This window comes from Ferrimonas sediminicola (assembly GCF_005116715.1).
GTDB lineage: Bacteria > Pseudomonadota > Gammaproteobacteria > Enterobacterales > Shewanellaceae > Ferrimonas > Ferrimonas sediminicola.
Genome location: NZ_SWCI01000006.1, coordinates 172,580 through 228,740, shown reverse-complemented (window position 1 = coordinate 228,740; position 56,161 = coordinate 172,580). Strand labels below are relative to the sequence as shown.

At 61.2% G+C, this 56,161-nt stretch carries 57 protein-coding genes (2 of these 57 cut by a window edge); 20 read left to right on the top strand and 37 right to left on the bottom strand.

Annotated elements, in window-relative coordinates; genetic code table 11:
• Positions 1-285: the end of an outer membrane protein assembly factor BamD gene (locus tag FCL40_RS11615; protein ID WP_136853464.1), read on the top strand. 483 nt of this gene lie to the left of the window's left edge; 285 of the gene's 768 nt are visible here — the last part of the coding sequence; its start codon lies beyond the left edge, outside the window; its stop codon occupies positions 283-285.
• Positions 286-348: 63 nt separating this feature from the next.
• Here FCL40_RS11615 and FCL40_RS11610 read toward each other — a convergent pair whose 3' ends face one another.
• A complete protein-coding gene (locus FCL40_RS11610; protein ID WP_136853463.1) occupies positions 349-687 on the bottom strand; it encodes a P-II family nitrogen regulator in 339 nt (112 codons plus the stop codon).
• A gap of 108 nt (positions 688-795) precedes the next feature.
• Here FCL40_RS11610 and FCL40_RS11605 point away from each other — a divergent pair, with 108 nt between their 5' ends.
• Complete coding sequence (locus FCL40_RS11605) at positions 796-1,323, top strand: GspH/FimT family pseudopilin (RefSeq protein ID WP_169307091.1); 528 nt, start codon at positions 796-798, stop codon at positions 1,321-1,323.
• Here the strand turns inward: FCL40_RS11605 and FCL40_RS11600 are convergent, their stop codons facing one another.
• From FCL40_RS11600 to murJ, 12 genes are all read right to left on the bottom strand, one after another.
• The gene (locus FCL40_RS11600; RefSeq protein WP_136853461.1) at positions 1,324-1,593 is read right to left on the bottom strand and encodes a TapY2 family type IVa secretion system protein; all 270 of its coding nucleotides are present in this window, start codon (positions 1,591-1,593) and stop codon (positions 1,324-1,326) included. It lies immediately after the preceding gene.
• Positions 1,590-1,985: a type IV pilin protein gene (locus FCL40_RS11595; protein WP_136853460.1), complete on the bottom strand. Its 396-nt coding sequence runs from the start codon at positions 1,983-1,985 to the stop codon at positions 1,590-1,592. Before FCL40_RS11595 ends, FCL40_RS11600 begins: the two co-directional genes overlap by 4 nt.
• A complete protein-coding gene (locus tag FCL40_RS11590) occupies positions 1,985-5,638 on the bottom strand; it encodes a pilus assembly protein (RefSeq protein WP_229360320.1) in 3,654 nt (1,217 codons plus the stop codon). Before FCL40_RS11590 ends, FCL40_RS11595 begins: the two co-directional genes overlap by 1 nt.
• Positions 5,639-5,640: 2 nt before the next feature.
• Positions 5,641-6,081 (bottom strand): pilus assembly protein PilX, encoded by a 441-nt coding sequence (locus FCL40_RS11585; protein ID WP_136853458.1) that lies wholly within the window; start codon positions 6,079-6,081, stop codon positions 5,641-5,643.
• Complete coding sequence (locus FCL40_RS11580; RefSeq protein WP_136853457.1) at positions 6,078-7,031, bottom strand: PilW family protein; 954 nt, start codon at positions 7,029-7,031, stop codon at positions 6,078-6,080. Before FCL40_RS11580 ends, FCL40_RS11585 begins: the two co-directional genes overlap by 4 nt.
• Positions 7,028-7,585 (bottom strand): type IV pilus modification protein PilV, encoded by a 558-nt coding sequence (gene pilV, locus FCL40_RS11575; RefSeq protein WP_136853456.1) that lies wholly within the window; start codon positions 7,583-7,585, stop codon positions 7,028-7,030. Before pilV ends, FCL40_RS11580 begins: the two co-directional genes overlap by 4 nt.
• Before the next feature lie 107 nt (positions 7,586-7,692).
• Positions 7,693-8,622, bottom strand: coding sequence for a 4-hydroxy-3-methylbut-2-enyl diphosphate reductase (ispH, locus tag FCL40_RS11570; protein ID WP_136853455.1), 930 nt, complete (start codon positions 8,620-8,622; stop codon positions 7,693-7,695).
• 2 nt (positions 8,623-8,624) lie between these two features.
• The gene (fkpB, locus tag FCL40_RS11565) at positions 8,625-9,071 is read right to left on the bottom strand and encodes an FKBP-type peptidyl-prolyl cis-trans isomerase (RefSeq protein ID WP_136853454.1); all 447 of its coding nucleotides are present in this window, start codon (positions 9,069-9,071) and stop codon (positions 8,625-8,627) included.
• Complete coding sequence (gene lspA, locus FCL40_RS11560; RefSeq protein ID WP_136853453.1) at positions 9,071-9,568, bottom strand: signal peptidase II; 498 nt, start codon at positions 9,566-9,568, stop codon at positions 9,071-9,073. The genes fkpB and lspA overlap by 1 nt, the downstream gene beginning before the upstream one ends.
• Before the next feature lie 10 nt (positions 9,569-9,578).
• Positions 9,579-12,395 (bottom strand): isoleucine--tRNA ligase, encoded by a 2,817-nt coding sequence (ileS, locus tag FCL40_RS11555; RefSeq protein ID WP_136853452.1) that lies wholly within the window; start codon positions 12,393-12,395, stop codon positions 9,579-9,581.
• Positions 12,396-12,454: 59 nt separating this feature from the next.
• Entirely contained in the window at positions 12,455-13,384 is a 930-nt protein-coding gene (gene ribF / locus FCL40_RS11550) for a bifunctional riboflavin kinase/FAD synthetase (RefSeq protein WP_136853451.1), read from the bottom strand.
• A 69-nt stretch (positions 13,385-13,453) separates the two neighbouring features.
• Positions 13,454-15,010: a murein biosynthesis integral membrane protein MurJ gene (gene murJ, locus FCL40_RS11545; protein ID WP_136853450.1), complete on the bottom strand. Its 1,557-nt coding sequence runs from the start codon at positions 15,008-15,010 to the stop codon at positions 13,454-13,456.
• Between the two features lie 263 nt (positions 15,011-15,273).
• Here murJ and rpsT point away from each other — a divergent pair, with 263 nt between their 5' ends.
• Entirely contained in the window at positions 15,274-15,534 is a 261-nt protein-coding gene (gene rpsT, locus FCL40_RS11540) for a 30S ribosomal protein S20 (protein ID WP_136853449.1), read from the top strand.
• A 149-nt stretch (positions 15,535-15,683) separates the two neighbouring features.
• The gene (locus FCL40_RS11535; protein WP_136853448.1) at positions 15,684-17,081 is read left to right on the top strand and encodes a M20/M25/M40 family metallo-hydrolase; all 1,398 of its coding nucleotides are present in this window, start codon (positions 15,684-15,686) and stop codon (positions 17,079-17,081) included.
• Between the two features lie 54 nt (positions 17,082-17,135).
• Here the strand turns inward: FCL40_RS11535 and yaaA are convergent, their stop codons facing one another.
• Positions 17,136-17,912 (bottom strand): peroxide stress protein YaaA, encoded by a 777-nt coding sequence (gene yaaA, locus FCL40_RS11530; protein WP_136853447.1) that lies wholly within the window; start codon positions 17,910-17,912, stop codon positions 17,136-17,138.
• 102 nt (positions 17,913-18,014) lie between these two features.
• Complete coding sequence (locus tag FCL40_RS11525; RefSeq protein ID WP_229360319.1) at positions 18,015-19,469, bottom strand: alanine/glycine:cation symporter family protein; 1,455 nt, start codon at positions 19,467-19,469, stop codon at positions 18,015-18,017.
• A gap of 748 nt (positions 19,470-20,217) precedes the next feature.
• Between FCL40_RS11525 and tal the strand changes: the two genes are divergently transcribed.
• The 3 genes from tal to FCL40_RS11510 all read left to right on the top strand — a co-directional run bounded on the left by tal (position 20,218) and on the right by FCL40_RS11510 (position 23,164).
• Positions 20,218-21,174 carry a transaldolase gene (tal, locus tag FCL40_RS11520; RefSeq protein WP_136853446.1) on the top strand — a complete coding sequence of 319 codons (957 nt, stop codon included), beginning with the start codon at positions 20,218-20,220 and terminating at the stop codon, positions 21,172-21,174.
• 55 nt (positions 21,175-21,229) lie between these two features.
• Positions 21,230-22,873, top strand: coding sequence for a glucose-6-phosphate isomerase (pgi, locus tag FCL40_RS11515; protein ID WP_136853445.1), 1,644 nt, complete (start codon positions 21,230-21,232; stop codon positions 22,871-22,873).
• A gap of 108 nt (positions 22,874-22,981) precedes the next feature.
• Complete coding sequence (locus FCL40_RS11510; protein WP_136853444.1) at positions 22,982-23,164, top strand: DUF3545 family protein; 183 nt, start codon at positions 22,982-22,984, stop codon at positions 23,162-23,164.
• Positions 23,165-23,209: 45 nt separating this feature from the next.
• On the opposite strand, the gene FCL40_RS11505 is transcribed toward FCL40_RS11510, so the two are convergent.
• Both FCL40_RS11505 and ung read right to left on the bottom strand, forming a co-directional pair.
• Complete coding sequence (locus tag FCL40_RS11505; protein WP_136853443.1) at positions 23,210-23,752, bottom strand: hemerythrin domain-containing protein; 543 nt, start codon at positions 23,750-23,752, stop codon at positions 23,210-23,212.
• Between the two features lie 97 nt (positions 23,753-23,849).
• Positions 23,850-24,506, bottom strand: coding sequence for a uracil-DNA glycosylase (gene ung / locus FCL40_RS11500; protein WP_205729130.1), 657 nt, complete (start codon positions 24,504-24,506; stop codon positions 23,850-23,852).
• A gap of 127 nt (positions 24,507-24,633) precedes the next feature.
• Between ung and nfo the strand changes: the two genes are divergently transcribed.
• The 3 genes from nfo (at position 24,634) to yciA (ending at position 27,372) form a co-directional block, all read left to right on the top strand.
• Positions 24,634-25,491, top strand: coding sequence for a deoxyribonuclease IV (gene nfo / locus FCL40_RS11495; RefSeq protein ID WP_136853441.1), 858 nt, complete (start codon positions 24,634-24,636; stop codon positions 25,489-25,491).
• Between the two features lie 469 nt (positions 25,492-25,960).
• A complete protein-coding gene (gene ltaE, locus FCL40_RS11490) occupies positions 25,961-26,977 on the top strand; it encodes a low-specificity L-threonine aldolase (protein ID WP_136853440.1) in 1,017 nt (338 codons plus the stop codon).
• Positions 26,977-27,372 carry an acyl-CoA thioester hydrolase YciA gene (gene yciA, locus FCL40_RS11485; RefSeq protein WP_136853439.1) on the top strand — a complete coding sequence of 132 codons (396 nt, stop codon included), beginning with the start codon at positions 26,977-26,979 and terminating at the stop codon, positions 27,370-27,372. The genes ltaE and yciA overlap by 1 nt, the downstream gene beginning before the upstream one ends.
• 40 nt (positions 27,373-27,412) lie before the next feature.
• Here the strand turns inward: yciA and FCL40_RS11480 are convergent, their stop codons facing one another.
• The 5 genes from FCL40_RS11480 to FCL40_RS11460 form a co-directional block, all read right to left on the bottom strand.
• On the bottom strand, positions 27,413-28,708 hold the full coding sequence (locus tag FCL40_RS11480; protein WP_136853438.1) for an NAD(P)/FAD-dependent oxidoreductase: 1,296 nt from the start codon (positions 28,706-28,708) through the stop codon (positions 27,413-27,415).
• Positions 28,709-29,130: 422 nt separating this feature from the next.
• Positions 29,131-30,816, bottom strand: coding sequence for an EAL domain-containing protein (locus tag FCL40_RS11475; protein ID WP_136853437.1), 1,686 nt, complete (start codon positions 30,814-30,816; stop codon positions 29,131-29,133).
• Between the two features lie 187 nt (positions 30,817-31,003).
• On the bottom strand, positions 31,004-31,660 hold the full coding sequence (locus FCL40_RS11470; RefSeq protein ID WP_136853436.1) for a TetR/AcrR family transcriptional regulator: 657 nt from the start codon (positions 31,658-31,660) through the stop codon (positions 31,004-31,006).
• A 20-nt stretch (positions 31,661-31,680) separates the two neighbouring features.
• Entirely contained in the window at positions 31,681-32,796 is a 1,116-nt protein-coding gene (locus FCL40_RS11465) for a PilT/PilU family type 4a pilus ATPase (RefSeq protein ID WP_136853435.1), read from the bottom strand.
• A gap of 8 nt (positions 32,797-32,804) precedes the next feature.
• On the bottom strand, positions 32,805-33,836 hold the full coding sequence (locus FCL40_RS11460) for a type IV pilus twitching motility protein PilT (RefSeq protein ID WP_136853434.1): 1,032 nt from the start codon (positions 33,834-33,836) through the stop codon (positions 32,805-32,807).
• Between the two features lie 28 nt (positions 33,837-33,864).
• On the opposite strand from FCL40_RS11460, the gene FCL40_RS11455 reads away from it, so the two are divergent.
• From FCL40_RS11455 to hemW, 7 genes are all read left to right on the top strand, one after another.
• Positions 33,865-34,548 carry a YggS family pyridoxal phosphate-dependent enzyme gene (locus FCL40_RS11455; protein ID WP_136853433.1) on the top strand — a complete coding sequence of 228 codons (684 nt, stop codon included), beginning with the start codon at positions 33,865-33,867 and terminating at the stop codon, positions 34,546-34,548.
• Between the two features lie 2 nt (positions 34,549-34,550).
• Positions 34,551-35,378 (top strand): pyrroline-5-carboxylate reductase, encoded by an 828-nt coding sequence (gene proC / locus FCL40_RS11450; protein ID WP_267873508.1) that lies wholly within the window; start codon positions 34,551-34,553, stop codon positions 35,376-35,378.
• Positions 35,379-35,402: 24 nt separating this feature from the next.
• On the top strand, positions 35,403-35,951 hold the full coding sequence (locus FCL40_RS11445) for a YggT family protein (RefSeq protein WP_136853432.1): 549 nt from the start codon (positions 35,403-35,405) through the stop codon (positions 35,949-35,951).
• Positions 35,948-36,235, top strand: a complete 288-nt coding sequence (gene yggU, locus FCL40_RS11440; protein ID WP_136853431.1) for a DUF167 family protein YggU — start codon at positions 35,948-35,950, stop codon at positions 36,233-36,235. The genes FCL40_RS11445 and yggU overlap by 4 nt, the downstream gene beginning before the upstream one ends.
• Positions 36,236-36,299: 64 nt before the next feature.
• Positions 36,300-36,737, top strand: a complete 438-nt coding sequence (locus tag FCL40_RS11435; protein WP_136853430.1) for a DUF4426 domain-containing protein — start codon at positions 36,300-36,302, stop codon at positions 36,735-36,737.
• Positions 36,738-36,803: 66 nt separating this feature from the next.
• Positions 36,804-37,400 carry an RdgB/HAM1 family non-canonical purine NTP pyrophosphatase gene (gene rdgB / locus FCL40_RS11430; protein ID WP_136853429.1) on the top strand — a complete coding sequence of 199 codons (597 nt, stop codon included), beginning with the start codon at positions 36,804-36,806 and terminating at the stop codon, positions 37,398-37,400.
• Between the two features lie 2 nt (positions 37,401-37,402).
• Positions 37,403-38,545, top strand: a complete 1,143-nt coding sequence (gene hemW / locus FCL40_RS11425; protein WP_136853476.1) for a radical SAM family heme chaperone HemW — start codon at positions 37,403-37,405, stop codon at positions 38,543-38,545.
• 566 nt (positions 38,546-39,111) lie between these two features.
• On the opposite strand, the gene FCL40_RS11420 is transcribed toward hemW, so the two are convergent.
• From FCL40_RS11420 to trmB, 5 genes are all read right to left on the bottom strand, one after another.
• The gene (locus FCL40_RS11420) at positions 39,112-40,041 is read right to left on the bottom strand and encodes a LysR family transcriptional regulator (protein ID WP_136853428.1); all 930 of its coding nucleotides are present in this window, start codon (positions 40,039-40,041) and stop codon (positions 39,112-39,114) included.
• A gap of 173 nt (positions 40,042-40,214) precedes the next feature.
• Positions 40,215-41,024: a DUF2884 family protein gene (locus tag FCL40_RS11415; RefSeq protein ID WP_136853427.1), complete on the bottom strand. Its 810-nt coding sequence runs from the start codon at positions 41,022-41,024 to the stop codon at positions 40,215-40,217.
• Positions 41,025-41,165: 141 nt separating this feature from the next.
• Positions 41,166-42,080: a glutaminase B gene (glsB, locus tag FCL40_RS11410; RefSeq protein ID WP_136853426.1), complete on the bottom strand. Its 915-nt coding sequence runs from the start codon at positions 42,078-42,080 to the stop codon at positions 41,166-41,168.
• Positions 42,080-42,421, bottom strand: a complete 342-nt coding sequence (locus FCL40_RS11405; RefSeq protein ID WP_136853425.1) for a 50S ribosome-binding protein YggL — start codon at positions 42,419-42,421, stop codon at positions 42,080-42,082. Before FCL40_RS11405 ends, glsB begins: the two co-directional genes overlap by 1 nt.
• A 9-nt stretch (positions 42,422-42,430) precedes the next feature.
• Positions 42,431-43,141 (bottom strand): tRNA (guanosine(46)-N7)-methyltransferase TrmB, encoded by a 711-nt coding sequence (trmB, locus tag FCL40_RS11400; RefSeq protein ID WP_136853424.1) that lies wholly within the window; start codon positions 43,139-43,141, stop codon positions 42,431-42,433.
• Positions 43,142-43,220: 79 nt separating this feature from the next.
• Between trmB and mutY the strand changes: the two genes are divergently transcribed.
• Together mutY and FCL40_RS11390 are read left to right on the top strand one after the other, a co-directional pair.
• Positions 43,221-44,276 carry an A/G-specific adenine glycosylase gene (mutY, locus tag FCL40_RS11395; RefSeq protein WP_136853423.1) on the top strand — a complete coding sequence of 352 codons (1,056 nt, stop codon included), beginning with the start codon at positions 43,221-43,223 and terminating at the stop codon, positions 44,274-44,276.
• Positions 44,277-44,344: 68 nt separating this feature from the next.
• The gene (locus tag FCL40_RS11390; protein ID WP_136853422.1) at positions 44,345-44,620 is read left to right on the top strand and encodes an oxidative damage protection protein; all 276 of its coding nucleotides are present in this window, start codon (positions 44,345-44,347) and stop codon (positions 44,618-44,620) included.
• 48 nt (positions 44,621-44,668) lie between these two features.
• Here the strand turns inward: FCL40_RS11390 and FCL40_RS11385 are convergent, their stop codons facing one another.
• From FCL40_RS11385 to FCL40_RS11340, 10 genes are read right to left on the bottom strand one after another with little or no spacing between them, the layout of a single operon-like run.
• Entirely contained in the window at positions 44,669-45,490 is an 822-nt protein-coding gene (locus FCL40_RS11385; RefSeq protein ID WP_136853421.1) for an ABC transporter permease, read from the bottom strand.
• On the bottom strand, positions 45,484-46,395 hold the full coding sequence (locus FCL40_RS11380; protein ID WP_136853420.1) for an ABC transporter ATP-binding protein: 912 nt from the start codon (positions 46,393-46,395) through the stop codon (positions 45,484-45,486). The genes FCL40_RS11385 and FCL40_RS11380 overlap by 7 nt, the downstream gene beginning before the upstream one ends.
• Complete coding sequence (gene nosD, locus FCL40_RS11375; RefSeq protein ID WP_136853419.1) at positions 46,392-47,660, bottom strand: nitrous oxide reductase family maturation protein NosD; 1,269 nt, start codon at positions 47,658-47,660, stop codon at positions 46,392-46,394. Before nosD ends, FCL40_RS11380 begins: the two co-directional genes overlap by 4 nt.
• Before the next feature lie 13 nt (positions 47,661-47,673).
• Positions 47,674-48,198 carry a nitrous oxide reductase accessory protein NosL gene (locus tag FCL40_RS11370; RefSeq protein ID WP_136853418.1) on the bottom strand — a complete coding sequence of 175 codons (525 nt, stop codon included), beginning with the start codon at positions 48,196-48,198 and terminating at the stop codon, positions 47,674-47,676.
• A 47-nt stretch (positions 48,199-48,245) separates the two neighbouring features.
• Entirely contained in the window at positions 48,246-49,190 is a 945-nt protein-coding gene (gene nrfD / locus FCL40_RS11365; protein ID WP_136853417.1) for an NrfD/PsrC family molybdoenzyme membrane anchor subunit, read from the bottom strand.
• A gap of 4 nt (positions 49,191-49,194) precedes the next feature.
• Entirely contained in the window at positions 49,195-49,905 is a 711-nt protein-coding gene (locus FCL40_RS11360; RefSeq protein WP_407644148.1) for a 4Fe-4S dicluster domain-containing protein, read from the bottom strand.
• 23 nt (positions 49,906-49,928) lie between these two features.
• Complete coding sequence (locus FCL40_RS11355; protein WP_136853416.1) at positions 49,929-50,627, bottom strand: tetratricopeptide repeat protein; 699 nt, start codon at positions 50,625-50,627, stop codon at positions 49,929-49,931.
• A 39-nt stretch (positions 50,628-50,666) separates the two neighbouring features.
• Positions 50,667-51,446, bottom strand: coding sequence for an FKBP-type peptidyl-prolyl cis-trans isomerase (locus tag FCL40_RS11350; RefSeq protein ID WP_169307090.1), 780 nt, complete (start codon positions 51,444-51,446; stop codon positions 50,667-50,669).
• A gap of 37 nt (positions 51,447-51,483) precedes the next feature.
• Positions 51,484-51,906: a rhodanese-like domain-containing protein gene (locus tag FCL40_RS11345; protein WP_136853414.1), complete on the bottom strand. Its 423-nt coding sequence runs from the start codon at positions 51,904-51,906 to the stop codon at positions 51,484-51,486.
• A 56-nt stretch (positions 51,907-51,962) separates the two neighbouring features.
• On the bottom strand, positions 51,963-53,984 hold the full coding sequence (locus FCL40_RS11340; RefSeq protein ID WP_136853413.1) for a cytochrome c3 family protein: 2,022 nt from the start codon (positions 53,982-53,984) through the stop codon (positions 51,963-51,965).
• A gap of 510 nt (positions 53,985-54,494) precedes the next feature.
• Here FCL40_RS11340 and FCL40_RS11335 point away from each other — a divergent pair.
• A protein-coding gene (locus tag FCL40_RS11335) for a heme lyase CcmF/NrfE family subunit (RefSeq protein WP_169307089.1) crosses the window boundary here: on the top strand, positions 54,495-56,161 show its 5' portion. It continues 235 nt past the right edge of the window; 1,667 of the gene's 1,902 nt are visible here — the first part of the coding sequence; its start codon is at positions 54,495-54,497; the stop codon falls past the right edge of the window.

The following is a 56,161-nucleotide window of genomic DNA, read 5'->3' as shown; positions in this document are numbered from 1 at the left end:
GACAGCCGCTATGCCGCCGATGGCCGCCAGCGGATGATCGCCATCAAGAACCGGCTGGCAGAGTACTCCCTGGGGGTCGCGGAATACTATGTCAAGATCGAGGCCTGGATCGCCGCGGCCAACCGCTCACAGCAGATCCTGGAAACCTATGCCGGCACCCCGGCGGTGGAAGGCGCCCTGGAGATCATGGTCAGAAGCTACGAGGAGCTGGGCCAGGAGACACTGAAGCAGAACGCCCTGACGGTACTCAAAGCCACCTACCCCAACAACGATCTGGCGCGGTAGCCGCCGTCGACAATTGCAAAAGGCGCCCAGGGGCGCCTTTTCTGTCTCTCAAGCCCCGAGGGCTCAGATGGCGTCTTCGTTCTCTTCACCTGTGCGGATACGGATCACCCGCTCCACATCGGTCACGAAGATCTTGCCGTCGCCTATCTTTCCGGTTCGGGCAGTCTCGACGATCGCCTCGATCGCCTGGTCCACCAACTCATCGGCAATCACCAGATCGATCTTCACCTTGGGCAGGAAGTCCACCATGTACTCGGCGCCGCGGTACAGCTCGGTGTGTCCCTTCTGACGCCCGAAACCTTTGACTTCGTGTACCGTCATGCCATTTACACCGATCTCACCCAGGGCCTCCCGGACATCATCCAGCTTAAACGGCTTGATGATCGCTTCAATCTTCTTCATCTGCCCTCTTCCTTCTGCGCTGTGCGCCTCTGCAAAACCACGCCGGCCTCTTGCCGACTAAACTGTGTATGAGTGTAAATGATTCAAATCGGGATAGGGAAGCCTGAAATGATGCATGGACGCCTGCGCCCGGGCCTGACCCTGGTAGAGATGATGATCACCCTGGCCATTGCCGCCATTCTCCTGCTCTGGGGGGCACCCTCGATGCGAGCCCTGTTCGCCGACGCCCGGGCCGAGGCAAAAATTCACTCCCTGTACCATGACCTCGTCCAGGCGCGATACCTGGCCCTCAGCTATCAGGCCACGGTGACCCTGTGTCCTTTGTCCACGTCCAACCAGTGCGATGGTCAGTGGCACCAGGGTTACGTGGTGTTTGTGGACGATGAGCCGCTGCAAAGCCTCGGCGGTGGGGACCTGGCCATGTTCCGCGGTGACGCCATCAGCTCAGGGGACTACCTCAAATACAGCGCCAGGGTCAACGCCATCCGATTCGCCCCCGATGGGTTTACCGGTCAAAATGGCAGCTTCTACTATTGCAGCGATCAGGACCAGAGCAGCTATCCGTTGAAGGTCGTCATCAGCCGCACCGGTCGGGCCAAGATGGAACCCCATGAGGGCTCCACCGGCTGTCAGTAGTCATCTCGGGGTTAACCGCTCCAGCGCCCTGGCTTTGGGAGAGTGAAAGTCGGAGCGGCTGGGCTGGCACTCCATCACCCGGGATACTCGAAGCTGCTCGCCCACCAAAGGCCGCCCCGGCAACCTGGCCTGCTCGGTCAGGGCACGTTGCGGTTGCCAGAGGTAGAACAGAATTCGCTGCTGCGCGGCGCTGTCCTCAATCCAGCATTTGTACTCCGTTCTCACCGGCTGAGTCACCACCAGGGGAAGGATCATCCACAGCAGCTTCATTGCCAGCACTCCGCCGGGGCCCGTGCCCCCTGGTCACTCAGGGTAATGGAAGCACAGCCGGGATCCGACGCTGCCTGGCTCCCCAGGGCGGTAGCCTTCAGCAGGAAACTGTCGGCACCGGCCGACTCGGCGTCCAAGGCATAGCGACCACCGTCGATCACCCAGGGATCCGCCGCCAACCCCAGCCTGGTCATATCGTCGGTATAACTCTGGTAGCTGAGATAGTAGCGCTCCTGAAGGTTAGCCAGCTTCATCAGGTTGGCAATCGCGTCGCTGCGATAACCGCTTGCCAGGTGGCCCTGGTAGGAGGGCAGGGCCAGGGTCAGCAGCAACCCCAGGATCGCCACCACTAGCATCAATTCGATCAGGCTAACGCCACCTTGCACTCTCATCACTCCCCTCCCTGGTAGTAGTAGAGGTATCTGGGGACCAACACCTTTGCCGTATCACCGCTGCCGCTATTACTGAGCTCCAGTCCCCCCTCCTCCAGGGTGAACCCCTGACCAACCCCCACCAGAAACACCCTCGGGTTCCAGCTGGGGTCATCCGGGTCGGAGGGGGGAGGGACCACCACCTGAGGGGTATCCGGCAGTCTCGCTCCCAGGTCCAGATAGCGGTGGCGATACAGGTTGATTCCCAGGTGCAGATTCAGCACATAGAGCCTGCCCTGACCGGCCGACAGGCAGGCATTGGCCAGGTTCTGGTTGCCCGGGACAAAGGTGGTGAAGTAGGCATTGCCGCCGAGCACGGTGGCCGCCGCCAGGGCCTTCTCCCCCTCAGCCAGGCCCAAGCTCCACCCCAGCTTGCTGCCGGCAAGCAACTCCTGAGCCAGTCTGGTTTCGGCATCGGCAGACTGGCCAAGGGGATCGGCAGTGACATCGAAGAGCTGATCCAAGGTTATGGGCTCGGGAACCTGGGCGTGCCCGGGGGCGTCGTCACCATCGAAGCTGCGGGGATAGAGATTGAGATCCCTGAGGACAAACAGCCGGTCCTGAGTGCCGATGGCGTTGGGGTGGGCCCGGTTGCCGCTGCCGATCACCACCGCATCATAGGGCAGCTCGGTGGCCACCACCCGGGTGACGCTTTCCCCGTTGACTGTCTCGGTGACCGACTCCTTGCGCTGCACCTTGGTCTGCGCCACCGCCACCTCGTGATGGAAGCGCCGGTCCGAGGCCAGGGTACTCCCCCCCAGGTCAGCAAACCGGAACCCTGTCCAGGGCTGCACGCTTCGTACCCCGGGCAGATCCAAGCGCCAGACGTTTCCGCCGGTGTCTGCTGCGTAGAGCCTGTCGGTCAGGCCGTCACCGTCGCTGTCCAGCGCCGCCACCCGCCCGGGAATGCTGTCCTCGAAAGCCACGCGGGTATGCTCGCTGTCGCCGCCATCCGGAGAGAAGCGGTGGACCAGCTCTCCGGTCTGTGCGTCGAGGATGAACACCGCCCGACCCAGGGTGTCCGGGCTGCCCACGGACTCCAGGTCCTTGTGGGGATCGTAGCCACCACCGATGATCAGTACCGGCCTGGCCGCGGTGGCAGCGAGGTTAGCCTTGGGATAATCGGGAATGCGGGTAACCACCGGCTCTGACCAGCTCTGCCCCAACATCGACAGACCATCGCTGACGGCGCTGCGGATCCACATCAGCGATGGCGCATCCGGGTCGGTCAGATCCAGGGCAAAGTAGGCCCTACCGCCGCGGCGCAGGCCGAAGAACAGCCACGCCCGATCTCCGGCCGATGCGTCGATCTCACCATCCTCATTGCCATCTTCGATATACGCCACCGGCGATCCATCCACGCCGTAGACGCTGTGGCCGCCGATCCTGGGGTTGGTCCGCAGCGTTAGCTGCTCTCCCAGGAAACGGTGGGGCCTGAAGCTCCAGCTCTCCGAGAGACGATCTCCGCCATCCTGAAACATGTGCAACACCCCGGCATTGGTCCCAACCAGGATCCGGACTCCCTTGCCCTCTCCGTAATGGATGGCCAGGGGCTTGGAGTGCAAGGGATCCCCCATCAGGTCGTGCCTGGTCTCAGTCAGGTCCCCATCCTGATCCTCATCGTCCACATCCTGGCCGGCCATCCAGGCCAGGAAACCGGCCAGCTCCTGCGACACGATCCCCAGCTCAACCAGCAACTCAGCGCTTCCTCCTGCCCGGGCTTCCAGTGCCGCCTGGCTGAGGGGCACCAGGGGCCCGCTGCCGGAGGCTGGCTCCACCAGCACCCGGCGCTGCGCCTGGACCACTAGGCTCTCGGCGGCCCCGCCCTCGCCCACCGAATGGCCATCGCCGCCACTGGCCGCCAGGGTGCAGGTGGTGGGCAGGGTCCAGAAGGTGCAGGCGGTCTCGGCAATGTTGCCGGCTTGGTCGATCCCGGGTCCACCGCGGGCATCCACCACCCTGCCGGATGCCAGTATCTTCAGTTTCTTCAGGTTTCCTGACCACCTTGGTCGATCCGAGGGCAGGAACATCGAGTAGTACACCGAATCCAGGGTCTGGGTGCGGTCGAAACTGTTGGCGGCGATGGAGGGTGAGGTAAAACTGGCGTCCACCGCCAGGATCTCCGAGAACACCCGCTGCAGGGCATTCTGCAACGCCTGGGCGCTGGCGGCCGGGAAATACTGCCCACCGCCGCGCTTGGCGGTCTCCGCCAGCAGGGCTCCGGCGCTGTCGATGCCATCTTGAGAGAAGCCGATGGTGTAGGTCACCACGCTTTGGCGACCGTTGATCCAAGGGTTGATATCCTGAGTGTGCAGGTGTTCCGCCAGTGCCGGCAGGTAGCTGTCGGCCCAGTCATCACTGCCCAGGCTACGATAGGGGTCGTACACCGGATAGGCCTGGGAGGCGGTGAGGTTCAGCTCACCGCGAACCTGGCTGTTGAGCGCTTCATCCTTGGTGGGAGAGCCATCGGTAATCAGCACCACATAGGCCAGCGGCTGACAGTGGATAAAGGGGCTCAGATAGCGCCCACCGGCGGCGAACGGCGCCCCGTAAACCGCCGTGTCACTGCCAAACATCAGGGCTCCGCCGCTGAAATAGCGATAGGCTTCAAACAGGGTTTCACACAGCGGGGTCCAGGTTGTAGCGGTCAGCCCCTCCACCGTACTGATGAGGTGCTCCTTGTTGACGGCAGACATCTGCTGGATGCCACTGAGCAGCCGGCCCCCATGGCTGCCAGAACCATCACGGTCATCGCCGCTGTTTAGATTGAACACCGCCAAGCCAAAATCCACCCCAGGCGTACTCTCCACCATTGAGGACACCACCTCCTTGGCGATGGCCAGGCGGCTGCGTCTGGTGGCGCCGCTGGTGTGCAGGTAGTAGAGGTAGTTCTCAGTATACAGGGTCACGCTTTCGGCGCTGGCAAAGCTGGTCTGGCTCAAGGCCGTCTCCGCCGCCGCGTCCAGCTCCGCCACACTCTGACCACCGTGGCTACCGTCATAGGGCTGAGCCTGGTCCATGTCCCGGGGAAAACCATTCATCCTCAGGCCGGTGGCGCTGTGGGCCGCCGCGTTGCTCAGGGTGTGGTCATGGATATCCTGGAGACAGTCAAACCCGTAGCTGCCGACGATGCCCGCCTCGTGAGCCTGCTTAAGGCTGGAGGGGAAACGGCGCCAACGCCACTCGGGGTCCCGCCGCCCCCCCCTGCGGAAGTTGAGCATGGCGTCGGTGAAAAAGCCGGTATGGTCAATCACTCCCCTGGAGGCGGGATCGTCCGGATCCCTGGGGGCGATCGCCGCCATACAGCCATTGAGCTCCCTGTCGAAGTATCGATATTCGAGCCCATTGCGGGGATCGGGCAGGTTGTCGTTGACCTGGCCTCGCACATAGTAGAAACGACCGCGATCATGACCACCGCTGTAATCGTGGGAGGGGTCGAAGGGAGGGGGAGCCTCCTCCTCCTCGGTTTTCATGGAGCCCGAGTTATCGAAGATGATCAGCACCTGGGGGCGGCTATCGGCGGTCAGGGTGCCGCCATAGACGTAGAGTTCGGTGTCATCGGCCCAACCGACGCCCACGGCGAAGATCATCATGGCCAGGATCAAGGCTCGCATCATCAGTTCCCCACCAGCAGCACCTGCTGCTCTATCCCTGTGGTCACGCTCAGGCTCCCCCGCCCCCCCTTGCCAAAGCTCACCCGGGAGCTGATCTCATTGGTACGGCACAGGAAACTGCTGCCGGAGTCCGCCTCGGCGCTGCGCTTGCAGGGTCCCTCGGCAATGAAGTCGATGCGGTGCTGGGCGCTGAACACCGTATCGGCCAGGATCTGCGCGCCGCTGTTGGTCAGCAGCAGGCTGCCGGCCCTGGCCAGTCGCTGTCGCTCCACGAACCCCTCCTGGGCCCCCCGGGCCTGCTGTAATGCCTGCTGCCGGGCAGTGGATGCGGCCGTACCCATCATGGTCACCCGGCTGTTTGACGATAGAGACAACCCTAGGATCATCAGCACCATCAAGATAAAGATGCTCACCATCAACACCACCCCGCCCTGCCGTTTCATAGCGCCCCCCTCAGGATCAACACCGGGTTGCGCAGCATCACCGTGGTGCTGAACAGGCGCCGGGGTAGGCCATCGCTGTAACCGAGGACGCCGTCAGGCAAGGTCAGGGCCAGGGTATCTTGCGACAGGGGCTCGGCCACTGGCGCCCGCACCACCAGGAACAGCGACACGGAAACCAGGGTGACTTCCCCCTCCCACTGCTCCGGGCTCAACGCCGACGGGGGCAGGTAGCTGTCCACGCTGCCGTCACCGTCGCTGTCCACCCCCAAGCGGATCTGCAGGGTCTCGACCCCCTCGACGAGCTCCTCCTCTACCATGCCCCCATTGACATAGAGCTGGCGCCACTTGAGCACAGGCACGCCATCCTCGCGGCGCTCCACATAGAACACCCGGTGCTGAAACTCCCAGTAGCGCCCTTGGGTGAGCGTTGGGACAGGAGCCCGATCCCCGGCAAACAGGATGCCGCGGGAAGCGTTGGCCAGCAGGTAGTAACGATTGCTCTCCAGCTCGGCGGCCTCCCGTGGTGGCCCCGAAGCCCTCTTGATCTGCACCACATGGCTGCCCTCCACCGCCCCCTGGCTGCAAGACATGTTCGGGGTGGTGTCCTGGCGGTAGGCCCACAGGTAGCGAAAATGCCCCCGCAGGGCTGGCATGGAGGCGTTGTTGTCGCCCTCCCCCACGCAGTCATTCGCCACCGAGGCCAGCACCTGGACACTGTCCAGATTCAGCGAATCACCGGTAAGATCGGCCCAGAAGCCGGCCTGAGCCAGCTCCTCCCCCAAGAGGCTCAGCGCCAGCCGGGCCGACTCCTGCAGCTGGTTGTACTGACCGGTGCGACTGACCGATGACGAGGAAGCGACGAAGACCCCCAGCACCGAACCCAGGAGAAACAGCCCCAGGATCATGGCGATCAGCAGCTCCACCAGCGTGGCCCCCACTCCCCGCTTCACAGCGCCACCTTGCTGCTGTCCAGATACGCCTGCCGCCGCCGCGGGCCGGCAACACCGCACCCTCTGCGCCAGTCATCGCCTGCATCGGCGCCATCCTCGGTGCTGTGCCGGCTCTGCCAGCTGACCACCACCTCCACCCGCTCTTCATGAACCCGGACGCAGCCCAGCGCGCCGACCAGCCCCATCGGCCGACTGTCCTTGACCTCGTCGGCGCCGCGCAGGGACAGGGACCACAGGTAGCCATCCCAGGCTCGCATCTGAGCCGGCGAACAGGGGGTGATGGCGCCGGTGGCGGACAGGCAGGAGGGAGTGGGCATCGCGGGTGCAGAGGCGCCGTAGCTACCCTGGTAGGCAGCCAGCTGAGAGGGGTTCAGCCGGATGCGCTCCAGCATGCTCTCCGCCAGGGTCTGCGCCCTGACGTGCTGGAGCGACTCGAAGCTGCTGCGTTGGGCCACGAGATGCAGTTGCAGGGTACCCAGCAGTCCCACCGCCAGCACCACCACCGCCACCAGCACCTCGATCAGGGAGACCCCGGACTGGGTATGAATCGCCATGACATCCTTGTCGGCTTGGTGGACTTTCCTATGACTCTAAGCTTATGCCAGCACAAAAAAAGCGCCACCCGCGAGGGTGGCGCCCGTTATATCAAAACAGAAAAAGCTTATCTCAGCTCTATGGGCACCTGGAATACCACGTTCTCCTCGCGGCCCTGAACCTCTTCGACCCGATCGGCCCCCAGGTTCTGCAGCTCGGCAATCACCCCTTTGACCAGCACCTCAGGCGCCGAGGCGCCGGCGGTGACACCGACGTTGGCCGCGCCCTCCAGCCAGGCGGCATCGATGTCCCCGGCGCCGTCCACCAGATAGGCGCGGGCGCCGGACTTCTGCGCCAGCTCGCGCAGGCGGTTGGAGTTAGAGGAGTTCTTCGACCCCACCACCAGCACCAGGTCGCAACGGGAGGCCAGCTCCCGCACCGCATCCTGACGATTCTGGGTGGCGTAGCAGATGTCATCCTTGCGGGGACCGGCGATGGAGGGGAAGCGGGCCCTCAGGGTCTCGATGATGGCGGCAGTGTCATCCACCGACAGCGTGGTCTGGGTGACAAACTGCAGGTTGTCCGGATCCTTGACCTCCATCTTCAGCACATCCTCGGGAGACTCCACCAGGTAGATGCCCCCCTGCGGGTTGTCGTACTGCCCCATGGTGCCCTCCACCTCTGGGTGGCCGGCGTGACCGATGAGAACACACTCCAGTCCCTTGCGGCTGGCCCGGGTGACCTGCATATGCACCTTGGTGACCAGGGGGCAGGTTGCATCAAACACCTTGAGGCCGCGGTTGTCCGCCTCCTGGCGCACCGCCTGGGAGACGCCATGGGCACTGAAGATGACAATGCTGTTGTCCGGCACCTCGTGCAGTTCATCGACAAACACCGCGCCCCGCTGGCGCAGGCTGTCCACCACATAACGGTTGTGCACCACTTCGTGGCGGACATAGATAGGCGGTTCAAACAGTTCCAGGGCTCGCTCAACAATGCTGATGGCCCGGTCGACGCCGGCGCAAAAGCCCCGGGGATTTGCCAGTTGAATCTGCATGCTCAGTCCTTAACGATGATATCCAGCACTTCCAGATCGAAGATCACCATCTGCCCGGCCAGGGGGTGGTTGAAGTCCACTGTCACCGAATCGCCCGCCACCTCGCGGATGATCCCGGGCACCTGGTTGCCGTCCGGGGTCGCAAAAGCCATGATGGTGCCCTCAGTCAGATCCGCATCGGCAGCGAACTGGGTGCGATCCATATGGTGGATATTGTCCGGATTGCGCTCGCCGAAGGCGTGCTGGGGGTCCAGGGAGAAGCGACGGGTCTCTCCCTTGCACATCCCCTTGATCGCCGCCTCGAAGGCGCCGCTGAGACTGCCATTCCCCAGGGTCAGCCGGGCGGGTTTGCCATGGGCTTTGGTGCTGTCGGCAACGGTGCCGTCGGGAAGCTCCACATCGAAGTGGACAAAAACCTGGCTGTTGTTGCCAATGACCGGCTCAGTCATCACGCCTCCTTGGCCTTACGGCCATCCATAAAGCTGTCGAGGATCATCAATACTGCGCCAACGCAGATAGCGCTGTCGGCAATATTGAAGGCCGGCCAGTGCCAGCTCCCCACGTAGAAATCGATAAAGTCCACCACGTAACCGTAGGCCACCCGGTCGATAACGTTGCCGATGGCACCGCCGATGATCAGCGCATAGGCCAGGTTAAGCCGCCACTGGCCGCTCTCCTGCCTGCGCATCAGCACCAGCAACACCAGGGTCACCACCAGGGCGAAACCGGCAAAGGCCCAGCGCTGCCACCCCCCGGCATCTGCCAGAAAGCTGAAGGCGGCTCCGGTGTTGTGCACATAGGTCAGATTCAGGCTGGGTATCAGGGCCAGGCTCTCATACAGCTGAAAGCTCGCCATCACCGCCAACTTGCTGGCCTGATCCAGGACCAGGGCAACCAGGGCGACCCAGATCCATCTCAGGCCGCTGTTATTCCACTGTTGTGCCATGATCACTCCGTTAGGCAAACTGACGCTGCTCCCCGTCACCATCGACGTTGGTGACACAGCGACCGCACAGGGTCGGGTGCGCGCCGTGGCTGCCCACGTCCGAGCGGTGGTGCCAGCAGCGCTCACACTTGGCGGCTTCGGACAGAGTCACGCCCACCTTGATGCCGGCCAGTGCAGTTTCAGCCAGCTCGCCAGCTTCACTCAATGGCGCCAGCTTAACGTCGCTGGTGATCAGCACGAAGCGCAGCTCATCCCCCAGGCTGGCCAGCAGTGGGCTCAGGGTCTCGTCGGCATACAGGGTGACGCTGGCATCCAGCGGGTTGTTGATGCCGTCGGCCTTGGCCTCTTCCAGGGCCTTACGCACCACGCTGCGCACCTCCAGCAGCTTCTGCCACTGGTCATCGTTCAGGGAGCCCGACTCACGGCCCAGGCCGTCATACCAGGTCTGGGTAAACACAAACTGATCGCGCTCCCCGGGCAGCAGTTGCCAGATCTCGTCGGCAGTGAAGCTCATTACCGGCGCCATCCAGCGCACCATCGCCTCCAGGATCAGGTACATGGCGCTCTGACAGGAGCGGCGGGCATGGCTGTCCGCCTTGGCTGTGTACTGACGGTCCTTGATGATATCCAGGTAGAAGCTGCCCAGCTCGATGGAGCAAAAATGCATCAGTTTCTGGGTCACCTGCAGCAGGTTGTAGCTGTCATAGGCTTCAACCAGTTCCTCCTGCAGGTCAAAGGCACGGGCCACCATCCAACGGTCCAGCTCCACCATCTCGGCGGGGGCCACCATGTGCTGGTTGGGCTCGAAGCCATTGATGTTGGCCAGCAGGAAGCGGGCAGTGTTACGGATGCGGCGGTAGGCATCGGCGCTGCGCTTGAGGATCTCGTCGGATACGGTCATCTCACCGGTGTAGTCGGTAGAAGCCACCCATAGGCGCAGGATGTCGGCGCCCAGCTTGTTCACCACCTGCTGGGGGCTGATCACGTTGCCGATGGACTTGGACATCTTGCGGCCCTTGCCATCCACGGTGAAGCCGTGGGTGAGCACCTGCTTGTAGGGGGCCTTGTCCTTGATGGCCACACCGGTCATCAGGGAGGACATGAACCAGCCGCGGTGCTGGTCGGAGCCCTCCAGGTACAGATCGACCTCGGCGCCGTGGAACTCCTCCCGGGCATCCACCACGGAGGCGTGGGTGGAGCCGGAGTCGAACCACACATCCAGGGTGTCCAGCACCTTGTCGTACTGGGCCGCTTCCTCACCCAGCAGTTCGGCGGCGTCCAGATCCCACCAGGCCTGAATGCCAGACTCGGCGACCCGGTCGGCGACCATGTTCATCAGCGCCACGGAGTTGGGGTGCAGTGCCTGGGTCTCCTTGTGGACGAACAGGGCGATGGGCACACCCCAGGTACGCTGACGGGAGATGCACCAGTCGGGGCGACCGGCAACCATCCCCTCGATGCGGCTCTGGCCCCAGTCGGGGATCCACTGAACCCCCTTGATCTCCTCCAGGGAGCGCTGACGCAGCTTGGCCTGATCCATGGAGATAAACCACTGGGGAGTGGCGCGGAAGATGATGGGGGTCTTGTGACGCCAGCAGTGCGGATAGGAGTGGCGGAACGCCTCGTGATGCAGCAGGGCCCCCTTCTCCTTGAGCACCTCAACCACGGCGTCGTTGGCCTTGAATACGTGCTGGCCGGCAAACAGCGGGGTGTCCGGCAGGTAGACCCCATTGTTGCCCACAGGGTTAGCCACCTCCAGGTTGTACTTCAGGCCAACCTGGAAATCCTCCTGACCATGGCCGGGGGCGGTGTGCACCACACCGGTACCGGATTCGGTGGTCACGTGATCGCCGAGGATCGCGGGAACGGTCATCTCGTAGAAGGGGTGGTTGAACTGCTGCAGCTCCAGATCCTGGCCCTTGCAGTAGCCCAGGTTGTGATAATGGTCGATACCGGCGCGGTCCATCACATCCTTAACCAGATCGGCAGCCAGCACCAGACGCTCGGGGTGGTCACCCTCGACCTGGACCAGGGCGTACTGCAGGTCGGCGTGCAGGCACACGGCGCGGTTGGCAGGCAGAGTCCAGGGGGTGGTGGTCCAGATCACCACGGAGACAGGGCCCTGGCCGGTGTGGCCTTCGGCGCAGTCGAACTTGTCTTCCACCAGCTTGGCATCCACGGCGCTGAAACGCACGTCGATGGAGGGAGAGGTCTTATCCTCGTACTCCACCTCGGCTTCCGCCAGGGCGGAGCCACAATCGGTACACCAGTGCACCGGCTTGGCGCCCTTGTGCAGGTGACCGTTGTCGATGATCTTGGCCAGGGAGCGGATGATCTCCGCCTCGGTGCCGTAATCCATGGTCAGGTAGGGCTTGTCCCACTCGCCCAGCACACCCAGGCGGATGAAATCGGCTTTCTGGCCCTCCACCTGCTCGCGGGCGTACTCACGACACTTCTGGCGAAACTCGGCGGCAGAGATCTTCTGGCCGGGCTTGCCCACCTTGCCCTCGACCTTCAGTTCGATGGGCAGACCGTGGCAGTCCCACCCGGGCACATAGGGGGCATCGAAGCCAGCCAGGGTCTTGGACTTAATAATAATATCTTTCAGGATCTTGTTTACTGAGTGACCAATATGAATGTCGCCGTTAGCGTACGGAGGGCCATCGTGCAGAATGAATGGCTTCGCTCCCTGACGGCTGGCACGAATCGCCTTGTACAGCTCTTTCTCGTCCCAGCGTTTCAGCATTTCGGGTTCCCGCTTGGCCAGATTGCCACGCATGGGGAACTCAGTTTCCGGCAGGTTTAGCGTTGATTTGTAGTCGCTCATCGATCCTTTCACCATTGTTCAGGTAACACCAAGTATTGAATGCCCTGGATTAAAGCAGTTTAAGACGCGGCCAGCAGGATCTTGGCCTGCTGGGCATCCTTGATAATCTGTGATTGCAGCGCTTCGAGTGACTCGAAAGCCTGCTCCTTCCTCAGGTGGCTCACCAGAGCCACCCGCAAATGTTCTCCGTAGAGGTCTCCGTCGAAATCGAACAAGTGCACCTCCAGCTGACAGCGGGTTCCCGATACCGTGGGCCGGTGACCGACGTTGGCCACCCCCGGGTAACAGCGATCGCGCTCATCATAGACCCGGACGGCAAATACGCCGTTCACCGGCACCACCCGGCGCTTCATCAGGATGTTGGCCGTCGGGAAGCCCAGGGTCCGGCCCAGCTTGCGGCCATGAGCCACCCGGCCGGTGATCTGGTAATCATACCCCAGCATGCCGCTGGCCCGGTCCAGATCCCCATGGGCCAGGGCCAGGCGTATCAGGGTGGAACTCACCCGCTGCTGAGCCACCTTGAAACTGTCGGTGGGTACCACCTGGAAACCGTGGCGCTCGCCCGCCCGCGCCAGGGTGTGGAAGCTGCCCTGGCGCCCCTTGCCGAAACAGAAGTCGTCCCCTACCACCAGGTAACGGACATCCAGCTTGGCGACCAGCAGCTGCTCAATAAACTGATCACTGGTCAGTTCGGCAAACCTGTGGTTGAAACTGACGCACAGTACCCGGTCCACCTCCAGCTCGGCCAGTCGCTGCAGCTTATCCCGCAGCAGGTTGAGCCGGGCCGGCGCCCGCTCTCCGGCAAAATGCTCCTGAGGCTGGGGCTCAAACAGCATCACCGTGGTGGGCAGATTCAGCTCTTTGCCCTTTTTGACCAAGGCGTTAATCACTTCGGCATGGCCCCGGTGGACCCCATCGAAATTGCCTATGGTCAGTACGCACCCGCGGTGGCGGGGACGCAGATTATGTATACCTCGGATCAGCTCCATTATCGTGCCAGGGCTTCATAGTGTCGAAAATCGCCGGATTATACCTCAGAGTGGCGCCGGAATCAGCACTCAGGCTGCACGCAGATGACGAGGTCGGATCCCGGTCACCACCAACACCGCCAAATAGATCAGACCGCCACCGCCAATCAGGGCCGTCAGGGTCAGGCCGCGCTCCGCCAAGGTCATCGCCACCCACAGGGACTCAGCGGGGGAGAAGTTCAGCAGCGTAGCCGCCATCACCACGGCCGCCAGCAGCACCCTGGCCACAAACCCCAGGGTCTCCGCGCTCAGGCGATACACCCCCTGTTGCCGCAGGCCGAAATAGAGCAGGGCGGCATTCAGGGTCGCCGACGCCGCGGTCGCCATCGCCAGGCCCACATAACCGAAAGGAATGGCCAACAGGATGTTGAACCCCATGTTGCTGACCATGGCGATAATGCCGTAGCGCACCGGCGTCTTGGTATCCTGGCGGGAGTAATAGCCGGGCGCCAGCACCTTCACCAGCATAAAGCTCAGCAGGCCACTGCCATAGGCCATCAGGCTGTAGGAGGCCATCTGGCTGTCGGCAACGCTGAACTCTCCCCGCATAAACAGTACCATCAGCATAGGTTGCGCCAGGGCGATCAGCCCTGCCGCCGCAGGCACCCCCAGCACCACTACTGAGCGTACCCCCCAGTCCATGGTGGAAGCAAACTCACCGCCATTGGCATCCACATGCTTGCGCGACAGCGCCGGCAGGATCACGGTAGCGATGGCGATGCCGAACAGGCCCAGGGGAAACTCCAGCAGACGATCCGAGTAGTAGAGCCAGCTGATGGATCCGGTCATCAGGAAGCTGGCGATAAAGGTATCGAACAGCAGGTTGATCTGACTGACGGACACACCAAACATCGCCGGCAGCATCAGGGTGCGGATCCGTTTCACCCCGTCATCGTTCCAACCCCAGCTGGGACGCACCAGCACCCTGGCCCGGACCAGGAAGGGGATCTGAAACAAAAACTGAATCAAGCCGCCGATAAACACCCCCCAGGCCAGCGCCAGTTCAGGACGCGCCAGCTGCGGGGCCAGCCACAGGGCGCAACCGATGATGGCGATATTGAGAAACACCGGGGTAAAGGCCGCCACCGCGAAGCGCCCCAGGGTGTTGAGGATCGCCCCCGACAAGGCGGTAAAGGTGATAAACCACAGGTAGGGGAAGGTGATCTTCAGCATCAGGCTGGCCAGAACGAACTTCTCCCCAGCCGGTTCATCATTGAGCCAGGCCACGAACCAGCCGGTGCCGAACAGCGCCGCCAGCAGCGGCGAGGCTAGCACCCCAAACAGGGTCACCAGGGTCACCAGGGTGCCCAGGGTGCCACTCACCTTGGCAATCAGGTGACGCACCTCGTCGTCACTGCCCTGGTGCCGGTATTCGGTCAGCACAGGCACAAAGGCCTGGGCAAACGCCCCCTCGGCGAACAGGCGCCGCAGGAAGTTGGGAATCTTATTGGCCAGGAAGAAGACATCCGCCGCGGCGCCCGCCCCCATCAGGTTGGCCACCACCACATCCCTAACCAATCCCAGAACACGGGAGATCAAGGTCATGGCACTCACCACGGCCCCGGAGCGCATCAACTGTTTACTCAAAGGAAATTGCTCTACTTTTCATTGACGGGCCAGGATTAACAGACAGGGCTGAGAAATATCCCTCACTGCCCCTGTCGCCCGGCAAAAAATGCTGCTAGAATTGCGCCCCATCTTAAACTAGTTGGCCCGAAGAATGCCAAAGTTAGGAGTTTCTCCGAACTTGGTGTCGCTAATTTGCGCGGCGTGATTGACATTGCCCCATAAAAGCGGTATTTTCCACGGCCTTTGAGAATACGACAGCACCGTCTTTTAGGAGTTTGACCTTGGCTAACATCAAGTCTGCTAAGAAGCGTGCAATTCAGTCTGAGAAGCGTCGCCAGCACAATGCTAGCCGCCGCTCCATGTTGCGCACCTATCTGAAGAAAACCGTAGCTGCTATCGCCTCTGGCGACAAAGCTGCTGCCACCGAAGCTTTCAACGCCGCTATGCCGATCCTGGATCGCATGGCGACCAAAGGCCTGATTCACAAGAATAAGGCTGCCCGTCACAAGAGCCGTCTGAACGCTCAAATCAAAGCTCTGTAAGCTTCTGATTTCGTGACGATAAAAAACCGGCTTCGGCCGGTTTTTTTTATGCCTGTCTGCCAGGCCCCCGCCCTTTTGGTTCTTTGCCTGCCGTCACAGGAATCTGATACATTGCCCGGCCAAGGAAAATCACAACCATAAGGAACCCCATGCGCTTGTCCCTCACCCTGTTCGCCGGCCTGCTGGCCGCCCACACCACACTGGCTGCCCCCTTTACCGACGAGATCCTGAGCCAGGGCCAACAGCTGCGCCAGCACGCCATGGCCAGCAACCGGGCCTGGAACCTGCTGGAATCCCTGACCACTGAGGTGGGACCACGTCTGCCCGGCACCGAGGCAGACCGTCGCGCCGTTGCCTGGGCCAAAGCCAAGCTGAACACCCTGGGCTTCGACAGGGTTTACCTCGAGCCGGTGACCGTCCCCCACTGGCACCGGGGTCAGGCCAGCGCCAGAATTACCACCCCCTTCCCCCAGTCCATGGTGGTCACCGCCCTGGGGAACACGGTAGGCACCGACCCGGCGGGCGTGGAAGCCGAGGTGGTGGCCTTCAATACCCTGGAGGATCTGAAACAGGCCGACCCTGAGCAGGTCATGGGCAAGATCGTCTTCATCAACCACAGGATGGAGCGCTATAAGGATGGTCGCGGCTACAGCCCGGTGGTGAAGGCCAGGGGCAGAGGCGCGGTTGAGGCGGCCAAGAAGGGGGCGGTAGCCATGCTGCTGCGCTCGGTAGGCACCGACAGCCACCGCTTCGCCCACACCGGCATGATGCGCTACCAGGAGGGGATCGCTCAGATCCCGGCCGCCGCCCTCTCCAACCCCGACGCCGATCAGCTAGAGCGTCTGCTCAAGCGGGGCGAACCGGTGCGTTTCAACCTCAAGCTCAGCAGCGAAACCCGCCGCGAGCAGATCAGCTACAACGTGGTGGCGGAGATCACCGGCAGCACCCACCCGGAGCAGGTGGTGCTGATTGGCGCTCATCTGGACTCCTGGGATGAGGGAACCGGCGCCCTGGATGACGGTGCCGGTGTGGCCATCGTCACCGCCGCCGCCAAGCACATCATTGAGCGGAATCTTAAGCCCAAACGCACCGTCCGGGTGGTGCTGTTTGCCGCCGAGGAGATAGGCCTCATCGGTGCCAAGGCCTATAAGGCGGCTCACCTGGATAGACTGGACAGCCTCTACATCGCCGCCGAGGCCGATTTCGGCGCCGGTCCCATCTACCGGCTGGACTCCAGGGTCAATGAAGCCGCCCTGGAAACAATGGATGAGGTGGCCCGCCAGCTGGCGCCTCTGGGGGTCGAGCGGGGGCACAACCACAGCTGGGGAGGGCCGGATGTCTCCATCCTGCCCGATGAAGGGGTGCCGGTGGCCGGGCTGTCCATGGACGGCAGCGACTATTTCGATGTCCACCACACCATGGACGACACCCTGGATAAGGTGGACCCGGATGCCCTGCGTCAGAGCAGCGCCGTCTACACCCTGTATACCTGGCTGATGGCCAACGCCGAACAGTCTCTGCGTCCCATTCCCCTGCCCCAGGAGTAGGGTGCAAAAAAGGAGGACCCTGGTCCTCCTTTTTCTTTATCTGGCGCCCTCTTGCTAGGCAGGCTCATCTCGCAAGAACACCAGGGTCTTATCATCCGAGTGCTCGGCGCTGTAGCAGTAGCCGCCGTAATTGAATCTCTCCAGCTGCGCCAGCTCGGTCACCTGCTCCTTGGCCATAAAGCGGGCCATCATGCCGCGGGCCCTCTTGGCGTAGAAGCTGATGATCTTGTACTGGCCGTTCTTGAGATCCTTGAATACCGGGGTCACCACCTTGGCGTTCAGCTCACGGACCTTGACCGATTTGAAGTACTCGTTGGAGGCCAGGTTTACCAGTATCTGGGTCTGCTGCTCCGCCAGAGCCTGGTTGAGCCTGTCGGTAATCAGCTTGCCCCAGAACGCATAGAGATCCTTGCCCCTGGGGTTGGCCAACTTGGTACCCATCTCCAGGCGATAGGCCTGCATCAGATCCAGTGGGCGTAGCAGGCCGTAGAGGCCGGAGAGGATCCTCAGGTGCTTCTGGGTGTACTCCAGCTCCTGCTCATTCAGGCTGGCCGCCTCAAGGCCGGTGTAGACATCACCATTGAAGGCAAACAGCGCCTGCTTGGCATTGTCAGCGGTAAAGGGGGTGTGCCACTCCTGGAACCTGGCCACATTCAGCCCCGCCAGCTTGTCACTCAGCTTCATCAGCGAGGCCAGATCCGCAGGCATCAGCTTGCGGCACACCTCGATCAGCTGGGTCGCCTCACCCAGCAGATCCGGCTGGGTGCTGAGCTCGGTGGGAGCCGGGTTGTGGTAGTCCAGATTCTTGGCGGGGGAAATAACGACCAGCATGGCAGGCTCCATCCTTATTCAACATCACTGACGCCATGATAACACCGGTACCCAACAAAAAAACCACGCCGGCTGGCGTGGTTTTCGATAGGGGTAATCGGCTTACCTGTCCCAGACACCCGGGGCCAGTTTGCCCTTGAGCTCGGGGAAGCGTGCAGGATCAAAGCTTGGGGTCCTACCCGCATCCAACTGCTGCACATAATCCTTTGCCAGCTTCACCGCCAGACCAGAAAGGCCCAGGATGGCCACGATGTTCACCAGCGCCATCAGGCCCATGGAGGCATCGGCCAGGTCCCATACCACGGCAACCTTGGCCATGGAGCCAAACAGCACCATACCCAGTACGGCGACACGGAACAGCATTAGGCCTTTATGGGTGTTGCCGTTGAGGAACATGATGTTGTTCTCGGCATAACTGTAATTGGCGATGATGGAGCTGAAGCTGAACAGGATGATGGCAAAGGCCACGAAGTAGCTGGCCCAGCCGCCCAGCTCATTGGTCAGAGCCAGTTGCAGCAGGCCAATACCCTGGGCATCACCCGGATTGTCCAGCACACCGGAGAGCAGGATGATGGCCGCAGAGGCGGTACAGATCACCAGGGTGTCAACGAACACACCGGTCATCTGGATGAAGCCCTGGGAGGCAGGGTGCTTGGGGTTGGGGTTGGCGCTGGCCGCCACGCTGGCCGCAGAGCCCATGCCCGCCTCGTTGGAGAACAGGCCACGCTTGGCACCAATGATCAGGGCGCCCAGGGCGCCGCCGGCAAACTGCTCCAGTCCGAAGGCGCTCTCGATGATCAGCGCCAGGGCCTCCGGCACCTTGCCCAGGTTCAGCACCACCACCACCAGGGCAACCGCCAGGTAGACCACCGCCATGATGGGCACAATCACTTCGGAGGCATGCGCCACCTTCTTCATGCCGCCCACAATAATAAAGGCGGTCGCCGCCACCATAATCAGGCCCAGCATCAGTTTGTCGATACCGAACGCGTCGCCGATGGCACCGGCAATGGTGTTAGCCTGAACCGCGTTGAATACGAATCCGAAGGAGATGATCAGGAAGATGGAGAACAGGATCCCCATCCAGCGCTGTCCCAGGCCCTTCTCCATGTAGTAGGCCGGTCCACCGCGATAGAACCCTTCATCATCCTCCACCTTGAACAGCTGGGCCAGGGTGGCCTCGACAAAGGCGGTGGACATTCCCAGCAGGGCGATCACCCACATCCAGAAGATGGCACCGGGACCGCCGCCGACAATGGCCACGGCGATACCCGCCATGTTGCCAGTACCCACACGGGCCGCCATGGAGGTACAGAACACCTGGAAGGAGGAGATGCCATGTTCGGTCTCTCGGCCATGCATCACGGAACGGAACCCGTGACCGAGGCGCCGGAACTGGATGAAGCCCAGGCGCACGGTAAACAGGAAGCCCGCCAACACCAGCAGGTAGATGAGGATGTGATTCCACAGTAGGCCATTGACGGTGCCGGTTGCCGAAGCCAGAACGTCGTTCACGGCCTCAAGGGCAGAGGCCCCGGTGACTGCTGTCATATTCATATTGGAATTCTTCTTTGCTGAGTGAAAAAACCCGATGCTGGCACCGGTTCACTATTAACTGGAGATGTCCCTAACCACAATATGCGGCCCTGCCTGGCCTTTCGCCCCGATTTAGGGTTGTAGTTGAATAGAAGAGGGCAACTTTTGAGCGCCTCTTTCGGGCGATGGGGGGGCACGTTAGCATAGGTTTTTCAGAAATCCGCGTGACCCCGATCACAACTCAACATCAAGCTATCCCCCCGCTAACCTCGGCGACATCCAAAACACCCCAAAATGCAACACCCCGTTAACCTGAAGCCAATATTTTACCCGCCTGCACCGTGGCAAACTCCGCCCGGACGACTACCTTTTGCTAAGGGACAGGGCTGCTCCCCCGTTTTCGACTTTGACGACACATCATACGCTAACGGATAGAAAGAGGCGCACCGAAAGGAAAACCCCATGGAAAATTGACCTCAGTGGGTGAGTCTAGGGTCCAATCTGATATAGACTGACTGATTCCGGCCGAAGAATTTTTCCTGAAGCAATTGATAAATTTGCCTCTTTTTAATTATATGGCCGGTACCACACACTCGTTTCACGGCTGGGTAAGGGGCAGATTTCCTGGCAGGTTGCCTCGCGAAATGCGCGGCTGGGTCGCTTAAGCCGGCCAATGGCTGTAATTTTATTACTTTAATGTTGGCAAATAATACGAAATCGCATTTAATGGTGGGCTTAACGCCCAGTTTGTTGTAACGGAAAAACACCTATGTCTAACGCTCTAAACCAACTGAAAGCACTGACGACCATAGTAGCGGACACCGGGGACATCGAAGCGATCAAGCGCTATCACCCCGAAGACGCCACCACCAACCCCTCCCTGATCCTCAAGGCCGCCCAGATCCCTGAGTACGCCCCGCTGATCGAGGACGCGGTCGCCTGGGCCAGGGCACAGAGCAACACACCGGCACAACAACTGGAAGACGCCGCCGACAAGCTGGCGGTCAACATCGGTCTGGAGATCCTTAAGATCGTGCCCGGCCGTATCTCCACCGAAGTGGATGCCCGCCTCTCCTTCGATACCAAGGGCTCCATCGATAAGGCCCACAAACTGATGCGCCTCTATAATGAAGCGGGCATCAGTAACGACCGCATCCTGATCAAGCTGGCCTCCACCTGGGAGGGGATTCAGGCGGCCCATCGCCTGGAGCAGGAAGGGATCAACTGCAACCTGACGCTGCTGTTCAGTTTTGCCCAGGCCCGGGCCTGTGCCGAAGCCGGAGCCTACCTGATCTCCCCCTTTGTCGGCCGCATCCTCGACTGGTACAAGGCCAGCACCGGCCAGGAGTACAGCGCCGCCGAAGACCCGGGCGTCCTCTCCGTCAGCGCCATCTACGACTACTATAAACGGCACGGCTACCAGACCGTGGTGATGGGTGCCAGCTTCCGCAACACCGGTGAGATCCTGGAGCTGGCCGGGTGTGACCGGCTCACCATCGGCCCCGGCTTGCTGGAGCAACTGGAACAGAGTGATCTCCAGGTGGAAAGGAAACTGAGCTTCAGCGGCGAAGTGGAATCACGCCCGGCTCCCATCACCGAAGCCCAGTTCCGCTGGGAGATGAACCAGGATGCCATGGCCACCGACAAACTGTCAGAAGGCATCCGCAACTTCGCCATCGATCAGGCGAAGCTGGAATCGATGCTGACCGAGAAGCTGAGCGGCTAATCCCCGTTCCCGGGCTCCCCTTTTGGGGGGCCTGACCGTTTTATAAGGATCTGTCATGAGCACCCTGACCTCCCTGCCCGCCTGGAGCGCACTGGCGGAACACGCCGAAGAGATTAAGGCCACCCACCTCAGGACCCTGTTTGCCGATGACCCGCAGCGGGCCGAACGCTATCTGGCCGAGGCGGCCGGCCTGCAGCTGGATTTCTCCAAGAACCGCATCAACGACCTTACCCTGACCCTGCTGGCTCAACTGGCGGAGGAGTCCGGCCTGACAAAGAAGGTGCAGGCGATGTTCTCCGGCGAGGCGATCAACCACACCGAGAACCGCTCGGTACTGCACACCGCCCTGCGCAGCAGCAGCAGCACCCCTCTGATGGTGGAGGGCAAGGACATTCGCCAGGAGATCGCCGCAACCCTGGTCAAGATGGAAGCCTTTGTCGATGCTGTCCACCGGGGAGAGTGGCGGGGGTACACCGACAAGCCATTCACCGATATTGTCAGTATTGGCATCGGGGGCTCCTTCCTGGGCCCCAAGATCATGGCAGAATCCCTCAAGCCCTACTGGCACAAGGGGCTTAGGTGTCACTATGTGGCCAATGTGGACGGTACCGCCATCAGTGAGAAGCTGAAGCAGGTGGATCCGGAAACCACCCTGTTCATCATGTCCTCCAAGTCGTTCACCACCCAGGAAACCCTGACCAACACCCTGACCGCCCGGGACTGGTTCCTGGCCAAGGGGGCACCGGACAAGGCCATTGGCCAGCATTTTGTGGCCGTCACCTCCAATGTGCCCGCCGCGGTGCAGTTTGGCATCGACGAGGAGAACATCTTCCCGATGTGGGACTGGGTCGGTGGCCGCTACTCCATGTGGTCCGCCATTGGCCTGCCCATCGCCCTGCAGATCGGTTTCGGCCAGTTCCGCCAACTGCTGGAGGGGGCCGAGAAGATGGACCAGCACTTCCAGAGCGCGCCTCTGGAGAGGAACCTGCCGATGCTGATGGGCCTGCTGGCGGTGTGGTACACCAACTTCTTCGACTCCGCCAGCCATGTGATCCTCTCCTATGACCACTACCTGCGCGGCCTGCCGGCCTATATCCAGCAGCTGGACATGGAGAGCAACGGCAAGGGCACCAACGATCAGGGCGACGGCGTGGATTACCATACCGGTCCGGTGATCTGGGGAGGCGAAGGCACCAACGGTCAGCACGCCTATCACCAGTTGCTGCACCAGGGCAGCGGCATCATCCCGGCGGACTTTATCCTGCCGCTGAACAGCCACAATCCTCTGGGGCGTCACCACGCCATGCTGGCGGCCAACTGCTTTGGCCAGACCCAGGCGCTGATGTCAGGCAAGACCCTGGAGGAGGCGCGTCGTGAACTGGAGCAGAAGGGGATGGCGGCCGATGCCATCGACGCCCTGGCACCTCACAAGGTGATGCCCGGCAACAAGCCCAGCAATACCCTGCTGATGAACAAGCTCACCCCGGCAACCCTGGGGGCGCTGGTGGCCCTGTACGAACATCGCACCTTCGTACAGGGTGCCATCTGGCAGATCAACTCCTTCGATCAGTGGGGAGTCGAGCTTGGCAAGGTTCTGGGCAATTCCATATTAGATGACCTGGAAAGCGACACTCCGAAGCTGGATCAGGATGCCTCCACGGCCAGGCTGATTACTATCTTCCGTAAACGGGAGATCTAATCGAGCAATCCCCCCCCAACCAGTAACCTTTGTGCAACATTTGAGTTGCATACTGAAATCCGGCTGTGATATACCGATGTTACTGAGGCAAAGCTGAGGAGGGGACCTATGGAAAGGTTGGATTACGGCTCACCATTGGGAAGCGTGGTCGAGAAACCAACCCGTTCACGCGGCAGCAAGAAGCGCAAGTGGCGGGAGATTGAGGCACTGAAAGAGCGCCACCGCCTGGAGAAGGAGCTGCAGGATATCGACTTCAACTACGAGCCTGACTGGGACCTCATCGAAGCCTGACCCAATAAAAAACCCCGCTCAGCGGGGTTTTTTATTGGCTGCGGTTTAGTCTTCCACATCCGCCAGATAGTTACGCAGATCCTCAAACTCCTGCTCAGAGGCGCGCCCAAACAGGGGGTCCTCCACCAGTTTGCTGGCCACCAGCCTGTCCACCTGTTTCCAGTCCTCCTCATCAAAGGTGGCCTCGAGCAGCGGCAGGACCTTGGCCTCTTCATATTTGAGGTGACGGATCTGCATCTCCACGAAAGCTTCAACATCCTGGATCAGCTTCTCCCTGGGTACCACGGCATCATTGAGGATCATTCCCAGGGTATCGAGCAACTCCTCGGTAGACACCCGCAGACGCTCATGCTCCCTCTCCAGTTGGCTCACCTCCCCGTCACGACCGGTCTTGTCCAGATAGTGTCGGTAGAGAATATCCTCCATGGGGTGATGGCTGTGATCCGCATACTGCATCAGGTAGTGCACCACGTCGCGGATCAGGGTCAGGTTAACCTCCTTCCCCTCACGCAGGCTCTTGGCCTTGCCGGAAAGAACCCTAAGCAGAGTCAGAATGTGTTTGTGGTCGGTGTGAATCCTGGCCAGCATGGCATTCCCCTCAAAAAAGTACTTCGTTTAATGATAGTTAACTTTAGGTTACGGCCATCAAACAATTTCCCTTCAGGCCGGATTGCTTTGACGGGGATCAAGGGCGCCATTCGATGGGTGCCTGCCCCCGCTGCCGTAACCACTGATTTGCCTGGGAGAAATGGCCACAGCCAAAGAAGCCCCTGTGGGCGGACAGTGGTGACGGATGCGGCGCCTTCAGCACCAGATGACGGCGGCCATCCAGCCTGGCTCCCTTCTTCTGGGCATGACTCCCCCAGAGCATGAACACCACCCCGGGGTGGTGCTGATTGAGCTCCTCGATCAGTACATCGGTGAACCGCTCCCAACCGAAACGGGCATGAGAGTGGGCCTTGCCCCGCTCCACCGTCAGCACGGTGTTGAGCAGCAGCACTCCCTGCTCGGCCCACCGCTTCAGGTGGCCGTGACCCGGGTGCTCGAACCCTGGGATATCCTGGGCAAGCTCCTTGTAGATATTCTTCAGAGAGGGGGGGATGGCAACACCCTTGGGCACGGAGAAACTCAAGCCATGGGCCTGACCCGGACCGTGGTAGGGATCCTGGCCGAGAATCACCACCTTTACTCGATCGAACGGTGTGTGATTGAGGGCATTGAACACGTCGCCACCGGGGGGATAGACCTCGACCCCACTCTGCCTGATCTCGGCAATACGATGCCCCATCTCCTGAAAATAGGGTTGCTGACGCTCACGCTCCACAATATCTTGCCAGCTTATCTCCACACGCTTTCCCACTCTCTCCCCAAAAAGCACAGCATAAACAACCCAATGACTCAGAGCAATTGATCCCGGCGCCTCGACTCCCTAGGATCCCTCGCAGTGACAGTAATCAGGACCTAGATTGATGAGACGAATCGGAGCCCACGTCAGCGCCTCAGGAGGGGTGGAAAACGCCCCGCTGAATGCCGGTAAGATCGGGGCGAAAGCCTTCGCCCTGTTCACCAAGAACCAGCGCCGCTGGCAAGCCAAACCACTGACCGATAAGAGCATCAGTGCCTTCAAGGAGAACTGTGCCCTGGTGGGCATCTCCCCGGAGCATGTGCTCCCCCACGACAGCTACCTGATCAACCTGGGCCATCCGGACCCCGATGCCCTGGTCCGCTCCCGGGAGGCTTTTATCGATGAGATGCAGCGTTGCCAGCAACTGGGACTGGGGCTGCTCAACTTCCACCCCGGAAGCCACCTGAAGCAGATCGACGAGGATCATTGCCTGCGGCTGATCGCCGACTCCATTAACCTCGCCCTGGAGCAAACCCGGGGGGTCACCGCGGTGATCGAGAATACCGCCGGCCAGGGCTCCAACATGGGCCACCGCTTCGAGCACCTGGCGAGGATAATCGAACTGGTGGAGGACAAGAGCCGGGTGGGGGTGTGCCTGGATACCTGCCACACCTTCGCCGCGGGCTATGACCTCTCCAGCTTCCACGCGGCCGAAGCCACCTTCGCCGAGTTCGATAAGATCGTGGGGCTGAACTATCTCAAGGCGATGCATCTCAATGGATCCAAGTCTGCCCTGGGCAGCAGGGTCGACCGTCACCACAGCCTGCAACAGGGGGAGATGGGCACAGAGGTGTTCCGCTTCCTGATGAACAATCCGGCCACCGACGAGATCCCCATGGTGCTGGAAACCATAGATGAAGCCCTGTGGGCCGAGGAGATTCGCTGGTTGTACAGCCTGGAGGGTCGGCAGGAGATCACCTGAAACAGGCAAAAAAAAGGCAGGCCATCAAGGCCTGCCGACAGTAAACAGCAAAAGGGACTGGCATAGTGAGGTGCCCCGACACAAAAAAGCACCTCGGTCCCATTCGACAAAATAACTGGATGAAACGAAAAAACACTCACGCACTGAGATGGCACCAAACCATGTGCCTATACCCTGCGGCGTTCATTGACTTGGACTCTGACGCCTGAATCAACGAGGTGTTCAATTTACCTCCACCCCCCGCATTGCACAAACGACGAATAATACTCCTCGAATTAATTTCACTCATGCGAAACCGGGGGCGGCGCTCCCAATACCGCCGCCCTGCAAACCATAAGCTTCATGCACTCAACCTGTTGCTGTGACCCACGCCTCAGCACAGTTATGGGTTTCAATGCAAATAAGTGTGATTTATAAGCCAAACTGATAGAGTGTGGCCTCCACTCCCCACAACAAATCAGGAACTGCGATGATCGATTTCCGCTCCGATACGGTAACCCGTCCCAGCGACCAGATGCGTCGCATCATGGCCGATGCCCAGGTGGGCGATGACGTCTATGGCGACGATCCCAGCGTCAACCGTCTCGAGGAGTATGCCGCCGACCTGGCCGGATTCGAAGCCGCCCTGTTCACCAGTTCCGGCACCCAGGCCAACCTGTTGGCCCTGATGAGCCACTGCCAGAGGGGAGATGAATACCTTTGCGGCCAGCAGGCCCACAACTACCGCTTCGAGGGAGGGGGGGCCGCCGTATTGGGCTCCATTCAGCCCCAGCCGGTGGAGAACGACGCCGATGGTTCACTCCCCCTGGAGAAGCTGGCAGCCCAGATCAAACCGGACGACATCCACTTCGCCCAGACCCGGCTGCTCAGCCTGGAGAACACCATAGGGGGCAAGGTACTGTCTCAGGACTACCTGGCACAGGCCCAGGGGTTTGCCTTCGAACATGGACTGAAGATCCACCTGGATGGCGCCCGGGTGTTCAACGCCTCCGTCAGGCAACAGTTGCCCCTGTCCGCCATTGCCCAGCACTTTGACTCCCTGACCATCTGTCTCTCCAAGGGGCTGGGCGCACCTGTGGGATCGCTGCTGGTCGGCGATGAAGCCCTGATCACCAAGGCTCGTCGCTGGCGTAAGATGCTCGGAGGGGGACTGCGCCAGGCCGGTATTCTTGCCGCCGCCGGCCAGTACGCCCTGGAGAACAATGTCAACCGCCTGGCCGAGGATCACGACAACGCCGGTTACCTGGCGAGCGAATTGGCCCAGTTGGATGAGCTCGAGGTGGCCCTCGAGCAGGTACAAACCAACATGGTGTTTGCCCGCCTCAGCAGCGGGGATTCACGGGCACTGCAACACCACCTGGCGCAGCGGGGGATCCTCATCTCCGCCGCCAACACCCTGAGACTGGTGACCCACCTGGATGTGGATCGGACCGGCGTGGACAAGCTGATCACCGAAACCAAAGCCTTCTTTGCGAGTAACAGATAATGAGTAACACACGTACTCCCCAGGGACAGCTGCTGCTGCGCACCCTGGCGATGCCGGCAGACACCAACCCCAATGGCGACATCTTCGGAGGCTGGATCATGTCCCAGATGGACATGGCCGGTGGCCTTCTGGCCAAGGAGATCGCCCGAGGTCGCATCTGCACCGTGTCTGTCGATGGAATGAGCTTCCACACGCCGGTTTCCGTGGGGGATGCGGTGTGTGTCTACGGCCAGTGCACCCGCATCGGCACCAGCTCCATGACCATCACCCTGGAGGTGTGGGCCAAGCCGGTGCTCAAGGGCGAAGATGAGCGCCACTGCGTGACCGAAGGCACCTTCACCTATGTCGCCATTACCGACACCGGCAAGCCCAGGCCGGTTCCCGCCCGGGACTGAAGCAGAAACATCGAGGGGAGCCGTCGGCTCCCCTTTTTGATCAGTGCAGTTTCAGCTCCGGCCGCATCAGCCTCTGCAACCCATTGAGCGTCATCAGCAGCAGTCCCCGCCACACCCCGTGCAGGGCGATGAGGTGTCTACGATAGAGGGTGGTATAGACCCAGCGGGCCAGCTTACCCTTGACCGTCATCCCCCCGCCGACGCAGGAGAGCAGGTTGCCGACGGTATGGAACCGGGACATATTGATGAAGGCCCCCAGATCCCGATAAACGTACTCCCCAAGACTGGCGCCGGGATCCTCCATCAGCTTCTGAATGTTCTTTCCCACCAGCAAAGCCATCTGCCGGGCGGTCTGTCCTCGGGGCGGTACCCAGCTGCCATCCTCCTGGGGACAGGCGGCGCAGTCGCCAAAGGCAAAGATGGCCGGGTCGGTCACACTCTGGCAGCTGGGGTGAACCAGGATCTGATCGCTGCTGCTGGTCTCCAGGCCCAGGGTGGAGAGCATCGGGTGCCCCTTGACCCCGGCGGACCAGATCACCATGTCGGAAGGGATAAACTGACCGTCACTGGTGAGCATGCCATCGGGCTTCACTTCGCTGATCCGGGTATTGGTCATCACATTGACCCCCAGCTTCTCCAGCTCCCGTCCGACGGCTTCGCAGATGTGGAGCTTGTCGAGGCGGGGAAGCACCCGGTTTGAGGCCTCAATCAGGTTCACCTGCAGCAGGTCCTCCTGAATGGCGTAGCCGTAGCCTCTCAGGGTATTGGCGGCGTGATGCATCTCGGCGGCCATCTCCACGCCGGTGGCTCCGGCCCCGACGATGGAGATCTGAAAATGTTCCGTCTCGACGTTATGTTCCTTGGCATATTGCAGGAAGCGGTTGCGGATCTTGCGCCGAAGTAGCATCGCCTCCTCGGTCAGATCCAGAAAATCACAGTGCTCCTGGACTCCGGAGATCCCAAAGTCATTGGTAACCGCCCCAATCCCAAGCACCAGGTAGTCGTAGTCAATCCGCCGCTCCGGCAGGATCTCCTTACCCTGATCGTCCTTCATCGGTGCCAACACCACCTGCTTGGCACCCCGATCGATTGCCCGAAGCAGCCCCTGTTCAAACCTGTAGCCACTCTGTGCCGCATGCACCCGGTAATCCAGGGCATTGAGGCCCTCGTCCAGGCTGCCCGTGGCCAGTTCGTGCAGCAGCGGCTTCCAGATATGGTGATCACACCGATCCACCAGGGTAATCTCCGCTTTTCCCCTCTTCCCCAGCTTTCGACCCAGCTTGGTGACTATCTCCATGCCGCCGGCGCCGCCGCCGACGATAACTATCTTGGTCATCGCTCCACTCCAATTTGGGCTCTGCTTAGGAAACTCATCGGGCGGCCAGGGCCGCCACCCGGTCTACCACCGGGCCTCACACCGACTCATGCAAAAGGTGATCCGATTAAGATCGGGGCGAGTCTAGCAATGGCTTAAGTGCCCAGCAATTAGCCAAAAGGATAGAGAAAATACTTTTATGATCAGTAACTAAATAAACCAAGATTGGAGATCCAGGACCGGTTAAAAGGCGATCAAACCGAAATTTTCCTTATAAGAATGACCATTTGACCAAAGGCTGTTTCACAAGCCTCAATAAATTACACTTTTATGCACCAAAGGAGGGCAGACAGGGGAAAAGGAGAGCAAAAACGACATTCCACACCCATTACTGTTCACAAAGCAACAATCCGAACTGGGCCTGGGTCAGGGGTATGACCAGCTCATTGGGGCAGTGCCTCGGCCTCCAGGTCCTTACCGAACTCGAGGGTGGGCAAAGGCTTACCGTGCAGATAGCCCTGCATCAGGTCACAACCATGACGCACCAGCCAGCCGTGCTGCTCGGCGTATTCCACCCCTTCGGCCACCACCTTCAGGCCCAGGGTCTTCGCCAGAGAGAGGACCGCCTTGGTGATCTTGCAGCAGTAGGGATCCTTGGGCAGCCGACCCACGAAGCGGTGGTCGATCTTGAGAACATCAAAGGGTAACTGGGACAGGTAGACCAGAGAGGAGTAGCCGGTACCGAAGTCATCGATGGCAAAACTGAGTCCCAGCCTCTTGAGCTTTAACATTACCTCCCTGCCCTGGGACAGGTTATCCATCATCATCGATTCGGTCAGCTCAAACTCCACCCGCCGCGGATCCACCTCGGTGCGGTTAAACACCGACTCCACCCGTGCCACGAAGCTGTCATCCATCAGCTGGCGGGCAGAGATGTTCACCGCAACCCTGATCCTGCTGCCCTGACGCTGCCAGTTGCGCAGCTGCCGGCAGGCCTGCTCCAGCACCCACTCTCCAATCTCCACGATGAGGCCGCTCCGCTCGGCCTGGCCGATGAACTCATCGGGAGGCACCATTCCCAGTTCGGGATGCTGCCAGCGGAGCAGCGCCTCGGCACCGATGAGGTTCCCCTTCTGGTCACACTGCTTCTGGTAATAAACCTGAAGCTGACCTCGCTTCAGGGCACAACCGAGATCCTGCTCCAGCTGCCGCCTGCGCCTCCCCCTGTCACTCTGCTCCGGCGAGTGAATGCAGAACCGATCGCCCCCCTCGGCCCCGGCCCGACCGGCAGCACAGTCCGCATCCCTCTCAAACGGGCCGTTAGCGGCATCCCCCTGGCTCAAGGTGAAATCAAATCGCCGCTTGGTGCGGAAATCCGGCGGGTTACCGAAGCCCCGGCGGATGCAGGCCGCCGGATTGGCGTACTCGGGCTGCAAAGACAGATTATAGGCCGGCATCGAACTCGGGTGGGCCTTGGGGAAACTGGCCGCCCCCATGCTGCGTCGATCTCCCCTCAGCAGAGGGACCAGCAGGAGGAAGAGGCAGACCACGCTTCCCCAGGGAAGCAGATTGATCAGAATCGCCGTCCACATCGCCCGGTCGGTCACTCCCCGCCGCCGGTTGCGCTGGTCAGCGGCCCGCCCCATCAGATTGTCGGCCAGAAGCTGCAACTCTGCCTGAATCCGATCGGCGCTCTCCTGGGTCATCTCAAAGGCGGCAGACAGCCTGGCCTTATCGCTGCCGGGCTTCCCATAGAGAGCGGTCAGCGCATCCAGTTGACGACCGCCCTCCTGCAGGGCCACCACCAGTTGGGGAGCCTGCTGCTCCAGCCCGCCCGAGCCCAACAGGGCCGAGACGCCTCTCCTGGCCTGATCCAGTTCAAGGCTCAACTCTGGGGTCAGGGTGGTACGACGCAACCGAAGCAGGCACCTCTCGATGGCCAGGATCGCCAGCTGCAGCCGATGAATCTGGCCCAACGCCAGCCGTTGCTCCTCGATCAGAGTGTCGCCGGCCAGGTTCAACTGATCACCAAACCTGTGTGTTTGCCAGATCCCCAACAAACCCAGCAGGAGCATCATCGACAGCAGCAGCAACTGCCCTCGTCTCGACCAAGTGGAGAAACTGCGCATCCTTGCACCTCTGAACCTGAGAAGCCATCCCGGCTCCAGAGGTAAACTTAGTTAGCGGAGGGGTTTCATGCTAGTCACCACCCCGTCACCCGGCGCAGAGGTAAGCGGGCACAATAAAGATACAACATCATTATTATCAGAAGTTTACATAAAGAAGTCTCAAGCGGAAGGAGTCGAGGCAGGCAGATCACTTACATTCAGGACCGGTTTTCTCTTGCAGGAGTCCCGCCTCCAGCAGGGCCAGGTTGTGCTCAGCCAGGCGCTCGACAAACTCCTCGGTCAACTCTATTCCATGCATTTTCAGCATCCTGGGAGGAGCGACGAAAGGAAAGATCATCAGGCTGATCAGGCTGAGTCTCGCCATGGCGGGATCGATGCCTGGCTTTAACTCCCCGCTGGCGGCCATCCCCTCCAGGATAGGCATGACCGGCGCGTCCCCCACTTTCAGGTGTTTCTCCATCAGGGAGAACACATGGCTGACCTGCCCCTCCCGGCCCTCCAAGGAAAGTAAACGAAACAGCAGCTTGGCAAACTGGGGGCTGCGGGACATCACCCGGTAATAGGTGCGAAACACCTCTGAGACGGTGTCGAAGCTCTCACCCCGTCTGGCCTTGTAGGCCTTCTCAAACACCGGCTGAATGGTCTCCTGCATCATCGCCTCAAACAGCCCCCACTTATTGGAGAAGTAGTAGCGGATCAGGGAGGCGTTCACCCCCGCACGCTCGGCAACCCGCCGAGTGGACACCTTCTCATAGGGATGCTCGGAGAACAGCTCCCTGGCTGCCTCGATAAGCTGCTCCCTGGCATTGGATTCCCCCACCGGGCGTCCCAATTTGTTGGCCATGCGGTCAGTCCTCTCTGTCGCTAGTCGAGCTCAATGGTCACTCCATCCAGGCTGCCGGCAGAGCGTCCCTCGCTGGATTTGAGCTTGATCATCAGCCTAAGGTCATTGGTAGAGTCCGCATGATGCAGGGCATCCTCATAGCTGATCTCATCCCTCTGGTAGAGGTCGAACAACGCCTGGTCGAAGGTCTGCATCCCCTGCTCCCGGCTGGCGGCCATCGCTCCCTTGAGCTCATGGAGCTCACCCTTGGCAATGAGATCCGCCACCCTGGGTGTATTCAGCAGCACCTCGATGGCCACCCGGCGGCCGTCGCCCCCCTTGCTGGGAACCAGTTGCTGAGCCATCACCGCCCTGAGGTTGAGGGAGAGATCGAACAGCAGTTGCCGGTGCTTCTCCCTGGGCACCAGGTGCATGATGCGATCCAGTGCCTGGTTGGCGTTGTTGGCATGCAGGGTAGCCATACACAGGTGCCCGGTCTCGGCGAACGCCAGGGCAAACTCCATGGTCTCCTGGCTGCGAATCTCGCCGATCAGTATGACGTCCGGCGCCTGGCGCAGAGCACTCTTCAGGGCAGCCTCGAACGACTCGGTGTCCAGCCCCACCTCCCTCTGGGTGACGATGCTCTTGCGGTGCTGATGGACAAACTCCACCGGATCCTCGATGGTCAGGATATGCCCCGCCTGGTGGGCATTGCGGTGGCCCACCATCGCCGCCAGTGAGGTCGACTTGCCGGTTCCGGTGGCCCCCACCATGATCACCAGCCCCCGCTTGGCCATGGCCACATCGGTCATCACCCGGGGCAGGTGCAACTGCTCCGGCGTGGGGATCTCGGTCTGGATGCGGCGCAGCACCATCCCCGCCTGCTCCCGCTGCCAGAAGGCCGATACCCGGAAACGGCCCAGGCTCTCATCGAAGCTGTAGGCGAAATTGGCCTCCCGATGCCGGTGGAACTGCTCCCTGGTCTCCGGGGTCATCACCGACTCCACCAGGGACAGTGATTGCTCCGCCGTCAGCGGCGAGTCGGTCAGGGGCGTCATCGCACCGTCCACCTTGGCGCTGGGCGGGAAGTTGGCGGTGATAAACAGGTCACTGGCCTGACGGCTGACCATCTGCTCCAGCAGCGGATTGATCTCCATGACGTCTCCTAGGTGGCGGGCCGGTTCAGCTTGGAGAGCATATCCTGGCGGCTGATGATCCCCTGGTTGGCCAGCTTGGTCAGGGCCTGCTCCAGGGTCTGCATGCCGTGGCTCATCCCCGTCTGGATGGCGGAATACATCTGCGCCACCTTGTCCTCGCGAATCAGGTTTCGTATCGCCGGGGTGCCAATCATGATCTCGTGGGCCGCCACCCGGCCGCCACCGACCCTCTTCACCAGGGTCTGGGAGATCACCGCCTGCAACGACTCCGACAGCATGGTGCGCACCATGCTCTTCTCCGCGGCGGGGAACACGTCCACCACCCGGTCGATGGTCTTGGCCGCCGAGGTGGTGTGCAGGGTACCGAACACCAGGTGCCCGGTCTCCGCGGCGGTCAGCGCCAGGCGGATGGTCTCCAGATCGCGCATCTCCCCCACCAGGATCACATCGGGATCCTCACGCAGGGCACTGCGCAGGGCGTTGTTGAAACTGTGGGTATCGCGGTGGACCTCACGCTGGTTGATCAGGCAGTTCTTCGGCTGGTGAACAAACTCAATGGGGTCTTCGATGGTCAGGATATGGTCGCGGCGGTCGGCGTTGATGTAATCGACCATCGCCGCCAGGGTGGTGCTCTTGCCCGAGCCGGTGGGCCCGGTCACCAGCACCAGCCCCCTCGGATAGGAGGCGATCTGACGGAAGATATCCGGCGCATCCAGCTGCTCCAGGGTCAGCACCTCGCTGGGAATGGTGCGAAACACCGCCGCCGCCCCGCGCGCTTGGTGAAAGGCGTTAACCCGGAATCGGGCCAGGTTGGGAACCTCGAAGGAGAAATCGATCTCCAGGTTTTCCTCATACTCCGTTCGCTGCTTGTCATTCATGATGTCGTAGACAAGGGCGTGGATGGTGGCATGATCCAGTTCAGGAACGCTCAGGCGACGAATCTCGCCGTCCACCCGAATTAACGGCGCGACCCCGGAAGATAGGTGCAGATCGGAGGCGTTGTGTTTTACACTAAAAGCAAGAAGCTCAGTAATATCCATTTATCTGACATCACATAACCCAAAAATTATGACAACCATAGCAGACCAGCTAAGTCTGGCCCAAGAGCAGATTGCCCAGTCTGCGGCAGTCGTTGGCCGGAATCCCAGCGACATCACCCTGCTTGCGGTCAGCAAAACCAAACCCGCCGCCATGCTCAGGGACGCCTACCAGGCGGGGCAGCGCCACTTCGGGGAGAACTACCTTCAGGAGGCTCTGGAGAAGCAGCAGGAGCTGGCCGACCTGGCGATCACCTGGCACTTTATCGGCCCGATCCAGTCCAACAAGACGCGGCCCATCGCCCAGCACTTCCAGTGGGTGCACAGCGTCGACCGCCTCAAGGTGGCCCGGCGGCTGTCGGAACAGCGTCCGGCCGAGCTGGCGCCCCTGAACGTCTGCCTGCAGGTGAACATCAGCGACGAAGCGTCCAAGTCCGGCGCCAGCGCCGACGAGGTGAAGCAGTTGGCCCGGGAGATCGACCGGCTGGATAATCTGCGCCTGCGCGGCCTGATGGCCATCCCCATGGCCACCCGGGATCCCGGGGCACAGAGGGCGCAGTTCGCCAAGGTTAAAAAGCTGTTTAATGAGCTAAAATCTGAGTTCAGCGATATCGATACCCTGTCGATGGGGATGAGTGGCGACCTGGACGCCGCCATCGCCGAACAGAGCACCATGGTCAGGCTGGGAACAGCCATTTTCGGGGCAAGGAAGTAACAGTGACACAGACAGAGCAGCCCACCCTGGGCTTTATCGGCGCCGGCAACATGAGCCACAGCATCATCAGTGGCTTGGTCAAGGGGGGCTATCCCGCCGATGCCATCATCGCCAGCAACCCGAGCAGTGGCAAGCTGGAGGAGCTGAAGGGCAGGTTTGCCATCCGCACCAGCAACGATAACCTGGACGCCGCCGCCGCCGAGGTTGTAATCCTGGCGGTCAAGCCCCAGATCCTGAAACAGGTGTGCGAAAGCCTCAGTCACATCGACTTCAGCAACAAACTGGTGGTCTCCATCGCCGCCGGGGTCACCTGTGACCGGATCCGCCATTACCTGGGCCAAGCCATCAGGGTGGTCAGGGCCATGCCCAACACCCCGTCACTGCTTGGGCTCGGCATGACCGGCCTCTACGCCGCCCCGGGCTGCAGTGAGGGGGACCGGGCGCTGTCGGGCCGCCTGATGCAGGCGGTCGGCGAGGTCACCTGGGTTGACCAGGAGTCCGGCATCGATCAGGTGATCGCCTGTGCCGGCAGCGCACCCGCCTACTTCTTCCTGTTGATGGAAGCGATGGAGGAGAGCGCCGTCAACAGCCTGGGCGTCAGCCGCGAACAGGCCCGGGCGATGATTCAGCAAACCGCCCTCGGCGCCGCCGAGATGGTGAAACAGAACCCGGACCTCTCCCTGGCGGAACTGCGCAACCGGGTGACCTCCAAGGGAGGAACTACCGCCAAGGCAATAGAACACTTTGAGCAGCAGGGACTGCGCTCCACCGTAGACGGGGCCATGAAGGCCGCCGTAAAAAGGGCCGTGGAGATGGCCGAACAGTTTTAATTCTTTACAGGGTAACGAACAACTATGTCATCTGCCTTTCTCTATCTGATCAGTACGGTCTTCAATCTCTACCTGATGGTGGTCATCCTGCGGGTCTGGCTGCAGTGGGCCCGCGCCGACTTCTACAACCCCTTCAGCCAGTTCGTGGTGAAAGCCACCCATCCGCTGCTGGCTCCCCTGCGCCGGCTTATCCCAGCCATCGGCAGCCTGGACCTGGCCGGCGTGGTCCTGGCCTACCTGGTGGCCCTGGCCAAATGGACGGTGCTGATGCTGGTTCAGAGCGGTACCTTCGATCCCATCGCCTTCTACCTGGGCGGCATCAGCCTGGTGAAGGAGGCGGGGATGCTGCTGTTCTGGATCCTGATTATCCGAGCCATCATGAGCTGGATCAGCCAGGGGCAGAACCCCATCGAATACCTGTTCATGCAGATCACCGAGCCGATGCTGGCTCCCATCCGCCGGGTGATCCCCGCCATGGGAGGACTGGATTTCTCGCTGATGATCCTGTTGATCGGCCTGAACTTCCTCAACCTGTTCCTCTATGATCTGATCCCCCTGTGGGGAGCCATTTGAAGCCGGTAGAGCAGCAGGGCGACGCCCTGCTGCTGAATCTCTACATTCAGCCCAAGGCCAGCCGCGACCAGATCGTCGGCCCCCATGGAGAGGAGTTAAAGGTCGCCATCACCGCCCCACCGGTAGATGGCAAGGCCAATGCTCACCTGACCAAGTACCTGGCCAAGCAGTTCAGGGTGGCCAAGGGCAAGGTCTCCATCATCAAGGGGGAACTGGGTCGCCACAAGCAGGTACGCATCGACGACCCGGCGCAGATCCCCGAAGTCATTGAGCAACTACTATAATAGTGAACGGCCCTGTGAGGCGGGGCCACTGCCAACGCGCACCACACAGAGAAGGAGTTCGTTTATGTTTAATCGCCTATGCGCCCTGCTGGCATTGAGCCTGTTTCTGGCCCTGCCGGTACAAGCCGAGCAAAAGGTTCAGGTGGGGGACTACGCCATCCACTACGTCTCCTTCGGCAGCACCTTCATCCCCCCCTCCATCGCCAAGACCTATGGCATCAGCCGCAGCCGCTACATCGGCCTGGTCAACGTGGTGATTCTGGATACCTCCAAGAGCGACGAGGGAGAAGCGGTGGCCGCCAACATCAGCGGCAACGCCCAGAACCTGATCGGCAGCCAGAAGAAGCTCAAATTTAAAGAGATTCGCGAAGGAACCGCCATCTACTACATCGCCGAGGTTGATCACAGGAACGAGGAGACCTTCACTTTCACCCTGGATATCTCCAACGGCACCGACCTGCAGACCAACCTGCAGTTCGAGCAGAAGTTCTACGTAGACTGATATCGCGCTCAGGGCAGGGCTCGGGTAGAATTCCTAATCCTATCCAGCCCTGTCCGAGTTAACTCAATGAAACAGATTGTCCTGGCCACCGGCAACGCCGGCAAGGTCAAAGAGTTCGCCACCCTGCTGGCCGACTTCCCCATCACCGTCTCTCCCCAGAGCCAGTTTGAGGTACCCGAAGCGATCGAGGATGGCCTCACCTTCGTCGAGAACGCCATCATCAAGGCCCGCAACGCCGCCAAGGCCACCGGCCTGCCCGCCATCGCCGACGATTCCGGCATCGAGGTGGACGCCCTCAACGGCAAGCCCGGCATCTACTCCGCCCGCTTCGCCGGTCTGCCCTCCAACGCCGAGAACAACTGGCGCAAGCTGTTGGCAGAGATGGAGGGCCAGGCCAACCGCGACGCCCGCTTCCAGTGCGTGCTGGTGTTTATGCGCCACGCCGAGGATCCCACCCCCATCATCTGCCAGGCCAGTTGGGAGGGAGAGATCCTCGCCGAGGCCCGGGGCGAGAGGGGCCACGGCTATGATCCTGTGTTCCTGGTTAAGGGCGACAACCGCAGCGCCGCCGAGCTGGACGCCGACGAGAAGAACGCGCTGAGCCACCGCGGCAAGGCGATGGCGCTGCTGCTGACCCAGCTAAAAGAGAAGGGCGTCATCTGATGATGCTGCTGCCGCCGCTCTCCCTCTATGTTCATATCCCCTGGTGTGAGCAGAAGTGTCCCTATTGCGACTTCAACTCCCATGGGCGCAAGGGGGCGATCCCCGAACAGCAGTATGTCGATGCCCTGCTGGCGGACCTGGATCGGGACAAGCACCTGGCCCAGGGCCGGCCTTTGAATAGCATATTTATCGGCGGCGGCACCCCCTCCCTGATCTCCGCCGCAGGGATAGACCGGCTGCTCCGGGAGATAGAGCAGCGAGTGCCCTTTGCCCGGGATATTGAGATCACCATGGAGGCCAACCCCGGCACCCTGGAAGCGGGCCGCTACCAGGGCTACCGCCGCGCCGGAGTCAACCGCCTCTCCATCGGCGTCCAGAGTTTCCAACCCGAGAAGCTCAGGGTACTGGGCCGGATCCACGATGACGCCCAGGCCCTCAGGGCGGTGTCCAGCGCCAGAGAAGCGGGTTTCGAACGGATCAACCTGGACCTGATGCACGGCCTGCCGGGCCAGAGCGTCGAAGACGCCCTCTATGATCTGCGCCAGGCGATCGCCCAGGAGACCGTTCACCTCTCCTGGTACCAACTCACCATCGAACCCAACACCCAGTTTGCCTCCCGTCCGCCACAGTTGCCGGAGGAGGAGGTGCAGTGGCAGATCTTCGAACAGGGTCGGGACCTGCTGCTGGCTGCAGGCTATGAGCAGTATGAGATCTCCGCCTGGGCCAAGCCCGGCTACCGCTGCCAGCATAACCTCAACTACTGGCGCTTCGGCGACTACCTGGGGATAGGCTGCGGCGCCCATGGCAAGATCACTCAGCCGCTGACCGGACAGATTCTGCGAACAGTGAAGGTGAAGCACCCGGCAGGATTTCTGGATCCTCACAGGGCGTTTATGGACAGCTGCGCCAGGGTGGAGGAGGAGGATTTTGCCCTGGAGTACTACATGAACCGACTGAGGCTGATGGAGAGCATGCCGCTCAGCGAACTGTCTGAGCGCACCCCGCTCTCCCAGGCCAAGGTACAGCCGCTGCTTGAACAGGCGAAACGGCGAGGCCTGATCCATATGGATGCACAGAGGATGGGGCTGACCGACCAGGGTCATCGCTACCTGAATGAGCTGCTGGCGCTGTTCCTGCCCGACTGATCCTCCGACACTTGTTCAGCTCAGCAAACAATAGTTAGCGGCTTTGAGCCCGGACCGCACCCCGGACAAAGAAAAAGGGAGAGCCTTTCGGCTCTCCCATCTCTTGTTATTATGCTGGGCTCATTAATTTTGTTTTTGACGCTGCCCATCGCTCGGCTACCGCTCTCCAAGGCTCTTTGGCCTTTATTTGTAGGGTACGGAGGGGGTATTCCTTTCGCTGAAAAATGCCCCGGATATTGCCGGGGCCAAAATTCCAGATGATGGATTTCAATAATCCTGTGATGGAGAACCGCGAGGTGACTCGCCATCACTCGGTAAGGTTAAACGGCTTGCTCAAAGGAGGGGTCAGTTCCAATAAGCTTTAACCTCAACCGATGGGGCCATTGTATTCATATCAGAACAATTGACAAGCCCCACCCCGTTAACACTTACCCCCAAACGCAACATTTTCGTAAAATCCGCTTCGGATTCGACCTTTGCAGGCTTTAAAAATCAACTAGTTATACGGAGGAACTCCGGTGGGTGGCGACAGCGTCCAGATATGAGAACAATGTTTTCGCTGAGGGTTACAATAACAGGGCCAGCTTACGATCCCAGGGGGGAACTTCACCCAGGCTCTCCTTGACGAAATCGGTGAAGGCACGCACCTTGGGAGCCAGGTTCTGCCGCCTGGGGTAGACCGCCTGCAGCGCCAGAGGGTGGGTCAGGCTCCACTCGGTGAGAATCGGGATCAACTCCCCCTCCTGCAACTCGTTCTCCAGCAGGTAGGTGGAAAGATAGACGATGCCAAGCCCCTTCTTAGCCACCTCTTTCAGGGCCGGAGCATCATCCACCCGGTAGTTGCCCTTCACCGGTATCTTCTTCTCGTCGCTGCCGCGTTTAAACTCCCACACCGCATGTTCATACCATTCACTCTTGTAAACCAGGCAGTTGTGCTTAACCAAGTCATCAGGAGTGGTAGGCACACCGTGTTTGGCAAGGTAATCGGGAGAGGCCACCAACACGAAACGACAATCCATCAGCGGCCTTGCCACCATCCCCAGGGGCAGCTGCTCGGACATGGTCAGCAGCAGATCCAGCCCCTCATTGACCACGTCCACCTTATGGTCCAGGAAGCTGATCTCCAGCTCCAGATTGGGATAGCGGGACATGAAATCGGGGATCAGCGGCATCAGGTGCATCGACCCGAAAGCCTGGGTTATCCCCACCCTCAGCACACCACGGATCTCATGATGCAGGCTCTGCACATTGGCCACCGCCGAGTCCACCTCGCGGATGATGGATTCACCGTGGCGATAGAGGGTCTCCCCCGCTTCGGTGAGGCTCAGAGAGCGGGTGGTGCGCTGCACCAGTTGCACGCCAAGTTGCTGTTCCAGAAGACTTACCTGGCTACTGACCTTGGATTTGGAAATCCCCAGACGGCGGGCGGCGGCGGAAAAGCCCTGGGCGCGCACAACATGGGTATAGATAACTATGGGTTCTAACAGCTCACGCATATCACTCTCCGGTTAACCCATACATTGAACCCTTTTAGAAAACAAAAAAAAAGCGGCAAATGCAGGTGTGCCGCAAAGAGTGGAGCTTGGATCAAGTTTTAAGGGGAGTGATTGTCCGCTGTGGCGAACCGAATTACGGGGCACCATCCGGGCGCCCCGGGCCTGGAGTGAGCTCAGTACCAGCGGTAGGCCAACTTGTCGGCTTTGACCTCCAGTTGATCGAACGGCTGCAGCTGAGGGATCTGCTGCTGCAGCTGGGTTTCCATCTCATCCAGTTGCTGCCACTGACGACACAGCGCCTCGGCCTGAATCTCAAGCGACTGCTCCTGGCCCTCGAAGCGCTGCTCCAGTTGCTCGCCCATGCGCTCCATCCGTTCACCGAACGCTTCCATCTTGGCCTCGAAACCTTCGCCCTCACCGTTGACCATGGCGGAGCCCATCTGCATCATGATGGCGCCAATGGACTGGGTCACCGCCGCCTCCAGTTGGCGCTCGAACTCCTGGTCAAACTGATCACCGAACTGATCGAAGTCGCCGCCCACCAGACGGTAGGAGCCATCCTCCAGGGCGATCTTCTCCCGCACCGACTGGGCCAGGGTATCGGCGACGTCGCGCAGGTTATCCATATCGACCCCCAGCTCGGCAAACTCGGTGGCGACCGCGTCCAGGGCGACACTGGCCATCTCCAACGCCTGCTCCACCAGCTCTATGGTGGCGGGCATCTGGTTATAGATCGCCAGCTGGAAGTCGCTCATCGCCTGCTGCTGGCTGCCATCGAGGGGGATCCGCTCTCCCTCCACCCACAGCCGGCCCTCTTCGAAGCGGTACAGGGTACGCCCCTCCTCCATCACCTCCAGCCTGGTGTCACTGATCACCAGATCATGGTTGAAGGAGAAATCACACTGTTGATCTTGGGCCAGGGCGGCGGCGGATGCCAGGGTAGAGGACAGCACCACGACAGTAGCAACTTTGGACAATGACATTACTCAGCTCCTTTGAATTGGATGATGTCTGGGTAATGCCAGTATTGGGCCAGAAATTTAAATAACTGATATTAAAGAAAACAGTCGGTAATTCTCTTGGGTATGGTAGGAAGGCTCACCACTAAGTGGCGAGAATCACCATCAGAAGATGGAGCGTCCAAGCCGCTTGGCCAGCAGCTCCAGCATGCGGGTTCCCGCCAGGGAGTTCCCTGAAGGGTCAAGCTCAGGAGACCAGACACAAACACTGAGTTCGCCGGGCACCACCGCCACGATGCCGCCACCGACGCCGCTCTTGCCGGGCATACCCACCCGGTAGGCGAACTCCCCGGCCCCGTCGTAGAGGCCGCAGGTAGCCAACAGGGCATTGACCTGGCGGCTCTGGCGCTCGCTGATCATCCGCCTGCCGCCCAGGCAGACCCCCTTGTTGGCCAGGAAGAAGAAGGCCCGGGCCAGATCGGCGCAGCTCATGCGGATGGCGCAGTGATTGAAGTAACTCTTCATCACCCCATCCACGTCGTTGTGGAAATTGCCGAAGGACTTCATCAGGTAGCAGATGGCGGCGTTGCGGGCCGAGTGTTCGTACTCGGAGCGGGCCACCACCTTGTCGCAGACGATATGCTGATTGCCGGAGAGCTCGCGCACCAGCTCCAGCATCCGGTGCTTGGGGGCACTCAGCCGCCCCTGGAGCATATCACTCACCACCAGGGCACCGGCGTTGATAAAGGGGTTTCTGGGGATGCCGTGCTCGAACTCCAGCTGAACCAGGGAGTTGAACGGGTTACCCGAGGGCTCCTTGCCCACCCGACTCCATAGCTCCTGCTCCTCATACAGGCTCATCGCCTGGATCAGCGAGAACACCTTGGAGATGCTCTGGATGGAGAAGGGGTCGAGGTAGTCACCGGCCCCCAGCAGCTCACCATCCGCGGTGCAGATGGCGATGCCGAGTCGGTTGGCGGGCACCCCGGCCAGGGCCGGGATGTAGTCCGCCACCCGACCCTGCCCGATAAGGGGCAGGGCTTCGTCGTGGATGCCTTGCAGCAGAGCCAGGTCGGGCATCAGCCCCACCAGATGTCGTACAGCTCGGAGGCCTTCACCTCGGTCACCGGCTTGTCGGCAAAGAACTTCTCTACTGCCTGGCGGTGCTCGTCGGTGCACTTGCCCAGCTTCTGGGTGCAGACGATGCCGTCCCAGGCACGGTGGCCGCCACCGCTGTAACCCAGCTTCAGCGGCTCGATCACCTCCTCGATCAGCTGGTCCACCAGGGCGTCGATCTGCTCTTCGGTCACGTCGTCGTTGAAACGCCAGCTCAGGTCGAAACCCAGCTCCTGGAACTCGTCGACACGCAGCTTCTTGCGCAGGCGACGGCTGCGGTTCTTGGCGGTTGGAATGGTGGTCATAATGCTCTCCTATTTGTCTCGAGCAAAGATAAGGTCCCAGGCCCCGTGGCCCAGGCGCTGGCCTCGGGCTTCGAACTTGGTCAGGGGACGGAAATCGGGACGGGGCACAAAGTCCTTCTCGGCGGTGTTGCTGAAGCCCGGGGCTTCACGCATCTCCTCCAGCATATGCTCGGCATAGTGCTCCCAGTCGGTGGCCATATGGAATACGCCGCCAATCTTAAGCTTATTGCGCACCGATTCAATGAATTCCGGTTGAACGATGCGGCGCTTGTGGTGGCGCTTCTTATGCCAGGGGTCGGGGAAGTAGAGCTGAACCCGGTCCAGGGAGGCGTCGGGGACGCAGTCGCCCAGGATCTCCACCGCGTCGTGCTCATACACCCGCAGGTTGCTCACGCCCAGCTCCTCGGCATACATCAGGCAGGCGCCGACCCCCGGGCCGTGCACCTCGATGCCGATGAAGTTCTTGTCGGGCTCGGCGGCGGCCATCTCCACCAGGGACTTGCCCATGCCGAAGCCGATCTCCAGCACCACGGGGGCCTCGCGGCCGAACACCTGGGCCAGATCGATCATCCCCATGTCGTGCTCCAGCCCCATGCTGGGCCAGTAGACCTCCATGGCCCGGGCCTGGCCCTTGGTCATGCGCCCCTCACGCTTTACATAGGAGCGGATCTTGCGGATACGCTTGCCCTCAGGCAGATCCGGCTTTTGCTCTTCAGTCATCTCAACCTTCTCGCTTATTGCCCTAAGGCGTTACACTGTGACGCCAAAAACCGGCAATTGTAATTTAGGTGAATAGTTGATGGAAGCGAGCGGTAGGTCATTTTCCGACAGGGTGATTCAGTGGTACCGGCTCGCGGGACGAAAAACCCTGCCTTGGCAGCAGGATAAGAGTCCCTACAGAGTATGGATCTCCGAGATCATGTTGCAACAAACTCAGGTCGCAACCGTGATCCCCTACTACCTGAAGTTTATGCAGCGCTTCCCCACGGTCAGGGAGCTGGCCGAGGCCCCCACCGACGACGTGCTCCACCACTGGACCGGCCTGGGCTACTACGCCCGGGCCCGCAACCTGCACAGGGCGGCCCAGGTGATCATGGACCGGCACGGCGGCGAGTTCCCGCGCACCCTGGAGCAGGTGATGGCCCTGCCGGGGATCGGCCGCTCCACCGCCGGGGCGGTGCTCTCCCTCTCTTTGGGGCAGCACCACCCGATCCTCGACGGCAACGTCAAGCGGGTGCTGGCCCGCCACCGAGCCATCGACGGCTGGCCGGGACAGAAGGCGGTGGAGAACCGGTTGTGGCAGGCCACCGAAACGGTGACCCCGGCACAGGAGATCCAGGCCTACAACCAGGCGATGATGGACATTGGCGCCATGATCTGCACCCGCACCAAGCCCAGCTGCGGCGAGTGCCCGGTGGCCCAGGATTGCCGGGCCCATGCCCAGGGCAACCCGGGCGACTACCCGGGCAAGAAACCCAGGAGGGAGAAGCCGGTGCGCGCCTGCGTCCAGCTGATGCTGGTGCATGACGGCCAGGTGCTGCTGCATAGGCGCCCCCCCAGCGGCATCTGGGGCGGCCTGTGGTGCTTCCCCCAGTTCGACACCAAAAACGAAGCCGAACTGTGGTTGGCCAGCCAGGGGATCGATGCCGACTGGCAGGATTTCCAGCCATTTCGCCACACCTTCAGCCACTACCACCTGGATATCCAGCCGGTAAGGCTGGAGCTTGGCCGCCAGCCCGGCCAGGTGGGCGAGCTGGAGCACCACTGGTTTGCCCTGGACACCCCCCTCAAGGTGGGCCTGGCCGCCCCCACCGAGGGGCTGCTGAGAACCCTGGAAACCGGTGGCCGGGATTAGAGTTGCCCTAGCCAGGATTGGGCCGCATTTGGTATAACTGAGCAATCCAATCTGGTAAGGACCCGATCATGGCACGCACCGTATTTTGCCAATACCTGAACAAAGAGGCTGAAGGCCTGGACTTTCAGCTGTACCCCGGCGAGCTGGGGAAGAAGATCTTCGACAACATCTCCAAGGAAGCCTTCGGCCTGTGGCAGAAGAAACAGACCATGCTGATCAACGAGCACAAGCTCAACATGATGAACCCCGAGCACCGTCAGATGCTCGAGGAGCAGATGACCGGCTTCCTGTTTGAAGGCAAGGATGTGGAGATCGAGGGCTACCGCCCGCCGGAGGAGAAGTAGGCCTGTTCCACGAAAAAGCCCGCCAGTTGGCGGGCTTTTTCTTATTTGTCAGACTCTTTTACGCTTGAAGATCTGCCAGCCGGCAAACAGGCCGGCGCCGCTCCAGGCCAGCATCAGCAGCAGCATCAGCCACAGGTTGGAGTTGTGCGAAGTCACCAGGGACAGCACCCCGGTCACCGACTGGTGCTCGACGAACACCAAGTTGGCCAGGCGGAACAGGTCCACCGGGTTGGCCATCATCAACGCCCGTACCCAGGACTCGCTGCCCTCGGCGACGATCAGCCCCAGCAGCACCAGGTCGTAGAGCAGCACCAGCACAAACCACAGCAGCAGGCAGATAGCCATCGCCCGTCCCTTGGTGCTCACCGCCAGGCTCACCAGGTAGCTCACCAGCAAGAAGGTGCAGGCCAGCAGGGCGGCACTGAAGATAAACAGGCCGAAGGCGGCGGTCAGTTCCAGCAGCTGGTCGGTGCCCACCACGAAGCCCAGGGCCACCGCGGTCACCCCGAAGCCGACCAGGCAGGTGGTGGCCAGTACCGCCCCCTGCCCGAGGAACTTGCCCAGCAGCAGCTGCCAGCGGCTGATGGGGTAGGAGAGCAGCAGCAGCAGGGTGCCCCCCTCCAGCTCGCCGACGAAGCTGTCATGACCCAGCAACACCGCCAGCAGCGGGATCACCAGGGCGGCCAGGGTCGCCAGGGCGGAGATGGTGGGGGCCAGCTGCGGGGTGCTCAGCTGTCCGCTGACCGCCGAGCCGAGAAAAGCCACCGCCAGGGACAGCAGTGCAAAGCTGAGAGAGGCAAACACTACCCAGCGGTGGCGGAAACCGTCGATAAACTCTTTGTGGGCCACCAGGGCCACTGGATTCAGCATGGGAACTCCTCCAGCTGCGCTCGCAACTGACAGCTCTGATACACCTCTGGCAGCGACGGGGGCAGGACATTGAAGTCGAAGATCTTGTGGTGGCCGGTCAGGTGCGCCAGCAGCTGCTGCTTCTGCTCCTGACCCACCATGAAGGCGTTGCTTCGCGGGTCATACATCGCCGCCAGCAACATATCACGGCTGGCCAGCAGCTCTGCTCCGGCCACCTCTACCCTGGTGGGAAGCCTGTGCTCGCGGCGCAGCTCGTCGATGCTGCCCTGGGCCAGGGGCCGGCCCTTGGCCAGGATCAGCGCCGAGTCCAGGTGGCGGTCAATCAGGGTCAGTTCATGGGTGCAGATGATCACCGCGGTGCCGTTGTTGCGCAGGGCCGCCACCAGCTCGTAGAACAGGGCGCTGGCCTGGGGATCGAGCCCCACGGTAGGCTCGTCCAGGATCAGCACCCTGGGCTCGGCCAGGATCGCCTGGGCCAGCCCCAGGCGCTGGCGCATGCCCTTGGAGTAGGTGCGCACCTTGCGATCCCTGGCGTAATCCAGCTGCAACCTGGCCAGCACCTCATCTACCCGCTCCCTGCCGACTCGCCGGAGCCCGGCGAAGTAGCCCAGCAGTTCGCCGCCGCTGAGGTTGTCGTAGAGGCTGACATGCTCAGGCAGGTAGCCGATGGAGAGGGACGCCCGCTGCTCGGTGCGGCCGGGATCCCGGCCGTTGACCCGGATCTGGCCGCGATCCGGGATACTCAGGCCGAGGATCAGTTTGATCAATGTGGTCTTGCCTGCGCCGTTGTGGCCCAGCAGCCCCAGCAGTTCGCCGGGGCGCAGTGACAGGCTGACCTCGTCCAGGGCCAGGACCTCGCCGAAGCTCTTGCTCACCTGTACCACTGAGACTGCCGTGTGTGTCATAGGTTACTTCTTTCAATGACGGGAGAGATTCGCGGCCGGCTGTCGGTAATGCCCGCCGCCTGGGGCGGCAGCATCTGCCGCTCCAGCCAACGCAGGCCCCCCACCACCGGGGAGTCCATCAAAAATTTTGCTTCCGGGTAGACCCAGAACAGCCGATCCAGGGCGTCATTGGGACGGTAGGGCAGATCGCCGATGCCGTCACGGTCGGCATCCCAGCCGCCGTAGCTGCTCCAGTAGTTGCCCCGCCCCCGGTGACTCCACTCCAGCACCACCTCCCCGACGTAGCGAACCTGCACCAGGTTGTCGACAAAGTCGTTGTTGAACACCTGGTTGCCCTCGCCCCCCAGGGCCATGGCGATGCCTATCTGGCACTGCTGGAAGCGGTTGCCCGAGATGCTGTTGTCCTGGGCACCGTAGACATAGATCCCCTTGCCCTCGCCATCGAACACCTGGGCGGCATCGGGGTTGTCGATGCGACTGACCCGGTTACCCTGCACCCGCACTCCGCTGCTGATGTTGAGCAGGATGCCGAACTCTACCGCATCCTCCACGCTGTTGCCCAGCACCGCCCCCCCTTCGGAGCCCATAATTGCGTAGCCGCCCACGACATGGTGGCTGCGGTTATGGCTGGTGACCGTCTCCCTAGCGTACATGTAATGCACCGGATACTGCTGGTGACTCATGGTGTTGGCGTCGATCACCATGTCGCTGACCGTCTCCACATAGACACCGTCGCGGCCGCCGCTGAGGCGGTTGCCGCTGATGACGGCGTCGCGGCTGCCCTTGAAGTAGATGTTGTCTCCCCGGGCAACCACCGGCCGGCTGGTGTCCCCCTGGATCAGGTTGCCGAGGATGCGAAACCCCTCCCCCTCGTCGAAGCGGATACCGAAGCCATCCCCCTTGAGGCTGTTGTTGGCTATCAGGATATGGGAGACCCCCTTTTCACCGCGGATTCCCGCATCCAGCCCGGGCAGATTACTACCCCAGTTCTGCACGGTCAGGCCATGGAGTTCGATGCCGTCGGCGGCCAGCAACAGGGCGGTGCCCCGGCCGCCGGCGTCGAAGGTAACCCCGGGCTGGCCACGGAGGATAAGGGGTCGGTCGATGCGCCAGTGACCAGGGTAGAGCCCGGGCTCAAGCCGCAGCTCATCCCCGGGCTGGGCGGCACCCAGCCAGTGGGAAAGCTGCTGAACGCCCTGCACCTGGATGCGCGCCGCCTGGCTGACCAGGGGCAGACACATCAGCAGAAGCAGCAGCGCTCTCATGGTTAAGGCTCCGTCAGTGGTGTTTGTGCTGGTGGTGACCACCCTTGCCCAGCATCTCCAGGGTCAGCTGGTCATGGGCCAGCACCTTGCCGCCGTAGGAGTTGGCAAAGGCCTCGGCCATGTTGCGCAGGCTGAAGCTGGCCAGGGTGGGCCCCATGGCGCCGTGGCGGGAGGAGCCCACCACGTACCAGGCCTTGTCGGCGGGGATGAAGGCACTGTCTGAGGGCTGGTCCCAATTGGTCTGGGCCAGATCGTGGACCCAGGCCTGCTCCACCTGGCGACGGTTCTGAGGCTGCAGGACAAACTGGAACAGGTCGCTGGTGGAGCAGAAGGCGGTGTCACCCGGCTGCCCCTTCACCCTGGCTACCCCCTTGGGCCCCGGATAGCGGGTGATAAACATGCCGCACTGATGACAGCGACGCTCATCGGTAATCTGAACGCTGTGAGGGTGCGGACCGGCAACCGGGGTGGTGTCGGCCACGGACTGGCCACAGCCGGTCAGCAGCAGGGGCAGGAGCAGCAGCAGGGTGTTACGCATAGACTTTCTCTTGGTTGAGGGGAGGGCCAGCCTCCCCGGTACTCACATCAGATGGTGTAGATCTGCCCCGCGTAGAGCAGGAAGAGTCGCAAGCACATCATGCCGCAAATCACGCTGCCTCCCGTGAGGTAGAATGCCCTGCCCGAGAGGGCAAATCGTCGACCCAAGGCAAAATTCAGCACCAGGGGCAGGATGAAGCCGAGGCCGATAACCCCGCCCCAGAACAGGCTGGACCAGCCTCCCTGGGAGAACGCCTGGGTAGCGGCCTGGCTGGGGCCGGTACCGAAGATGAGTCCACTGAACAGCATGAACAGGAACATCCCCTCCACCGCCATGATCGGCCACTCGGCGCCGTGCAGCAGGCTCATCTCCTCGGAGTGCAGCGGCTCGCCAAACCACTTCACCGCCACCATCTTGGCCATGGCGGCACCGGCGGAGAGGCCAGAAACGATAAACAGCGCCGGCAGCAGCGAAGTGTTGATGATGGGGAAGCGGATCAGCGCCGAGATCAAAAAGCCGGTGTAGGCACAGACGGACACTGCCAGCACCAGGGTCAGCCACTCCAGCGGCGAACGCAGCGCCGCCAGTCTCTCCAGCCAGGGCATCATCGCCTTGAGCTGGGGGAAACGGGCCAGTTCACCGCGCAGGGCGATGGCGGCGATCACCGCGGTCAGCGGAATGTAGAACAGCAGCACGATGACACCCAGGGACATCACCGAGTTGAGGTTGTAATAGAGCAGGATCTTCCAGAAGAACAGAGGATTGGACAGATCCAGTACCAGGCACAGCATCCCCAGGCAGATGGTGACCAAGGAGACCACCCCCGCCGCCTTGAGCAGCGGCGTATCCTGGGTCTGTTTCTTGTAGATGCGCATCAACAGGGCGATGGCCAGGGCCCCGCCGGAGATCCCGGCGAAGAACAGGTAGACCGCAATGGGCCAGGGCCAGGCGATGGCGTCGCCAAGGCCGGTGGAAAAATCAATTCCGTTCATCTTGTTACACCTCCGGCTTGGCGATTGGGATGTAGTGGACACTGGGTTCGGTGCCCAGATGCGGCTTCACCCTGGCGGTGTTCTTCACCGCCAGCAGGCGCGAGACGTAGGACTTGGGATCGCTGGCATCGCCAAACACCAGGGCGTCGAAACGGCACTGGCTGACACAGGCGGGCAGCTCTCCCTTGGCCAGGCGACTCTTCAGGCAGAAGTCGCAGTTCTCCGCCACCTTGGTGTCGCTGTTGATAAAGCGCACCTTGTAGGGGCAGGCGGCGATGCAGTACTTACAGCCGGCACACTTGTCGCCGTCCATGGTGACGATACCGGTCTTCTCATCCCGGTAGGCCGCCCCGGTGGGGCACACCATGACGCAGGGGGCGTTGTGGCACTGCTGACAGGAGACCCGCACATACTTGCGGTCGCAGTTGCACTCGGTCTTGCCACAGCGGGGGCAGACCGCCCCGGGCTCCCGGTCGCTCTGACGCTCCAGGGTGAGCCTGGCGACGCCCTCGGGCAGGTTGTTGGCCTGGTTACAGGCCTCTTTACAGCGGCCGCAGCCCACACACTTGGTCTGGTCAAACAGCAGCACATAGCTGGGTCCCTCGCCACCGGAGGCCGTCGGGTCGGTGGAACCGCACCCTCCCGCCAGTATGGCTACCGAACCCACGCCCAGGCCCTTTAACAGGCTGCGGCGCGGTAACATCACATCGTTCACATCATCCTCCAACTATCTCTGTGTTATTGCGGCGTGGATGCCGCTTTTATCCTTGCTTTGGCCCGCTCCACGGCCCGTTGGATGGCCGCCTCCCGGGGACCGGCCGCGCCACTGTCCAGCAGCACCTGCCAGTGTTCTACCGCCTCCCGGTACTGCCCCTGCCGGTAGGCGTGGGACGCCAGCAGTTCTCGAGTCGTAAAATCGGTGCTATCAAGGCTCAGAGCCCGGGAAACCGCCGCCACGGCGGCGACTCCCAGGGCCCGGCCCTGTTGGTAGTAAAGGTACTTGGCCTTCAGACCCAGCAGGGGAGCGCTCTCCCCCTGCAGGACCAGGGCCTTGTCCAGGGCCTCGACTGCCTCGGCGTACAGGCCTGCGGCAGCCTGGTTGTCGGCCACAGCCAGCCAGGTGCCAGCGTCATCGGGACGCTGCTGGGCTGCCATCAGGCTCTGGTTGATTTTGCTTTGAAGCAGGTAGTCGACCCGGGTCTCGGTATGTCGCTGCTGCCAGCCGGCAAAGTGCCCCAGGCGGGAGTAGGCGAGCAGGGAAATGAGGATGAGGAAAACCAGCATACACGCTGGAGCCCACCACCCCGCCCTGGGCAGAGAAGCGCCCTCTTCCGCTGCAGCCTCCCCGGCACTGCGGAGATAACCTCTGTGACCGCTAGCCAGGGTGAATGCCGCGGCCGTCAGTGCCAGGAAGATGCTGAGAGAGAGGGTCATCATGCCGAGTACAGCTCCTAACTGAGATCCGGGTCGAACCTGTTACTGGTTGCCGAACATCTGCGGCATCGAGCCCATCCCCATCCCCATGCCCATCTCCTTGTGGGCGTCGCCGGGCTTGTTGGTGTCGATCAGTTCGATCTCGAACACCAGGGCGGAACCAGGGGGGATTGCCCCCATCCCCTGGGCGCCATAACCCAGTTCGGCGGGAATGGTAAACCTGTAGGTGGAGCCTACGGTCATCAGCTGCAGTCCCTCCTCCCAGCCGGCAATGGAGTTGATCAGAGCCACCTGGCGCGGCTGGGCGTCGCCACCGGCACGGGTATCCTGAAACACGGTGCCGTCCACCAGCTGGCCCTTGTAGTGCACGGTCACCGCGTCTTCGCGGGCGGGCTTGGCACCGTCGCCCTTCACCAGCACCTCGTACTGCAAGCCAGACTCGGTCACGGTCACGCCGGGCTTGTCGGCGTTGTCGGCCAGGTAGTCGCGGGAGGCCTGGGCCACCTCTTTCAGGCGGGCGGCCTTGCGTTCATCCTTACGGGTATTGAGCAGTTGGGCCCGTGCGTTGAGGGCGTCGATCAGCGCCTCCTTCTCCAGGGCCGGCTGCCCCTTGACGGCATCCTCGAACCCTTTGAGCACCTGCTCCAGGTTGGCACTGAGGCCGAACTCCTCCTGCATGGCCAGCTGGCCATTGAGGTAGTTGCCCAGGGAGGCACCGATGGCGTAGGACTCGGTGTCGGTATCATTCTGTGTCTGCCCCGCCAGGGCAGGGGTGGCTACGACCGCCAGGGCGATGATCAGGGGTTTGATTGCGGTTTTCATGGGTGTCTCTCTTCTAATCCAGTTGTTCGCTAAAGGCTCAGGGCTTCTCGATTGGGCGCCCTGACATCCGCCATCCGAAGATGCCGTCGGGCATCTGGCGGACATTGGTGTAGCCCATCTGCATCACCGAATAGGCCGCGATCTCGCTGGCGTTGCACAGGCGGTTGGCGCAGTAAAAAATCATCTGGGCGTTCTTGTCCTTGGGCAGCAGCTCCTTCCAGTTTTCGGTGAAGAAGTGCACCGCCCCGGGAATGAACCCCTGAGCCCAGAGCTCCAGGGTGTTCACGTCGAAGAAGTAGACGTCCTTTCTGCCTACCAGCAGTTCTGCTTCCTGCATGCTGATGTAATTCAGTTCCATACGATATTCATCTGCCGGCCGAATCTCGTCGGCGCCGCCGGCCAGGGCCGGGGCAGCCATCAGCAGGGACAGGGCCGCGGCAGCTGCAATGGGGTAACGCATGGTTGTGCCTCTCTCGTTTGAATGGCCCCCGGTTGCCCGGGGGCCCTTAGGGTTGGTTACTTCTTGTCGTAACCGGCGTCATCCATGATGGCCTGAGCCTCCTGAACGTAGATCCAGGCGTCGTTCATCATGCGCTGCGCCATGGAGGGTCCGTGGACACCCCAGGAGCCGTCCTTCTCGATCTTGGCGGCGGACTCACGGGCCTTGTCGACCATCATCAGCACCTTGGCCTTCTCGGAAACGGACAGGCGGGTCACGTTCATCAGCTCGTCGATACGCTCAAGCTGCTTGACCACCTTGGCATGGGTCTCCTTAACGGGCTCCTGCCACTCCATCACTTCACCGTAGATCTCCTTCTGGTCTTCGAAGTGCAGGCCTTCGTCGAGCTCAGACTGGAACTGGCTGTGACAGCCCTTGCCACTGACCACGGTGCGGTCCAGGGCAGAGGTGCGGGCACAGGTCCACATCAGATCCAGGTAGGAGTAGCCATCCTCATCCTGAGCCACGGTCCAGCCCTTGGTAGCCGAGGTGCGAGGCTTGCCTTCCGGTGGATTCAGAGTCTTCTTGGTGGGAGAGACCTTGATGTTCCAGATGTGGGATGCACGCACGTTGTCGAAGCCAGCCTCATCGGGGAACTGGATGGCGGTGAACTTCTCACAGCTGCCCATGTTGGGCATATGGCAAGAGGAACACTCCGACTCGCCGTGGGGCTTGGAGCTGGCGTGGAACTCGGCCTGGGTCTCGTGGCAGTCGGCACACACCTTCTTGATCTTGGTCTTGGTCACGTGGGACAAGAAGCTACCGTCGGTGACCTCGTGAGGATCGTGACAGGTGGTACAACGCATACCCTTGTCATAGTGGGCAGAGTTGAACATCTGGCCACCTTCGGTACCGCAGGAGGGGCAGGCGCCCTTCATCTTCACGGTAAAGGCGTCTTCCGGCTTGGCATTGGGGCCTTCGGCCATCTCCGCCACATAGTTGAAGCGCTGGTGGCAGCGTTCACAGTTGGAAGGCATGCCGCCGCCAACCCCACCGTCGAGGTGAGCACCGGCGCCGTGACACTCTTCACAGGCAATGCCCTTGGAGATGGTGTGTTCACGCAACTTCTTGGGATCACCCAGGGCATCGAAGTACTCCTGCTTGTTCTGGAAATCGAACTTGAAGGTGTGGCACACCTCGCAGTAGGAGGAGGCAGGCTGGAACAGGAACATCTTGTCCTTCTTGGCGCCGTAGGAGTTCACACCCCATACGTCGGAGCCGGAGCTGCCAAACTCCTCCATCACCGCCGGGAACTCGGGGATCACTTCCTTGATTTCACGGGCCTTCTCCGGAGTCAGGAAGGTGAGCCAGTTGACGGAGAACTGGTTACCACCGGCGTGCAGGGTACCGGTACCGTCCTTCAGCAGACCATCCTTGACGTGGTAGGAACCCCGCACCAGCCAGGCATCGATGAAGCCATACTTGGTCCTTGGGGTACCGATCACCGCGTAGATGGCGTCCTCGGTAATCCCCTGGGGCAGGATCGGCACGTCGGTGCCAAACATCCCCTTCTTCAGATCACCACCGGCTTCCACCACCTCGTCGGGGAAGCGTACGGTCTTGGCGTGACGGGATCGCTTCCACTTCTCATACTGAACGCCGTGGCATTCGCCGCACTTCTCCGGACCGATAAACTTATTGGGGTAGTCCAGGATGGACTTGGCACCCAGACGGTACTGAACCGCCATGGGGCGGCCTATCTTGTCGCTGTAGTCCTCCGAGTTGCCGGTGTGCAGATACTCCTCACCGCGGTCGGAGATGTGGGGTTTACCCACCATCCGGCCTTCAGGGGCGTAGGTCTTGAACACCGGGTGATTCTCAAACAGGAAGTCCCACAACTCCTTCTCCTGGATGATGTAGTCATGCAGGGTCTTGACCCCCTTCGCCTCTTCGGTCCCATCCGGGTTGGCGAAGATCATCTGAGCCTGGGGGGACTGCTTGTAGCCCTGGTCGCTCTTGGCGGCGTCCGCCGCGACCGCTGAACCGGTCCACACACAGACCAGAGCGGCTAACGACGCCTTTAATTTCCAGCCTTTCATCATTATCTCCTACAAAAGGGTTTTTTATTTCTTGCTTGGCAATGCTTTTTGTCTCCAAGCCTGTCGCCAAATAAGTTTGGTAATTGCAAGAAACGCAGTAGATAACAACAGAAGAATTGATGGAAAAGTTGGAGTTAAAGCACAAATCGGATTCGCTTTATAGCCTCAAGAGCAGCCCCGGCACAAATTACCAATAAATACCCACGAAAACATAAACTTAACCCAAGGGTTCGGGTGGCCAAATTTAGGGTTTTCGAGTACTTTTCAGCAGATGAAAGGGCTAAAAAAAGATAAAAAGAGAATGTTTTACCCAAGAATAACCAGTAATTGCACCCCGGATCACAGACAGGGCAAAGTCGACAAAAAGTGATTCAACAACCAATTAAACAACAAATATTCCTGGGTCACAAAATTAATTTAACAGCAAGGAAAGCCTAATTTATCAGTGGTAGAGTCATATTTAAACTTATGCAGATAACCTCGCCCCCTTAGGATCCCCGGAGGCTGATTGTGATTCCAGAGATAGGCCACTTTCTACTGATTCTGGCAACCGCCAGCACCCTGCTGTGCGGACTGTTCCTGCTGGCATGGGAGCGTCCTGCCGAGCTCTATCTCAACCACTATGTGCGCCCACTGTCGCAGCTCAGTGCCCTGCTGGCACTGGCCGCCACCGCCACCCTGATCTACAGCTTCCTGGCCGATGACTTTTCCGTGGCCTATGTGGCCAATCACTCCAACAGTCACCTGGCCTGGTTCTACAAGGTCGCGGCCCTGTGGGGAGGCCATGAGGGTTCCATGCTGTTCTGGGCCCTGGGTCTGACCCTGGTGACCGCCATCGTCGGCAGTCGCCCCCATCACCCCCACCGCTTCGCCAGCCGCGCCGCCTCGATACTGGCCCTGCTGAGCTTTGGCTTCCTGCTGTTTATCCTGCTGACCTCCAACCCCTTCGACCGCCTGCTGCCGGCGGTGCCCGTCGAGGGACGGAATCTCAACCCCATGCTGCAGGATATTGGCCTGATTCTCCATCCGCCCATGGTGTTCGGTGGCTACGTGGCCCTGGCGGTGCTGTTCGCCGGGGCGGTCACCGCCCTGGTCCGAGGTTATCTCAGGGGGACGGAGCTTGCCTGGCTGAGGCGCTGGAATCTGCTGGCCTGGTTTATGCTGACCCTGGGCAACCTGTTCGGCTCCTGGTGGGCCTATAACGAGCTGGGCTGGGGCGGCTGGTGGTTCTGGGATCCGGTAGAGAATGCCTCCTTTATCCCCTGGCTGCTCAGCACCGCCCTGCTGCACACCCTCTACTTGGCTCGCACCCAGAATGCCATGCTCCTGACCAGCGTGATGCTTTGCCTGGGCGGCTTTATCGTCAGCCTGGTCGGCACCTTCCTGGTGCGCTCCGGCATCATCCAGTCGGTGCACGCCTTCGCCTCCGATCCACAGCGGGGCAGTGGCGTCCTTATCCTGCTGCTGGCCACCGCACTGCCGGCCCTGACGCTGCTGGCCTGGCAGGCTCCGGTGATGCGCCGCAGCAGCCCGCTCGGCGGCCAAAGCCGTCACAGGCTGTTGATGGTGGGCTCTCTGCTGCTGGTGGTGGCCGCGCTGTCGGTGCTGCTGGGCACCTGTTACCCCTTCATCTACGCCGCACTGGACCTGGGCAGCATCTCCGTGGGCGCCCCCTACTTCAACACGGTGTTTATCCCCATGGCGCTGCTCTGTTGTGTATCGATGGGCTGGGTGATCCTCCCTCCCCACACCACCACCGGGCTCAAGGGCACTCTGCTGGCCCTGTGTGCCATAGGGTCTGCCCTGCTGACGCTCTACAGCGGCAGCGACCGCCCCGACTGGATGTGGATGGGACTTCTGTCAGCCTCCTGGACCCTGGTCGCGCTGACGCTCAGTGGCCATCACCACTGGCAGCAATCCAGGTTTGACCTGAGTCTGGCGCCCTGGCTGGCCCACCTCGGCGTCGCCCTCTTTGTGCTGGGGGCCACGGTGCTGACCCACTACGAGGAGGCGGTGATGGTGCGCATGGGACCGGGTAATGGCCGCACCCTGGCGGGCTATACCGCAGTGTACGAACAGACCCTGGAGATCCGCGAGCGCGCCTACCAGGCCAGTGAAGCCGTTATTCGCCTTGACTCTGAAAGTGAGCAAGGGCTTACCTACATCACCCCGCAGCG

Bases quoted from the DNA above. Each gene is read 5' to 3' on its own strand.
- FCL40_RS11610 (WP_136853463.1), bottom strand. From the start codon at position 687: ATGAAGAAGATTGAAGCGATCATCAAGCCGTTTAAGCTGGATGATGTC.
- FCL40_RS11605 (WP_169307091.1), top strand. From the start codon at position 796: ATGATGCATGGACGCCTGCGCCCGGGCCTGACCCTGGTAGAGATGATG.
- FCL40_RS11600 (WP_136853461.1), bottom strand. From the start codon at position 1,593: ATGAAGCTGCTGTGGATGATCCTTCCCCTGGTGGTGACTCAGCCGGTG.
- FCL40_RS11595 (WP_136853460.1), bottom strand. From the start codon at position 1,985: ATGAGAGTGCAAGGTGGCGTTAGCCTGATCGAATTGATGCTAGTGGTG.
- FCL40_RS11590 (WP_229360320.1), bottom strand. From the start codon at position 5,638: ATGCGAGCCTTGATCCTGGCCATGATGATCTTCGCCGTGGGCGTCGGT.
- FCL40_RS11585 (WP_136853458.1), bottom strand. From the start codon at position 6,081: ATGAAACGGCAGGGCGGGGTGGTGTTGATGGTGAGCATCTTTATCTTG.
- pilV (WP_136853456.1), bottom strand. From the start codon at position 7,585: ATGGCGATTCATACCCAGTCCGGGGTCTCCCTGATCGAGGTGCTGGTG.
- ispH (WP_136853455.1), bottom strand. From the start codon at position 8,622: ATGCAGATTCAACTGGCAAATCCCCGGGGCTTTTGCGCCGGCGTCGAC.
- fkpB (WP_136853454.1), bottom strand. From the start codon at position 9,071: ATGACTGAGCCGGTCATTGGCAACAACAGCCAGGTTTTTGTCCACTTC.
- lspA (WP_136853453.1), bottom strand. From the start codon at position 9,568: ATGGCACAACAGTGGAATAACAGCGGCCTGAGATGGATCTGGGTCGCC.
- ileS (WP_136853452.1), bottom strand. From the start codon at position 12,395: ATGAGCGACTACAAATCAACGCTAAACCTGCCGGAAACTGAGTTCCCC.
- ribF (WP_136853451.1), bottom strand. From the start codon at position 13,384: ATGGAGCTGATCCGAGGTATACATAATCTGCGTCCCCGCCACCGCGGG.
- FCL40_RS11535 (WP_136853448.1), top strand. From the start codon at position 15,684: ATGCGCTTGTCCCTCACCCTGTTCGCCGGCCTGCTGGCCGCCCACACC.
- yaaA (WP_136853447.1), bottom strand. From the start codon at position 17,912: ATGCTGGTCGTTATTTCCCCCGCCAAGAATCTGGACTACCACAACCCG.
- FCL40_RS11525 (WP_229360319.1), bottom strand. From the start codon at position 19,469: ATGAATATGACAGCAGTCACCGGGGCCTCTGCCCTTGAGGCCGTGAAC.
- tal (WP_136853446.1), top strand. From the start codon at position 20,218: ATGTCTAACGCTCTAAACCAACTGAAAGCACTGACGACCATAGTAGCG.
- pgi (WP_136853445.1), top strand. From the start codon at position 21,230: ATGAGCACCCTGACCTCCCTGCCCGCCTGGAGCGCACTGGCGGAACAC.
- FCL40_RS11510 (WP_136853444.1), top strand. From the start codon at position 22,982: ATGGAAAGGTTGGATTACGGCTCACCATTGGGAAGCGTGGTCGAGAAA.
- FCL40_RS11505 (WP_136853443.1), bottom strand. From the start codon at position 23,752: ATGCTGGCCAGGATTCACACCGACCACAAACACATTCTGACTCTGCTT.
- nfo (WP_136853441.1), top strand. From the start codon at position 24,634: ATGAGACGAATCGGAGCCCACGTCAGCGCCTCAGGAGGGGTGGAAAAC.
- ltaE (WP_136853440.1), top strand. From the start codon at position 25,961: ATGATCGATTTCCGCTCCGATACGGTAACCCGTCCCAGCGACCAGATG.
- yciA (WP_136853439.1), top strand. From the start codon at position 26,977: ATGAGTAACACACGTACTCCCCAGGGACAGCTGCTGCTGCGCACCCTG.
- FCL40_RS11480 (WP_136853438.1), bottom strand. From the start codon at position 28,708: ATGACCAAGATAGTTATCGTCGGCGGCGGCGCCGGCGGCATGGAGATA.
- FCL40_RS11475 (WP_136853437.1), bottom strand. From the start codon at position 30,816: ATGCGCAGTTTCTCCACTTGGTCGAGACGAGGGCAGTTGCTGCTGCTG.
- FCL40_RS11470 (WP_136853436.1), bottom strand. From the start codon at position 31,660: ATGGCCAACAAATTGGGACGCCCGGTGGGGGAATCCAATGCCAGGGAG.
- FCL40_RS11465 (WP_136853435.1), bottom strand. From the start codon at position 32,796: ATGGAGATCAATCCGCTGCTGGAGCAGATGGTCAGCCGTCAGGCCAGT.
- FCL40_RS11460 (WP_136853434.1), bottom strand. From the start codon at position 33,836: ATGGATATTACTGAGCTTCTTGCTTTTAGTGTAAAACACAACGCCTCC.
- FCL40_RS11455 (WP_136853433.1), top strand. From the start codon at position 33,865: ATGACAACCATAGCAGACCAGCTAAGTCTGGCCCAAGAGCAGATTGCC.
- FCL40_RS11445 (WP_136853432.1), top strand. From the start codon at position 35,403: ATGTCATCTGCCTTTCTCTATCTGATCAGTACGGTCTTCAATCTCTAC.
- FCL40_RS11435 (WP_136853430.1), top strand. From the start codon at position 36,300: ATGTTTAATCGCCTATGCGCCCTGCTGGCATTGAGCCTGTTTCTGGCC.
- rdgB (WP_136853429.1), top strand. From the start codon at position 36,804: ATGAAACAGATTGTCCTGGCCACCGGCAACGCCGGCAAGGTCAAAGAG.
- hemW (WP_136853476.1), top strand. From the start codon at position 37,403: ATGCTGCTGCCGCCGCTCTCCCTCTATGTTCATATCCCCTGGTGTGAG.
- FCL40_RS11420 (WP_136853428.1), bottom strand. From the start codon at position 40,041: ATGCGTGAGCTGTTAGAACCCATAGTTATCTATACCCATGTTGTGCGC.
- FCL40_RS11415 (WP_136853427.1), bottom strand. From the start codon at position 41,024: ATGTCATTGTCCAAAGTTGCTACTGTCGTGGTGCTGTCCTCTACCCTG.
- glsB (WP_136853426.1), bottom strand. From the start codon at position 42,080: ATGCCCGACCTGGCTCTGCTGCAAGGCATCCACGACGAAGCCCTGCCC.
- FCL40_RS11405 (WP_136853425.1), bottom strand. From the start codon at position 42,421: ATGACCACCATTCCAACCGCCAAGAACCGCAGCCGTCGCCTGCGCAAG.
- trmB (WP_136853424.1), bottom strand. From the start codon at position 43,141: ATGACTGAAGAGCAAAAGCCGGATCTGCCTGAGGGCAAGCGTATCCGC.
- mutY (WP_136853423.1), top strand. From the start codon at position 43,221: ATGGAAGCGAGCGGTAGGTCATTTTCCGACAGGGTGATTCAGTGGTAC.
- FCL40_RS11390 (WP_136853422.1), top strand. From the start codon at position 44,345: ATGGCACGCACCGTATTTTGCCAATACCTGAACAAAGAGGCTGAAGGC.
- FCL40_RS11385 (WP_136853421.1), bottom strand. From the start codon at position 45,490: ATGCTGAATCCAGTGGCCCTGGTGGCCCACAAAGAGTTTATCGACGGT.
- FCL40_RS11380 (WP_136853420.1), bottom strand. From the start codon at position 46,395: ATGACACACACGGCAGTCTCAGTGGTACAGGTGAGCAAGAGCTTCGGC.
- nosD (WP_136853419.1), bottom strand. From the start codon at position 47,660: ATGAGAGCGCTGCTGCTTCTGCTGATGTGTCTGCCCCTGGTCAGCCAG.
- FCL40_RS11370 (WP_136853418.1), bottom strand. From the start codon at position 48,198: ATGCGTAACACCCTGCTGCTGCTCCTGCCCCTGCTGCTGACCGGCTGT.
- nrfD (WP_136853417.1), bottom strand. From the start codon at position 49,190: ATGAACGGAATTGATTTTTCCACCGGCCTTGGCGACGCCATCGCCTGG.
- FCL40_RS11355 (WP_136853416.1), bottom strand. From the start codon at position 50,627: ATGATGACCCTCTCTCTCAGCATCTTCCTGGCACTGACGGCCGCGGCA.
- FCL40_RS11350 (WP_169307090.1), bottom strand. From the start codon at position 51,446: ATGAAAACCGCAATCAAACCCCTGATCATCGCCCTGGCGGTCGTAGCC.
- FCL40_RS11345 (WP_136853414.1), bottom strand. From the start codon at position 51,906: ATGCGTTACCCCATTGCAGCTGCCGCGGCCCTGTCCCTGCTGATGGCT.
- FCL40_RS11340 (WP_136853413.1), bottom strand. From the start codon at position 53,984: ATGAAAGGCTGGAAATTAAAGGCGTCGTTAGCCGCTCTGGTCTGTGTG.